55 protein-coding genes and 1 pseudogene (1 of these 56 only partly in view) are annotated in these 55,759 nt (G+C 71.1%); 26 read left to right on the top strand and 30 right to left on the bottom strand.

Annotated features, from left to right (window positions below):
• Positions 1-61: 61 nt before the first annotated feature.
• From ABT158_RS25295 to ABT158_RS25335, 9 genes are all read right to left on the bottom strand, one after another.
• A complete protein-coding gene (locus ABT158_RS25295) occupies positions 62-1,075 on the bottom strand; it encodes an LCP family protein (RefSeq protein ID WP_352357308.1) in 1,014 nt (337 codons plus the stop codon).
• Between the two features lie 2 nt (positions 1,076-1,077).
• On the bottom strand, positions 1,078-1,659 hold the full coding sequence (locus ABT158_RS25300) for an RNA polymerase sigma factor (RefSeq protein WP_352357310.1): 582 nt from the start codon (positions 1,657-1,659) through the stop codon (positions 1,078-1,080).
• Positions 1,660-1,717: 58 nt separating this feature from the next.
• Entirely contained in the window at positions 1,718-2,503 is a 786-nt protein-coding gene (locus ABT158_RS25305; protein WP_352357312.1) for an SDR family NAD(P)-dependent oxidoreductase, read from the bottom strand.
• Between the two features lie 71 nt (positions 2,504-2,574).
• Positions 2,575-3,444 (bottom strand): lysophospholipid acyltransferase family protein, encoded by an 870-nt coding sequence (locus ABT158_RS25310; RefSeq protein ID WP_352357632.1) that lies wholly within the window; start codon positions 3,442-3,444, stop codon positions 2,575-2,577.
• A gap of 26 nt (positions 3,445-3,470) precedes the next feature.
• The gene (locus ABT158_RS25315; protein ID WP_352357314.1) at positions 3,471-4,466 is read right to left on the bottom strand and encodes an NAD-dependent epimerase/dehydratase family protein; all 996 of its coding nucleotides are present in this window, start codon (positions 4,464-4,466) and stop codon (positions 3,471-3,473) included.
• Positions 4,467-4,488: 22 nt separating this feature from the next.
• Positions 4,489-4,587 (bottom strand): 30S ribosomal protein bS22, encoded by a 99-nt coding sequence (locus tag ABT158_RS25320; RefSeq protein ID WP_018654693.1) that lies wholly within the window; start codon positions 4,585-4,587, stop codon positions 4,489-4,491.
• A gap of 175 nt (positions 4,588-4,762) precedes the next feature.
• A complete protein-coding gene (locus ABT158_RS25325) occupies positions 4,763-4,966 on the bottom strand; it encodes a helix-turn-helix domain-containing protein (RefSeq protein WP_026214222.1) in 204 nt (67 codons plus the stop codon).
• A 312-nt stretch (positions 4,967-5,278) separates the two neighbouring features.
• Positions 5,279-6,061, bottom strand: coding sequence for a phosphatase (locus tag ABT158_RS25330; protein ID WP_352357317.1), 783 nt, complete (start codon positions 6,059-6,061; stop codon positions 5,279-5,281).
• Between the two features lie 53 nt (positions 6,062-6,114).
• Positions 6,115-7,278 (bottom strand): acetoin utilization protein AcuC, encoded by a 1,164-nt coding sequence (locus tag ABT158_RS25335; RefSeq protein WP_352357319.1) that lies wholly within the window; start codon positions 7,276-7,278, stop codon positions 6,115-6,117.
• A 205-nt stretch (positions 7,279-7,483) separates the two neighbouring features.
• Here ABT158_RS25335 and ABT158_RS25340 point away from each other — a divergent pair, with 205 nt between their 5' ends.
• The 4 genes from ABT158_RS25340 (at position 7,484) to ABT158_RS25355 (ending at position 10,901) form a co-directional block, all read left to right on the top strand.
• Positions 7,484-8,533: a sensor histidine kinase gene (locus tag ABT158_RS25340; protein WP_352357321.1), complete on the top strand. Its 1,050-nt coding sequence runs from the start codon at positions 7,484-7,486 to the stop codon at positions 8,531-8,533.
• Complete coding sequence (locus tag ABT158_RS25345) at positions 8,530-9,189, top strand: response regulator (protein WP_352357323.1); 660 nt, start codon at positions 8,530-8,532, stop codon at positions 9,187-9,189. The genes ABT158_RS25340 and ABT158_RS25345 overlap by 4 nt, the downstream gene beginning before the upstream one ends.
• Positions 9,190-9,270: 81 nt before the next feature.
• Positions 9,271-10,161 (top strand): ABC transporter ATP-binding protein, encoded by an 891-nt coding sequence (locus ABT158_RS25350; protein WP_352325260.1) that lies wholly within the window; start codon positions 9,271-9,273, stop codon positions 10,159-10,161.
• Entirely contained in the window at positions 10,158-10,901 is a 744-nt protein-coding gene (locus tag ABT158_RS25355) for an ABC transporter permease (protein WP_352357326.1), read from the top strand. Before ABT158_RS25350 ends, ABT158_RS25355 begins: the two co-directional genes overlap by 4 nt.
• A 34-nt stretch (positions 10,902-10,935) precedes the next feature.
• Here ABT158_RS25355 and proC read toward each other — a convergent pair whose 3' ends face one another.
• Both proC and ABT158_RS25365 read right to left on the bottom strand, forming a co-directional pair.
• The gene (gene proC / locus ABT158_RS25360) at positions 10,936-11,730 is read right to left on the bottom strand and encodes a pyrroline-5-carboxylate reductase (RefSeq protein WP_352357328.1); all 795 of its coding nucleotides are present in this window, start codon (positions 11,728-11,730) and stop codon (positions 10,936-10,938) included.
• A gap of 39 nt (positions 11,731-11,769) precedes the next feature.
• Positions 11,770-12,651: a proline dehydrogenase family protein gene (locus tag ABT158_RS25365; RefSeq protein WP_352357330.1), complete on the bottom strand. Its 882-nt coding sequence runs from the start codon at positions 12,649-12,651 to the stop codon at positions 11,770-11,772.
• An 81-nt stretch (positions 12,652-12,732) separates the two neighbouring features.
• On the opposite strand from ABT158_RS25365, the gene ABT158_RS25370 reads away from it, so the two are divergent.
• Entirely contained in the window at positions 12,733-13,176 is a 444-nt protein-coding gene (locus tag ABT158_RS25370; RefSeq protein ID WP_352357332.1) for a hypothetical protein, read from the top strand.
• Here ABT158_RS25370 and ABT158_RS25375 read toward each other — a convergent pair.
• Positions 13,173-13,643, bottom strand: coding sequence for a hypothetical protein (locus ABT158_RS25375; protein ID WP_352357334.1), 471 nt, complete (start codon positions 13,641-13,643; stop codon positions 13,173-13,175). The genes ABT158_RS25370 and ABT158_RS25375 overlap by 4 nt on opposite strands.
• 241 nt (positions 13,644-13,884) lie before the next feature.
• Here ABT158_RS25375 and dnaK point away from each other — a divergent pair, with 241 nt between their 5' ends.
• The 6 genes and pseudogenes from dnaK to ABT158_RS25405 all read left to right on the top strand — a co-directional run bounded on the left by dnaK (position 13,885) and on the right by ABT158_RS25405 (position 21,358).
• Positions 13,885-15,756 carry a molecular chaperone DnaK gene (gene dnaK, locus ABT158_RS25380; protein WP_352357336.1) on the top strand — a complete coding sequence of 624 codons (1,872 nt, stop codon included), beginning with the start codon at positions 13,885-13,887 and terminating at the stop codon, positions 15,754-15,756.
• The gene (gene grpE / locus ABT158_RS25385; protein WP_352357338.1) at positions 15,756-16,355 is read left to right on the top strand and encodes a nucleotide exchange factor GrpE; all 600 of its coding nucleotides are present in this window, start codon (positions 15,756-15,758) and stop codon (positions 16,353-16,355) included. The genes dnaK and grpE overlap by 1 nt, the downstream gene beginning before the upstream one ends.
• Before the next feature lie 21 nt (positions 16,356-16,376).
• Positions 16,377-17,558 (top strand): molecular chaperone DnaJ, encoded by a 1,182-nt coding sequence (gene dnaJ / locus ABT158_RS25390; RefSeq protein ID WP_352357340.1) that lies wholly within the window; start codon positions 16,377-16,379, stop codon positions 17,556-17,558.
• 3 nt (positions 17,559-17,561) lie between these two features.
• Positions 17,562-17,885: pseudogene (locus tag ABT158_RS25395) on the top strand (heat shock protein transcriptional repressor HspR); the annotation flags it as partial.
• 30 nt (positions 17,886-17,915) lie between these two features.
• Entirely contained in the window at positions 17,916-20,486 is a 2,571-nt protein-coding gene (gene clpB, locus ABT158_RS25400; protein WP_352357342.1) for an ATP-dependent chaperone ClpB, read from the top strand.
• A 218-nt stretch (positions 20,487-20,704) separates the two neighbouring features.
• On the top strand, positions 20,705-21,358 hold the full coding sequence (locus tag ABT158_RS25405) for a hypothetical protein (protein WP_352357344.1): 654 nt from the start codon (positions 20,705-20,707) through the stop codon (positions 21,356-21,358).
• 153 nt (positions 21,359-21,511) lie between these two features.
• Here ABT158_RS25405 and ABT158_RS25410 read toward each other — a convergent pair whose 3' ends face one another.
• On the bottom strand, positions 21,512-22,042 hold the full coding sequence (locus tag ABT158_RS25410) for a tetratricopeptide repeat protein (protein WP_352357346.1): 531 nt from the start codon (positions 22,040-22,042) through the stop codon (positions 21,512-21,514).
• A 173-nt stretch (positions 22,043-22,215) separates the two neighbouring features.
• Here ABT158_RS25410 and ABT158_RS25415 point away from each other — a divergent pair, with 173 nt between their 5' ends.
• The gene (locus ABT158_RS25415; protein WP_352357348.1) at positions 22,216-22,509 is read left to right on the top strand and encodes a hypothetical protein; all 294 of its coding nucleotides are present in this window, start codon (positions 22,216-22,218) and stop codon (positions 22,507-22,509) included.
• A gap of 191 nt (positions 22,510-22,700) precedes the next feature.
• On the opposite strand, the gene ABT158_RS25420 is transcribed toward ABT158_RS25415, so the two are convergent.
• The 4 genes from ABT158_RS25420 to ABT158_RS25435 form a co-directional block, all read right to left on the bottom strand.
• Positions 22,701-23,291 (bottom strand): TetR/AcrR family transcriptional regulator, encoded by a 591-nt coding sequence (locus ABT158_RS25420; RefSeq protein WP_502911568.1) that lies wholly within the window; start codon positions 23,289-23,291, stop codon positions 22,701-22,703.
• 396 nt (positions 23,292-23,687) lie between these two features.
• A complete protein-coding gene (locus ABT158_RS25425) occupies positions 23,688-24,626 on the bottom strand; it encodes an alpha/beta fold hydrolase (protein ID WP_352357352.1) in 939 nt (312 codons plus the stop codon).
• Positions 24,627-24,667: 41 nt separating this feature from the next.
• Positions 24,668-25,741, bottom strand: coding sequence for a CapA family protein (locus tag ABT158_RS25430; RefSeq protein ID WP_352357354.1), 1,074 nt, complete (start codon positions 25,739-25,741; stop codon positions 24,668-24,670).
• Positions 25,742-25,800: 59 nt separating this feature from the next.
• A complete protein-coding gene (locus tag ABT158_RS25435) occupies positions 25,801-26,628 on the bottom strand; it encodes a helix-turn-helix transcriptional regulator (RefSeq protein ID WP_352357356.1) in 828 nt (275 codons plus the stop codon).
• 109 nt (positions 26,629-26,737) lie between these two features.
• Between ABT158_RS25435 and ABT158_RS25440 the strand changes: the two genes are divergently transcribed.
• Both ABT158_RS25440 and ABT158_RS25445 read left to right on the top strand, forming a co-directional pair.
• The gene (locus ABT158_RS25440) at positions 26,738-28,138 is read left to right on the top strand and encodes an MFS transporter (RefSeq protein ID WP_352357358.1); all 1,401 of its coding nucleotides are present in this window, start codon (positions 26,738-26,740) and stop codon (positions 28,136-28,138) included.
• A 90-nt stretch (positions 28,139-28,228) separates the two neighbouring features.
• A complete protein-coding gene (locus tag ABT158_RS25445) occupies positions 28,229-28,954 on the top strand; it encodes a DUF6082 family protein (protein WP_352357360.1) in 726 nt (241 codons plus the stop codon).
• 33 nt (positions 28,955-28,987) lie between these two features.
• On the opposite strand, the gene ABT158_RS25450 is transcribed toward ABT158_RS25445, so the two are convergent.
• Together ABT158_RS25450 and ABT158_RS25455 are read right to left on the bottom strand one after the other, a co-directional pair.
• Complete coding sequence (locus ABT158_RS25450) at positions 28,988-29,212, bottom strand: DUF397 domain-containing protein (protein WP_352357362.1); 225 nt, start codon at positions 29,210-29,212, stop codon at positions 28,988-28,990.
• 57 nt (positions 29,213-29,269) lie between these two features.
• Positions 29,270-30,133, bottom strand: a complete 864-nt coding sequence (locus ABT158_RS25455; RefSeq protein WP_352319091.1) for a helix-turn-helix domain-containing protein — start codon at positions 30,131-30,133, stop codon at positions 29,270-29,272.
• 667 nt (positions 30,134-30,800) lie between these two features.
• Between ABT158_RS25455 and ABT158_RS25460 the strand changes: the two genes are divergently transcribed.
• The 6 genes from ABT158_RS25460 to ABT158_RS25485 all read left to right on the top strand — a co-directional run bounded on the left by ABT158_RS25460 (position 30,801) and on the right by ABT158_RS25485 (position 36,078).
• Entirely contained in the window at positions 30,801-31,016 is a 216-nt protein-coding gene (locus ABT158_RS25460; protein WP_352357364.1) for a hypothetical protein, read from the top strand.
• Between the two features lie 152 nt (positions 31,017-31,168).
• On the top strand, positions 31,169-31,318 hold the full coding sequence (locus tag ABT158_RS25465; RefSeq protein ID WP_352357366.1) for a hypothetical protein: 150 nt from the start codon (positions 31,169-31,171) through the stop codon (positions 31,316-31,318).
• Positions 31,319-31,437: 119 nt separating this feature from the next.
• Positions 31,438-33,654, top strand: a complete 2,217-nt coding sequence (locus ABT158_RS25470) for a molybdopterin-dependent oxidoreductase (RefSeq protein ID WP_352357368.1) — start codon at positions 31,438-31,440, stop codon at positions 33,652-33,654.
• A 1-nt stretch (position 33,655) separates the two neighbouring features.
• Positions 33,656-34,267: an HD domain-containing protein gene (locus ABT158_RS25475; protein WP_352319099.1), complete on the top strand. Its 612-nt coding sequence runs from the start codon at positions 33,656-33,658 to the stop codon at positions 34,265-34,267.
• Between the two features lie 120 nt (positions 34,268-34,387).
• On the top strand, positions 34,388-35,209 hold the full coding sequence (locus tag ABT158_RS25480; protein ID WP_352357371.1) for a Rieske (2Fe-2S) protein: 822 nt from the start codon (positions 34,388-34,390) through the stop codon (positions 35,207-35,209).
• Positions 35,210-35,238: 29 nt separating this feature from the next.
• Positions 35,239-36,078 (top strand): NAD(P)H-binding protein, encoded by an 840-nt coding sequence (locus tag ABT158_RS25485; protein WP_352357373.1) that lies wholly within the window; start codon positions 35,239-35,241, stop codon positions 36,076-36,078.
• On the opposite strand, the gene ABT158_RS25490 is transcribed toward ABT158_RS25485, so the two are convergent.
• The 3 genes from ABT158_RS25490 to ABT158_RS25500 all read right to left on the bottom strand — a co-directional run bounded on the left by ABT158_RS25490 (position 36,075) and on the right by ABT158_RS25500 (position 38,167).
• Positions 36,075-36,305: a DUF8836 family protein gene (locus tag ABT158_RS25490; RefSeq protein WP_352319104.1), complete on the bottom strand. Its 231-nt coding sequence runs from the start codon at positions 36,303-36,305 to the stop codon at positions 36,075-36,077. The two genes, ABT158_RS25485 and ABT158_RS25490, sit on opposite strands and share 4 nt — an antisense overlap.
• A 51-nt stretch (positions 36,306-36,356) precedes the next feature.
• On the bottom strand, positions 36,357-37,283 hold the full coding sequence (locus ABT158_RS25495; protein WP_352357375.1) for an SPFH domain-containing protein: 927 nt from the start codon (positions 37,281-37,283) through the stop codon (positions 36,357-36,359).
• Positions 37,284-37,378: 95 nt separating this feature from the next.
• Positions 37,379-38,167 carry an ABC transporter ATP-binding protein gene (locus ABT158_RS25500; RefSeq protein ID WP_352319106.1) on the bottom strand — a complete coding sequence of 263 codons (789 nt, stop codon included), beginning with the start codon at positions 38,165-38,167 and terminating at the stop codon, positions 37,379-37,381.
• Positions 38,168-38,256: 89 nt separating this feature from the next.
• Here ABT158_RS25500 and ABT158_RS25505 point away from each other — a divergent pair, with 89 nt between their 5' ends.
• Positions 38,257-38,973: an Rv1486c family protein gene (locus ABT158_RS25505; RefSeq protein ID WP_352357378.1), complete on the top strand. Its 717-nt coding sequence runs from the start codon at positions 38,257-38,259 to the stop codon at positions 38,971-38,973.
• Between the two features lie 5 nt (positions 38,974-38,978).
• Here ABT158_RS25505 and ABT158_RS25510 read toward each other — a convergent pair whose 3' ends face one another.
• Positions 38,979-41,576, bottom strand: a complete 2,598-nt coding sequence (locus ABT158_RS25510) for a serine/threonine-protein kinase (protein ID WP_352357380.1) — start codon at positions 41,574-41,576, stop codon at positions 38,979-38,981.
• Between the two features lie 169 nt (positions 41,577-41,745).
• Between ABT158_RS25510 and ABT158_RS25515 the strand changes: the two genes are divergently transcribed.
• The gene (locus ABT158_RS25515; RefSeq protein WP_352357382.1) at positions 41,746-42,414 is read left to right on the top strand and encodes a hypothetical protein; all 669 of its coding nucleotides are present in this window, start codon (positions 41,746-41,748) and stop codon (positions 42,412-42,414) included.
• A gap of 8 nt (positions 42,415-42,422) precedes the next feature.
• On the opposite strand, the gene ABT158_RS25520 is transcribed toward ABT158_RS25515, so the two are convergent.
• On the bottom strand, positions 42,423-43,046 hold the full coding sequence (locus tag ABT158_RS25520) for a response regulator (RefSeq protein ID WP_352357384.1): 624 nt from the start codon (positions 43,044-43,046) through the stop codon (positions 42,423-42,425).
• Positions 43,043-44,161, bottom strand: a complete 1,119-nt coding sequence (locus ABT158_RS25525) for a GAF domain-containing sensor histidine kinase (RefSeq protein ID WP_352357386.1) — start codon at positions 44,159-44,161, stop codon at positions 43,043-43,045. Before ABT158_RS25525 ends, ABT158_RS25520 begins: the two co-directional genes overlap by 4 nt.
• A gap of 112 nt (positions 44,162-44,273) precedes the next feature.
• Here ABT158_RS25525 and ABT158_RS25530 point away from each other — a divergent pair, with 112 nt between their 5' ends.
• The 4 genes from ABT158_RS25530 to serB all read left to right on the top strand — a co-directional run bounded on the left by ABT158_RS25530 (position 44,274) and on the right by serB (position 47,906).
• Positions 44,274-44,930, top strand: a complete 657-nt coding sequence (locus ABT158_RS25530; RefSeq protein ID WP_352357388.1) for an SDR family NAD(P)-dependent oxidoreductase — start codon at positions 44,274-44,276, stop codon at positions 44,928-44,930.
• Complete coding sequence (locus tag ABT158_RS25535; RefSeq protein ID WP_352357390.1) at positions 44,927-45,937, top strand: S-adenosylmethionine:tRNA ribosyltransferase-isomerase; 1,011 nt, start codon at positions 44,927-44,929, stop codon at positions 45,935-45,937. The genes ABT158_RS25530 and ABT158_RS25535 overlap by 4 nt, the downstream gene beginning before the upstream one ends.
• 96 nt (positions 45,938-46,033) lie before the next feature.
• The gene (locus ABT158_RS25540) at positions 46,034-46,609 is read left to right on the top strand and encodes a hypothetical protein (protein WP_352357392.1); all 576 of its coding nucleotides are present in this window, start codon (positions 46,034-46,036) and stop codon (positions 46,607-46,609) included.
• Between the two features lie 79 nt (positions 46,610-46,688).
• On the top strand, positions 46,689-47,906 hold the full coding sequence (gene serB, locus ABT158_RS25545; RefSeq protein WP_352357394.1) for a phosphoserine phosphatase SerB: 1,218 nt from the start codon (positions 46,689-46,691) through the stop codon (positions 47,904-47,906).
• Here serB and ABT158_RS25550 read toward each other — a convergent pair.
• From ABT158_RS25550 to ABT158_RS25570, 5 genes are all read right to left on the bottom strand, one after another.
• Positions 47,896-49,965, bottom strand: a complete 2,070-nt coding sequence (locus tag ABT158_RS25550) for an FUSC family protein (protein WP_352357396.1) — start codon at positions 49,963-49,965, stop codon at positions 47,896-47,898. The two genes, serB and ABT158_RS25550, sit on opposite strands and share 11 nt — an antisense overlap.
• Before the next feature lie 15 nt (positions 49,966-49,980).
• Entirely contained in the window at positions 49,981-50,448 is a 468-nt protein-coding gene (locus tag ABT158_RS25555) for a SixA phosphatase family protein (protein WP_352357398.1), read from the bottom strand.
• A 343-nt stretch (positions 50,449-50,791) separates the two neighbouring features.
• Positions 50,792-53,104 carry a sodium-translocating pyrophosphatase gene (locus tag ABT158_RS25560; RefSeq protein WP_352357400.1) on the bottom strand — a complete coding sequence of 771 codons (2,313 nt, stop codon included), beginning with the start codon at positions 53,102-53,104 and terminating at the stop codon, positions 50,792-50,794.
• A gap of 2,005 nt (positions 53,105-55,109) precedes the next feature.
• Positions 55,110-55,535, bottom strand: coding sequence for an ATP-binding protein (locus ABT158_RS25565; RefSeq protein ID WP_352357402.1), 426 nt, complete (start codon positions 55,533-55,535; stop codon positions 55,110-55,112).
• Between the two features lies 1 nt (position 55,536).
• Positions 55,537-55,759, bottom strand: the 3' portion of a protein-coding gene (locus ABT158_RS25570) for an STAS domain-containing protein (protein ID WP_043629845.1). 128 nt of this gene lie beyond the right edge of the window; 223 of the gene's 351 nt are visible here — the last part of the coding sequence; its start codon lies off the right edge, out of view — the gene reads right to left on this strand; it ends in the stop codon at positions 55,537-55,539.

Genomic DNA, 55,759 nt, shown 5'->3' on the forward strand with positions numbered 1-55,759 from the left:
GCCGGCGCGGCCCGGCGGGACGGCTCCTTGACGTCCACGGCCGGGCGCGCGCCGGCGCCGGTCATCGCAGGCGTTCGAACAGCTTCTGGGCGTCCGGCTGCCGCCACTCGATCCGGTTGGGGTCGTCCTGGGCCGGTTTCCAGGGCACGGTGACGAACGTCACCTGCGTCGCGGACGTGGCCCTGGCCAGCTCGACCATGGCCTCCAGGCTCAGGTCCGTCTTGACCGACTTGCGCACCTCGCCGACGAAGTCGCGCAGCCGGGCCGGGTCGGCGACCGTGCTCCTCGCCTTCTTCAGCATGGCCAGCAGCAGGATCTGCTGCCGCTTGATCCGCTGGACGTCCGAGCCGTCGCCGTAGCGGCGCAGGCGGGCGTAGCCGAGGGCGCTCTCGCCGTTGAGCATGACCTTGCCCGCGGGCAGTTTCAGCTTCGACGCCTTGTCGTCCACGGGCGACCTGAGCGTGATCTGCACGCCGCCGAGCGCGTCCACCATGCCCTTGAAGCCGGCGAAGTCGACCTCGACCGTGTGGTCGATGCGGACGTCGGTCAGCTTCTCCAGCGTCTTGACCAGACAGCCCGCTCCCCCGCTGTTGTACGCCGAGTTGATCATGTCCTTCCGCGCCGGGTCGGACCCGCACGACGGGATCTGCACGATCGAGTCGCGCGGCACGCTGACCCCGACGGCCTGGCCGCGGTCGGCGGGCACGTGCACGAGCAGGATGGTGTCGGAGCGCCTGCCGCCCTTGTCGGGGGTCCTGGCCATGGCGGGGCCGTAGTCGGCGTTGCCCGGCCCGCCGCGCGTGTCGGAGCCGATCACCAGGATGTTGCGGGCGCCGGTGATGTCGACCGGCCGCACGCCCGTCGACGGAGCGGCCACGATGTTGCTGTTGACCAGCATGGTCGGCACCGCGACGGCCGCGGCCGTGCCCACGGCGACCAGGCCGGCCGTCCAGTAGGCGTTCCATCTGCGGCGTGGGCGCTCCCGCAGCAGGCGGTCGCGCTGGCGGGCGAGCGTCGGGGGCGGCTCGTGCTCCAGTTCCCCGCCGAGGTCGCGGAGCATCCGCAGGTCGTCCATGGTCACTCCTCCGCCAGCATGGGGTTGGTGTCGCCGAGCGCGGCCCGCACCTTCCGCCTGCCCCTGTTGAGGCGGGAGCGCACGGTTCCGATCGGGATGCCGAGGGCTTGGGCGACCTCTTCGTAGGTGAGGTCGCCCCAGGCGATCAGCAGCAGGACGTCCCGGTCCTTGGCGGGCAGCGCGGCCAGCGCGCCCGCCAGGCGGGGACGGGCGGCCTGCGCCGTGACCCCCGCGGCGACGCGGTCGGCGGGCGACTCCACGTCCTGGTCGAGGGGGGACCGCAGGAACGCCCGGTACCGCGCCGCCTCCTTGCGGTGGTGGCGGGAGATGAGCTTGGTGAGGATGCCGAAGAGCCACGGCCTGGCGTCGGGGCAGGACAGGTCGTAGCTCTTGCGGCGGGAGAACGCGACGAGGAACGTCTCGCCGACGAGATCCTCGGCGGGCTCAGGGCCGAGGCGTTTGGAGACGTACCGGTAGAGCATGGCGGAGTAGCGGTCGAACAGCTCGGCGAACGCCTCCGGCTCGGTCAGGGAGGCGCTCACGAGCTCCGAGTCCGCCCCCCTGGTGGCGGGTTGCGTGATCATCTCCGCCCTTCTGTGGAGAATCGGTCACGGATGTCTTGCCACAACCCGCCAAAAGGGTTCAGATCTCCTTCAGGAACCCGCCGTCCACGGCGATGTCGGCGCCGGTCGTGCTGCCCGAGCGCGGCGAGACCAGCAGGGCGACCATGTCGGCGATCTCCTGCGGGCTCACCAGGCGTCCGGTGGCCAGCTTCATCATGCCGGGGGCGACCTGGGTGATGACGTCCTCCTTCGAGGCCCCGGCCATCCCGGCGATGACGTCGGCGGCGCCGCCGTCCTTGGTCCACCAGTCGGTCAGCACCGGGCCGGGCGAGATCGTGTTCACCCGGACGCCCTGCGGGCCGTACTCCTCCGAGACGGCCTTGCTCACGTGGTTCACGGCGGCCTTGGCCGCACCGTAGTCCACGTTCATGGCCCCGGGCTGGCGGGCCGAGCCGGAGGAGATGTTCACGATCGAGCCGCCGCCGCGCTCCACCATGAGGGGCACGGCCGCGCGGATCATGCGTACGGCCGCGAACAGGTTGAACTCGAACATGGCCTGCCAGTCGTCGTCGCCCGGCGCCATGAACCCGATCCGGGGCAGCGTCACGCCGGGGGGCGGCCCGCCGGCGTTGTTGACCAGGATGTCCACCCCGCCGAACTCCTCGACGGCTCGGGCGATCACCCGGGCGGGCGCCTGCGGGTCCATCAGGTCCACCGCGACGTGCGTCACCTTGGCGTCGGGCGCGGTCCGCGAGGCCGCCACGACGTGCACGCCCTCCTCCGCCAGGGTGCGCGCGACGGCCAGGCCGATGCCCTTGGACGCGCCGGTGACGACGGCCACACGGCCGGAAAGCTGGAGATCCATCGAAGAGGTTCCTCTCGGGTGTCAGTGACTACACCCGCAGAACACCGGCCGGCCGCGACCGGTTGCACCCTTCACAGGAACGGCGGGAAGGCCGGCCCTCTGCGCAGCCGCAACTCGTTGAGCATCTGCTGGATGACCTCGCGCACGTGGTCGGTCAGGTTGAACACCAGCATCGGGTCGTCGGCCGCGGCGGGCTCGTACTCGTCGGTGCGGATCGGCTCGCCGAACTCGATCATCCACTTGGACGGCAGCGGCACCAGCCCGAGCGGCCCGAGCAGCGGGAAGAACGGCGTGATCGGCAGGTAGGGGACGCCGAGGATGCGGGCCAGGAACTTCAGGTCGCCGATCTTCGGATAGATCTCCTCGGCCCCCACGATGGCCGTGGGCACGATCGGCACGCCCGCGCGGATCGCCGAGGCCACGAACCCGCCCCGGCCGAACCGCTGCAGCTTGTAGCGCTCGGAGAACGGCTTGCCGACGCCCTTGAAGCCCTCGGGGAACACGCCGACCAGCTCGCCCTTGCGCAGCAGCCGGTCGGCGTCCTCGGGGCAGGCCAGCGTGTGGCCGGTCTTGCGGGACAGGTGACCGAGCAGCGGGAGCTGGTAGACCAGGTCGGCCCCGAGCAGGCGGACGGCGCGGCCCGCCTCGTCGTGCAGGGCGACCTGCATCATGAGCGCGTCGATCGGCAGCGTGCCGGAGTGGTTGGCCACCACCAGCGCGCCGCCCTCGGCGGGCACGTTCTTCAGCTCGGCCGTCTCGACCCTGAACCAGCGGTGATAGAGCGGCCTGATCAGCTCAAGCAGCACCTTGTCGGTCAGCTCGGGGTCGTAGCCGAACTCGTCGACCTCGTACTCGCCGGTGATGCGCCGGCGGACGAAGGCCAGCAGCCGGGCCAGCGGGTCGGGCTCCTCGTAGGACGGCGCGGCGCTGATCGGGATCACCCGGCCTTCCTCCTCGTGCGGCACGCTCACGGACGTACACCTCCGAACGGGTGCATACCCCGCGAACGCACGAAGTCGTCGAAGGCCGCCGCGGTGGTGTACTTGGGCCGCCAGCCCAGCTCGGCCTCCAGCCTGGCGGTGTCGACCGCCCGGCCGTAGCTCATCAGCCGCAGCTGCTCGGGCGAGTACTCGACGAGGCCGAGCCTGCGCACGGTGTTGCCGAGCGTGCGGAAGACGGGCGCGAGCAGCGGCAGCGACGCCCGCCCGGCCCGGCGCGCGCACTGCGACAGCAGCAACACGCCTGCCCCGGCCACGTTGAACGTGCCGGGGTGGTCTTCGTTCGCCATCCTGCGCAGCACCTCGACCGCGTCGTCCTCGTGGACGAACTGCAACCGCGGGTCGAAGCCGAACACCGTCGGCAGGACGGGCTGGGTGAAGTAACGCGTGAGCGGCGAGTCGACGCCCGGACCCATGAAGTTGGCGAAGCGCAGCAGCGACACCGTCACGTCGGGGCGGCGGCGCGCGAAACCGCGCACGTAGCCCTCGACCTCCGCCGCGTCCTTGGCGTAGCCGTGGACCGGGCCGACGTGCGGCTCCAGATCCTCGGTGAACACCGCGGGATCGCGCGAGGACGAGCCGTAGACGGCGGTGGTGGAGCGCACCACCACGCGCCGCACGGTCGACGACCGCTGGCAGGCACCGAGCAGTTGCATGGTGCCGATGACGTTGTGCTCCTTCATGGCAGCCCTGCCGTCGCCCTTGGACGGGGCGCTGACCAGGCTCATGTGCACAACGGTGTCGATGTCCGCGGCCGCGATCACCTCGGCGATGTCGGGGCTGCGCAGATCGACCCGGACGAACTCCGTCCGGCCCAGAGTGATGCCGCCGTCCCGCGTCAGCGAGGGGGGCGGCACGGTTTCCACTCCGATGACGCGGCTGATCTCCGGGTCAGCCGCGAGGACGCTCGCCACCCGGGCGCCTATGTGGCGCGAGACCCCGGTGACAAGCACGGTGTGGGTCATCAGCGCCTCGCAGCTGCGTCGGTTACTTCTTGTTACGCCGCTGGATGCGCGTCTTCTTGAGCAGCTTGCGGTGCTTCTTCTTGGCCATCCGCTTGCGGCGCTTCTTGATCACAGAGCCCACGGGACCCCCAGGTACTGATAGCAAGTCTGAATCGATGTGCGAGCGCACACCGGGTGACAGACTACCGGCGATCGGGGGTGGATCGCCCCTTGGGGGGTGAAAGCCCGGCCTCGTGGTGCGCAGGCCGGGCTTCTCCCGCGACCGAATTCACGGCGCGTTCGGGCGCGCCGCTACTTCAACCTGCCTCGATGTAGGCCTCCCGCAGATAGTCGTGGACCGCCTGCTCGGGCACTCGGAACGACCGGCCAACTCGGATGGCCGGCAGCTCCCCTGAGTGGACGAGCCGGTACACCGTCATCTTGGACACCCTCATGACCGTCGCGACTTCAGCCACGGTCAGGAACTTCACCTCGCTGAGAGGTCTTTCGCCTGCACCCATCGGACGCCTCTTCCGCACGTGTTTCCGGGTTATCCCCACTGGTGCCATTGCTCACGCACGTGTACTGCCGTCAGCGTAAGTCGGGACTCCGGGTGCGCAAACCCCCTATTTTCTCAGTCCGCGGAGCCACCTGTCAGCGGGACCAGTAAAGTCGCTGGTTAGCAGCCAGGCCGAGCACCTCGCCTGGACCTTGGAACTGTCCAAGTTGCCACACATAAGAGTCGCCCAAGCCCCATCAAAAGTTGGCAAAGGGACAGCGAGCCTCTTGGAATGCAGGCGCGAAAAGACGGTATGGGGAGGGCCGTTTTCGACTCAAAGGGCTCGTGAGACCAGAGTGACCAATCGCTCGGTCAGCGGAGCGTAATAGCGGGGTAGCACATTGTCGTCGAGTGGCACGACCACGTCGATCTTTCCCTCGGCCTCGCCGAGGAACAGGCCGGGGTCGTTGCTGTCGGCGAAGGCCACCGTCGGCACGCCCGCCTCGCCCGCCGCCCCCGCCCAGCCGTGGTCGGCGATCACCAGGTCGGGCAGCCCGCCTTCGAGCTCGTCCAGCATGTGCCGCATCGGGGCCGAGTCGTGGGTGTGCACGAAGCCGCCGCGGTCGTCGAGCATGGCGACGTCCTGGAGGTAGCGGATGCGGCGCGGACGGCCGAAGCCGGAGCCGGCGTACGTCCAGCCCTCGGCCGGGGTGAGCAGCGTCGCGCCGCGCTCGACGGCGAACCTGGCCAGCGGCAGGTGGACGGCGAGCAGCCCGGTCGGGTGGCCGGTGGCGAACAGCACCCGCGGGGCCGGCCGCGACAACACCGACGCGATGCGCGCCGCCATGGCGTCGATCGCGTCGATCGTCAGGTCGGGGTCGATGGTGTCCTGGCCCCGGCGGTGGCCGGGATCGGCGACCACGCCGGCCGACTTGGCCATCAGGTCGAGGACGTCCCGGAAGGTCCACGGCTGCTCGAACGTCAGGCCGAGCATGTAGTACGGGTCGCGGTTGGCCAGCGAGCTGTAGTGGTCGAGGTTGTTCTCGCGCGACGTCGCGACGTCACCGGCGATGTGGCTGTGGATCAGGTGTCGGCGGAGTTCGTCGCGGCTCAGCACAGGTCTTCCTCATCAGGGGCATCGAGGACGTCGGAGCGTCGTCGGGGCGGTCGTCAGGGCATCGGGTCGAGGCCGTGCAGAGGGAACACCGCCTGCCGGGTCGCCATGACCGCACGGTCGATGGGGTCCGCTGGGTCATAACCGCCGGAGATGTCGCGAAATTCCGGGGTACGTCCGTCGGTCATGGTCAGCGGGGGCGCCTCGCCGGTGCGCTCCCTGACGTACTGGCGCCAGGCGTCGGGGGTGGGCGTGGCCGGATCGACGGGATGGCCGGCGGCCTCGGCGATGAGGTGCGTCCAGATGCGCGGCACGACCTGGACGAGCTCGTAACCGCCGCCGCCCACCGCGATCCACCGGCCGCCCGCCGTCTCGTGCGCCAGGTCGTGCAGGGCCGCGTAGGCGGCGCGCTGGCCGTCGATGCTGAGCATGAGGTTGGCGAGGGGGTCGAGGGCGTGGCTGTCGCAGCCGTGCTGGGTGACCAGGATCTCCGGGCCGAACTCGCGCAGCAGCGGCGGCACGACCGCGTGGAAGGCGCGCAGCCAGCCGGAGTCGCCGCAGCCGGCCGGGAGCGCCACGTTGACGGCCGTGCCCTCCGCGCCGGTCTCGTGCGGGAAGCCGGTGCCCGGGAACAGCGTGCGCGGGCTCTCGTGCAGGCTGATCGTCAGCACCCGGGGGTCGTCGTAGAAGACGGCCTGCACGCCGTCGCCGTGGTGCACGTCGACGTCGACGTAGGCCACCCGCGTGGCCCCCTGCTCCAGCAGCCAGGCGATGGCCAGGGCCGGGTCGTTGTAGACGCAGAAGCCGCTGGCCGCGGCCGGCATCGCGTGGTGGAGCCCGCCCGCGACGTTGACCGCGTGCTCGGCCGCGCCCTCCCAGACCGCGCGCGCCGCCGCCAGGGACGCCCCCGCGATCAGCGCGGACGCCTCGTGCACGCCCTTGAAGGCCGGATTGTCGGTGGTGCCGAGCCCCGCCCGCAGGTCGGGCGCGCCGGCCACGGAGACGCCCTTGACCGCCTCGATGTAGCCGCGGTCGTGCACCATGGCCAGCTCGTCGTCGCCGGCGGGCGCGCAGCCGGCCATCTCGACCTTGTCGAGGACGCCGAGCGCGCGGGCGAGCGCGATCGTCAGCTCGACCCTGATGGGCGCCAGCGGGTGGCTCGGGCCGAAGTTGTAGGAGGTGAGAGCGTCGTCCCAGATGACTCGTGCCGTTCGGCTCATGCCCCGCCCTCCGCGCGTCCCTCACCTTGCGCCGACGTTACCGCAGCGCCCTGTTCCGGTTGTAGCCCGGGTGATCGTCGGGGACGGCCTCGGTCGCATCAGAAAATTCGTGACTTAGTGTTTTATGGTGCGCTGGGCGCGGCCTTTCCGCAGAATCTTCCATTTCTTCCGACGTCCCCGGGTTTTCGACACCACGATCGTGGTCGTGCTCGCCCTGTTCGCGGGCCTCGGGGTGATCGTGTCGTCCGTCCAGACGGGGGCCGACGGGGCGCTGGGGTCGGCGCACTTCCTGCTGACCAGCGTGCTGCTGCTGGTCCGCCGGAGCAGGCCGGTGCTGGTGGCCGGGGCCGTGACGGCGTTCGACGTGGCCGGCATCGCGGCCGGACTCGTGACGTCGGCCACCATCCCGGAGGGCATCGCCTTCTACAGCCTGGTTCGTCACTCCTCCGGCCGTCCGTCGCTGGTCATGACGGTCGTGGGGATCGTCACCTACGGCACGGTGATGGAGATCAAGGGGCCGGGCCTCGGGCAGTTCCTGGCCGGTGCCTTCGTCGTCGCGATCCCGGCCGGCATCGGCGCGCTGGTCAAGGCCAGGGCCGAGCTGAACGAGCGCGGCAGGCTGGAGGCCGCCGACGCCGCCGTGCAGGCCGAGCGGCGGCGCATCGCGAGGGAGCTGCACGACGTCGTCGCGCACCACATCACGGTGATCAACGCCCTGGTCGGCGGCGCGCGGGCCACGCTCGCGCCCGAGCAGGAGGTCACCCGCGAGGCGCTGGAGAGCGCCCAGCGGACCGCCCGCCAGGCGATGTCGGAGATGCGCCGGCTGCTGCACGTGCTGCGAGCCGACGGCAACGACGGCCCGGACGCCGCGACCGGCGTGGGGGCCGACCGGCTGCCCGCGCTCATCGGCGAAGCCAGGAGCGCCGGGCTGCCCGCCAGCCTGACCGTCACGGGCGAGCCGGTGACGCTGCCCTCGGCCGTGGACCACGCCGTCTACCGGATCGTGCAGGAGGCGCTGACCAACACCCGCAAGCATGCCGCCGGTGCCAGGGCCAGCGTGCGCCTGGCCTACGGGACCGAGGCGGTGGAGGTCGAGGTGCTCGACGACGGCGTGCCGCAGCAGGGCGGCGCGCCGGGGTTCGGGCTGGGCGGCATGGCCGAGCGGGTCGCGTTGTGCGGCGGCCGGCTTTCGACCGGCCCGCGTCCCGGGGGAGGATTCCGGGTGCACGCCCGCATCCCCTTGGAGGCAACATGATCACGGTGCTGCTGGTCGACGACCACGAGCTGGTCCGCAAGGGGTTCCGGCTGATGCTCGACGCGCAGCCCGACCTGTCCGTGGTGGGCGAGGCCGGCGACGGCGAGCGGGCCGTCGAGCTGAGCCGGCGGCTGCGTCCCGACGTGGTGCTGATGGACCTGCACATGCCAGGGCTCGACGGCGTGCGGGCGACCGAGCTGATCACCTCGGAACTGCCGGACGTGCGGGTGCTCGCGCTGAGCACGTTCGACCTGGACGAGAACGTGGTCGCGGCGCTGCGGGCGGGCGCCGACGGCTTCCTGCCCAAGGACGTCTCCCCTGAGGAGCTGATCGAGGGCGTGCGCGTGGTGCACCGCGGCGAGTCGGCGGTCGCGCCGCGGCTGCTGACCCGGCTGATCGGCACGTTCGTCCGGGCGTCGAGGCCGCCGGCCGCGCCCGCGCCGCCCCTGCTGGACGCGCTGACCGAGCGCGAGCGGGAGATCCTCGTGCTGATCGCCAGAGGCCGGTCGAACAGCGAGATCGCCGGGCAGCTGGCCGTCTCCCCCTCGACCGTCAAGAACCACGTGACCAGCCTGTTCGCCAAGATCGGGGTCAGGGACCGGGCGCAGGCCGTGATCGTCGCGTACGAGGCGGCGCTGATCAAACCTGGAGACTAGGACCAGGCTCCCAGGCCGCGCCCGGCAAGAACGTCCTCATGGCCGAAGAGAACGCAGGCCCCGGGCGGCACGCTTGGTGGCATGACGGCGATTCGCGCAACCAACCTGAGCAAACGCTACGGCGCCACCCATGCCGTCGCGGACCTGTCGTTCGACGTCGAGCCCGGCCAGGTGACCGGGTTCCTCGGGCCCAACGGCGCCGGCAAGTCCACGACCATGCGGATGATCCTCGGCCTCGACCGGCCGTCGAGCGGGTCCGTGCTGGTGGACGGGCGGCCGTACCAGGAGCACCGGCACCCGCTGCGCAAGGTGGGCGCGCTGCTGGACGCCAAGGCCGTGCACGGCGGCCGCAGCGCCCGCAACCACCTGCTGGCCATCGCCCAGAGCAACGGCATCCCGGCGGGCCGGGTGAACGAGGTGCTGGAGGCCGTCGGCCTGCGCGAGGTGGCGCGGCGACGGATCGGCGGCTTCTCGCTCGGCATGTCGCAGCGCCTCGGCATCGCGGCCGCGCTGCTCGGCGACCCCGAGATCCTGCTCTTCGACGAGCCGGTCAACGGGCTCGACCCCGAGGGCATCCTGTGGATCCGCACGTTCATGCGCAAGCTGGCCGCCGAAGGGCGGACGGTGTTCGTCTCCAGCCACCTCATGAGCGAGATGGCCCAGACGGCCGACCACCTGATCGTGATCGGGCGGGGCCGGCTGATCGCCGACACGAGCGTGCAGGAGTTCATCGGGCGCAGCTCGCAGGGCTACGTACGGGTGCGCTCGCCGCGCCTGGCCGAGGTCGCCGACCTGGTCAAGGTGGGCGACCTGTACCCCGACCACCTGCGCGTCACCGCGATGAGCACGCTGGAGATCGGCACCCTGACCGCTCGGGCCGGGATCCCCCTGGAGGAGCTGACGTTCGTGCAGCCCTCGCTCGAAGCGGCGTACATGGAGCTCACCAAGGACAGTGTGGAGTACTCGTCATGACCGACATCCTGAGGTCCGAATGGACCAAGATCCGTTCGGTGCGTTCGACGGTGTGGACGCTCGCCGTCACCGCCGTGCTCCTGATCGGCCTGGGCGGGCTGCTGTCGGTCGCGTCCAAGGCGACGGCCGACGGGCAGCCCATCACCGGTGACCAGGCCGTCATGACGAGCCTGACCGGCATCATGTTCGCCGCGCTGTCCATGGCCACGCTGGGCGTCCTGGTGATCTCCAGCGAGTACCGGACCGGCGGCATCCGCACGTCGCTGCTGGCCGTGCCGCGGCGGCTGCAGCTGCTCACCGGCAAGATCGTGGTGTTCACCGCGACGGCGCTGGTCGTCTCCACGGTCGCGGCGGCCGCCGCGGTGGCCGTCGGCGTGGCGATCCTCCGGCCGGGCTCGGTCGACCTGGGCTCCGCGGCGCAGTCGGTGTTCGGGGCCGGGCTCTACCTCACCGCCTGCGGCCTGTTCGGGCTGGGGCTCGGCACGCTGATCCGGCACACGCCGGGCGCGATCGTCTCGGCCATCGCGCTGATGATGGTGCTGCCGCAGCTCACCAACGCGCTGCCCGGCGAGTGGGGCAAGGCCGTCGCCGACCACTTCACCACCAACGCCGGTATGGAGATCGTGCTGGACCAGCCCGGGAACCCGCTGGGGCCGTGGAGCGGGCTCGGCGTCTACGCGCTGTGGGTCGCCGTCGCGGTGGTGGCGGGGGCCGTGCTCCTGCAGCGGCGGGACGCCTGAGCCGCACCCGGCGGCCGGGCTCCCCCGCCGCCGGTCAGCCCGAGGCGAGCTGGCGCCCCCGGTCGCGGGCGGCCTCGATGGCGGCCAGGAAGGCGGCGCGCACGCTGTGGCGCTCCAGCTCGGCGATGGCCGCGATGGTGGTGCCGCCCGGCGAGGTGACGGCCTCCCGCAGGATCACCGGGTGCTCCCCGGAGTCGCGCAGCATCACGGCCGCGCCGACGATCGACTGGGTGACCATGTCGAGCGCGGCGGCCCGCGGCATGCCGAGCAGGATGCCCGCGTCGACCATGGCCTCGACCAGGTAGAAGAAGTAGGCGGGGCCGCTGCCGGACAGCGCGGTCGCGGCGTCCTGCTGGGACTCGGGGATGCGCAGCACCTTGCCGACCGGCTTGAGCAGGCCCTCGGTGAGCTTGAGGTGCTCCTCGCCGGCGTGCGCGCCCGCCGAGATCACGCTCATCGCCTCGTCGAACTTGATCGGCGTGTTGGACATGACCCGGACCACCGGCACCTCGACGCCGAGCCGCTGCTCGACGAACGCGGTGGTGATGCCGGCCGCCGCCGTGATGACCAGGCGGTCGGCCGGGACGTAGGGGGCGATCTCCGCCAGCAGGGTCGCCATGTCCTGGGGCTTGACGGCCAGGATCAGGGTGTCGGCCGACTTGGCCGCCTCGGCGTTGTCGACCGTGCGCACGCCGTACGTCTCGCGCAGCGCCTGCGCCCGCTCCGGACGGCGGCTGGTCGCCATGATGTCGCCCGGCTTGAACCCGGCGCGCAGCAGCCCGGACAGCAGGGCCTCGCCCATCTTGCCGGTGCCCAGAATCGCGATCATCTCGACCTCTCGAAGGGGAACGGACGCCGGCCCAGCCTACTAGCCCCGCGACAGCAGCGATCTGAGGAAGAACGCCAGGTTGCGGGGGCGTTCGGCCAGGCGGCGCATGAGGTAGGCGTACCAGTCGGCGCCGTACGGGACGTACACCCGCACCTGGCCGCCGAGCCCGGCCAGACGGCGCTGCTCGCCGGGGCGCACGCCGTACAACATCTGGTACTCGAAGCCGTTGACGTCGCGGCCGTCGAGCACGGCCAGGGTGGAGGCGATCTGGATCATCCTGGGGTCGTGCGTGGCGATCATGGGGTAGCCGGTGCCCGCCATGAGGATCTTGAGGCAGCGGACGAACGAGCGGTCGACGTCGGCCGGCCTGCTGTAGGCGCCGGGGGCGGTGTAGGCGCCCTTGCAGAGCCGTACACGGGCGCCGGCCAGCTTCTCGCAGCGTTCGAGCGCGTCGGGCAGGTACGCCTGGACCACGATCCCGACGTCGGGGTGCTCCTTGCGCAGGGTGGCGTGCACGAAGTGCAGGCCGCCGATCGTGTCGTGCTCCTCGGCGTCGAGCGTGACCGTGATGCCGCGGGCGGCCGCCGCCTCGCAGATGGTGGCCGCGTTGTCGAGCGCGACCTGCTCCGACAGCCGCAGCCCGAGCGCGGTCAGCTTGACCGAGGCGTCGCCGCCCGGCGGCAGCCGGTCGAGCAGCGCCAGGTACTCGCGCACGGCCGCCTCGGCCTGTCTCCTGTCGGTCACCTCTTCGCCCAGGTGGTCGACCGTCACGAGCAGGCCCTCGTGGGCCAGCTCGCGGATGACCTCGCCGACGTCGTCGGCGACGTATCGCTTGACCACGTCCCTGGTCAGCGGCGATGTGGTGATGACGCGTTCGGCGCGTTCGCTCTTGGAGACGGCGAGCATTGCCTGACGGAGCACGTGACCCACACTAACCGCCCACTTCCCGGGTATATCGCTGAACCGCGGACCTGCCCTTTTCGTCTTAGGGATATGCGCACAATGACGACAGCGACTCTTCTCGCCGGTTCTCTGGTGCTCGCGACGGGTTGTGCCACATCGCCGCCGGCCGCCCGTCCGCTGCCGCAGACGCCCGCCGAGCACGTCGTGACACCGGTCACCACCGCCCCCAGCAAGGCCCCCGAGCCGGTCAAGCCCACCGGCGACGCCATCAACGTGCACAAGGTCCGCTGGACCAAGGCCACGGCCGTCGCACGCGGCAAGCAGGTCAGGCTCACCTGGTGGTCGGGTGTGGAGCCGTGCACCGTGCTGGACAAGGTCACGGTCAAGGAGACCGCCAAGAAGGTCACCATCACCCTGTACGAGGGCACGTCCCCGAAGGCCGAGAACGTCTCCTGCATCATGCTGGCCGTGGAGAAGACCACGACCGTCAAGCTCAAGCACGCCCTCGGCAAGCGCAAGCTCGTGGACGGCGCGAAGCCCTAGCGGCCGAGGCGCCGGCAGCCCTCGGGAACGGCCGGACGCGCGTCGCTCCAGCCGTTCCCCGGCAGGTACGTCACGGCGACCGGCACGTCCCACAAGGCCCTGGCCTTGTGGGCGGACGTGGCCAGCGGCTCGCTGGTGCCCTGGTCGAGGACCAGCACGTCGGACGCCAGGTCCGCGAAGAAGCGCCACGACTCCGGCTGGGTGCGCACCTCCAGCCCCGGCCTGCCTTCCGGGTCGCGGACGACGCCGCGCACGTCGGTGGTGGGCAGGGCCGCGAGGAGCCGGAGCACGGTGGCCCGCTGGCCGGGCCGCAGCGGCAGGGTCAGCAGCTGGCCGAGGCCGTACGGCAGGAACTGCTCGAACGACCGCTCGGAGCCCAGCTCGCGGTTGCGGGCGTGCAGCGCGCGCAGCTTCTCCTCCCCGGCGGGCAGGGCCGCGACGTCCTCCAGCGTCACCGTGGCGTCCATGAGGGCCTTGGATCTCGGCGAAGTGCAGGTCGAACAGGTCCGCCCCGCGGTCCGGTGGAACCACCAAGCGCCCGCCCCCGTTACGCGTGTTGTGGAGAATCACGGTGGTTGTTGCCCGATTGCCGGGAATGCTGTCACGCTCAGCGGGGTTGAGTCGGGTAGGCTCAAGTCGTTTGACAAAGACGACACGAATCCGTAGCTTGAGTCCAACCGACTCAACTTTGACTACAAGGACGTACTCATGGCACGTGCGGTAGGTATCGACCTTGGGACGACCAACTCCGTCGTCTCGATCCTCGAGGGCGGTGAGCCCACCGTCATCGCCAACGCGCAGGGCTCGCGGACCACGCCGTCCGTGGTCGCCTTCGCGAAGAACGGCGAGGTCCTGGTGGGCGAGGTCGCCAAGCGGCAGGCCGTCACCAACGTTGACCGGACGATCCGCTCGGTCAAGCGCGAGATGGGCACCAACTGGTCCCAGGAGATCGACGGCAAGAAGTTCTCCCCCCAGCAGATCAGCGCCTTCGTGCTGCAGAAGCTGAAGCAGGACGCCGAGGCGTACCTGGGCGAGAAGATCACCGACGCGGTGGTCACCGTCCCGGCCTACTTCAACGACGCCCAGCGCCAGGCCACCAAGGAGGCCGGCACGGTCGCGGGCCTCAACGTCCTGCGCATCATCAACGAGCCGACCGCCGCGGCCCTCGCCTACGGGCTCGACAAGGAGCAGGACCAGACGATCCTGGTCTTCGACCTCGGCGGCGGCACCTTCGACGTCTCGCTGCTCGACGTCGGCCAGGAGGACGGCCACGGCTTCGTCGAGGTCAAGGCCACCTCCGGCGACAACCACCTCGGTGGCGACGACTGGGACCAGCGCGTCGTCGACGAGCTGGTCAAGCGCTTCCAGAACGCCCACGGCGTCGACCTCGCCAAGGACAAGATGGCCCTCCAGCGCCTGCGTGAGGCCGCGGAGAAGGCCAAGATCGAGCTGTCCAGCCAGGCCGAGACCAACATCAACCTGCCCTACATCACCGCCTCCTCCGAGGGCCCGCTGCACCTCGACGAGAAGCTGACCAGGGCCGAGTTCCAGCGCCTGACGGCCGACCTGCTCGAGCGCACCAAGGGCCCGTTCCACCAGGTCATCAAGGACGCCGGCATCAAGGTCTCCGACATCGCGCACGTGGTGCTCGTCGGCGGCTCGACCCGCATGCCCGCCGTCACCGAGCTCGTCCGCGAGCTGACCGGCGGCAAGGAGCCCAACAAGGGCGTCAACCCCGACGAGGTCGTCGCCATCGGCGCCGCTCTCCAGGCCGGCGTGCTCAAGGGTGAGGTCAAGGACGTCCTCCTGCTCGACGTGACCCCGCTGTCGCTGGGCATCGAGACCAAGGGCGGCATCTTCACCAAGATCATCGAGCGCAACACGACGATCCCGACCAAGCGCTCGGAGGTCTTCACCACGGCCGAGGACAACCAGCCGTCGGTGCAGATCCAGGTCTACCAGGGCGAGCGCGAGATCGCCTCGTACAACAAGAAGCTGGCCACCTTCGAGCTGACCGGCATCGCCCCGGCGCCGCGCGGCATCCCGCAGATCGAGGTCACCTTCGACATCGACGCCAACGGCATCGTCAACGTCTCCGCCAAGGACCTGGGCACGGGCAAGGAGCAGACGATGACCATCACCGGCGGCTCCGCGCTGCCGAAGGACGACATCGAGCGCATGATGCGCGAGGCCGAGTCGTACGCCGAGGAGGACAAGAAGCGCCGCGAGGAGGCCGAGGTCCGCAACAACGCGGACGGTCTGGCCTACCAGACGGAGAAGTTCCTCCGCGAGAACGACGACAAGGTCCCCGGCGACATCAAGACCGAGGTCAACGACGCCCTGGCGGAGCTGAAGAAGGCTCTTGAGGGCACCGACACCGACGTCATCCGCACCTCCGCGGAGAAGCTCGCCACGGTCAGCCAGAAGATGGGCTCGGCCATCTACGCCGCCGGCCAGGGCCAGCAGGCCGGCCCCGAGGGCGCTCCGCAGGACGCCACCGCCGGTCAGGGCGCCAAGGCCGACGACGACGTGGTCGAGGCCGAGATCGTCGACGAAGACCAGCCGAAGAAGGACCAGTGATGCCGGCGCGCGACAACGGGCACGAGGAGCCGGTGATCCGCGACAAGCGCAAGATCGACCCGGAGACGGGCGAGGTTCGGGAGACCTCGGGCGAGCAGCCCGAGGCGCCCGCCGAGCAGGCGCCGGCGGCGGCCCACGACGGTGAGCTGGCGGCCCAGCTCGCCGAGCGGACCGCCGACCTCCAGCGCCTCCAGGCGGAGTACACGAACTACCGCAGAAGGGTCGAGCGCGACAGGGTCGCGGTCCGCGAGCAGGCCGTCGCCGGCGCGCTGACCGAGCTCCTCCCTGTGCTCGACGACATCGGACGGGCCCGTGACCACGGCGAGCTGACCGGTGGCTTCGCGAAGGTGGCGGAGTCGCTGGAGTCGGTGCTCACCAAGCTGGGCCTCAGCGCCTACGGCCAGAAGGGCGACCCGTTCGACCCGACGGTCCACGAGGCGCTGATGCACAGCTACTCGCCCGACGTGACCGAGCCCACCGCGATCGAGGTGCTCCAGCCCGGTTACCGGATGGGCGAGCGGGTGCTGCGCCCGGCGCGGGTGGCGGTGGCCGAGCCCGAGGACGCTCCTGCGGCGTCCAATGACGACGAAGCAAACTGACAAAAGGACGAAGGGCCGTAGATGAGCACCAAGGACTACCTGGAAAAGGACTACTACGCCGTCCTTGGTGTGCCCAAGACCGCCACCGCCGATGAGATCAAGAAGGCGTACCGGAAGCTGGCCAGGCAGTACCACCCGGACACCAACCAGGGCGACGCCGCCAAGGAGACCAAGTTCAAGGAGGTCTCGGAGGCGTACGACATCCTGTCCGACGGCAAGCGCCGCAAGGAGTACGACGAGGCGCGCACGCTGTTCGGGTCCGGGGTGGGCGGACAGCGCCCCGGCGGTGGCGGTTTCCCGTTCGACTTCGGCGACCTGTTCGGCGGCACCGCCGGCCAGCAGGGCGGGGGCGCCGGTGAGCGGCTCGGCGACCTGTTCGGCGGGCTGTTCAACCGCGGTGGGGCGGGGGGCTCCACCCGCACGACGAGCGCCACCAGACCGCGCCGCGGCCAGGACGTCGAGTCCGAGGTCACGCTCGCGTTCACCGAGGCCGTCGAGGGCACCACGGTCTCGCTCAGGCTGACCAGCTCGGCCGCCTGCACCGCGTGCAGCGGCACCGGCGCCAAGGCGGGCACGACCCCCCGGGTCTGCCCCACCTGCGAGGGCACCGGCGCGGCCAGCCGCAACCTGGGCAACTTCGCCTTCTCCGAGCCCTGCCGCGACTGCAAGGGCCGCGGGCTGCTCGTGGACGACCCCTGCCCCGTGTGCGAGGGCAACGGCCGGGCCAAGAGCACCCGCACGATCCAGGCCAGGATCCCCGCCGGCGTGGCCGACGGGCAGCGGGTCAAGCTCAAGGGCAAGGGCGCGCCGGGCGAGAACGGCGGCCCCGCCGGCGACCTCTACATCCTGACGCACGTCAAGCCGCACCCCGTGTTCGGCCGGACGGGCGACAACCTGACGATCACGGTTCCCGTGACGTTCTCGGAGGCCGCGCTGGGCGCCGAGATCAAGGTGCCGATCCTCAAGGGCATGCCGGTGACCCTGCGCGTCCCGGCGGGCACGCCCAACGGCCGCACGTTCCGCGTGCGGGGCAGGGGCGTCACCCGCAAGGACGGCACCAAGGGTGACCTGCTCGCCAGCGTCGAGGTGCTCGTGCCGAAGACGCTCGACGACAAGTCGCGCGAGCTCCTCACCGAGTTCAACACCGCGACCGCGGGCGACGACCCGCGCGCCGATCTCATTCAGCGAGCCAGAAGCGAGTAGCCGATGGACGCCAACTATTTCGACCTGTCCGACGACACGCCTGTTTATGTGATCTCGGTGGCCGCGCAGCTCTCCGGGCTCCATCCGCAGACGCTGCGCCAGTACGACCGGCTCGGCCTGGTCAGCCCGGGCCGCACCGCCGGGCGCGGCCGCCTCTACTCCACAAGAGACATCATCCAGCTCCGCGAGGTCCAGCGGCTCTCCCAGGAGGAGGGCATCAACCTCGCGGGCATCAAGCGGATCCTCGAACTCGAGAACGAAGCTCTGCGGCTGCGTGAGGAGGTTCACCGCCTGCGCGCCGAGATGCGGATGGTCCGGGCGCTGATCCGCTACGAGCTGCCACCGGGGGCCTAGGTTATGGACTACAAGCTCACCCAGAAGAGCCAGGAAGCTCTCTCGGGTGCCATGCGGCGCGCCGCCGCCGAGGGCAACCCGGAGATCTCTCCGGCCCATCTGCTCTCCACGCTGCTCTCCCAGACGGGCGGCACGGCCGTGCCGCTGCTCGAAGCGGTCGGCGCCGACTGGCGCACGCTGCGGGCGCGCGTCGAGGAGCAGCTCGCGGCGCTGCCGAAGGCTCAGGGCGCGACAGTGGGTGCGCCGTCGAGCTCGCGGCAGCTGCTCACCGTCATGAACACCGCCGCCCAGCACGCCAACCGCCTCGAAGACCTCTATGTCTCGACCGAGCACCTGCTCGTCGGCCTGGCGGCCGACGGCGGCCCGATGGCCGAGCTGCTCAAGTCGCAGGGCGCGACCCCGCAGGCGCTGCTCGACGCCTTCGAGAAGGTACGCGGCCACGCCCGCGTCACCAGCGAGACGCCCGAGGACACCTACCAGGCGCTGGAGAAGTACGGCGTCGACCTGACCGAGCGGGCCCGCGGCGGCGGCCTCGACCCGGTGATCGGCCGCGACTCGGAGATCCGCCGCGTGGTCCAGGTGCTCAGCCGCCGCACCAAGAACAACCCGGTGCTGATCGGCGAGCCCGGCGTCGGCAAGACCGCCGTCGTCGAGGGCCTGGCCCAGCGCATCGTGGCCGGCGACGTGCCCGAGTCGCTGCGCAACAAGCGACTGATCTCGCTCGACCTGGGCGCGATGGTGGCCGGCGCGAAGTACCGCGGCGAGTTCGAGGAGCGTCTCAAGGCCGTCCTCTCCGAGATCAAGGAGAGCAACGGGCAGATCGTGACGTTCATCGACGAGCTGCACACCGTCGTCGGCGCGGGGGCCGCCGAGGGCGCCATGGACGCCGGCAACATGCTCAAGCCCATGCTGGCCCGCGGCGAGCTGCGCATGATCGGCGCGACCACGCTCGACGAATACCGCGAGCGCATCGAGAAGGACCCCGCGCTGGAGCGCCGCTTCCAGCAGGTCTACGTGGGCGAACCCACGGTCGAGGACACGATCGCGATCCTGCGCGGGCTCAAGGGCCGCTACGAGGCCCACCACCAGGTGCAGATCGCCGACGGCGCGCTGGTCGCCGCCGCCGCCCTGTCCGACCGCTACATCACCAACCGCTTCCTCCCCGACAAGGCCATCGACCTGGTCGACGAGGCCGCCTCGCGGCTGCGCATGGAGATCGACTCCCGTCCGGTGGAGATCGACCAGCTCCAGCGGAGCGTCGACCGCATGAAGATGGAGGAGTTGGCCCTGACGAAGGAGACCGACGAGGCGTCGGTCCAGCGGCTCGACCGCCTGCGCCAGGAGCTGGCCGACCGCCAGGAGGAGCTCAACGCCCTCGTCGGCCGCTGGGAGCACGAGAAGGCCGGGCTCAACAAGGTCGGCGAGCTGAAGAAGCAGCTCGACGAGGCCAGGGGCGCGGCCGAGCGGGCCCAGCGCGACGGCGACTTCGAGGCCGCCTCCCGGCTCATGTACGCCGAGGTGCCCCGCCTGGAGCAGGCCCTCCAGGCCGCCTCCGACGCCGCGCCGCCGGACAACGCCATGGTCAAGGAGGAGGTCGGCGCCGACGACATCGCCGAGGTCATCTCCTCCTGGACGGGCATCCCCGCCGGCCGCCTGCTGGAGGCCGAGACGGCCAAACTGCTGCGCATGGAGGAGGAGCTGGGCCGGCGGCTCATCGGCCAGCAGCAGGCCGTACAGGCCGTCTCCGACGCCGTGCGGCGCAGCCGGGCCGGCATCGCCGACCCCGACCGTCCCACGGGCTCGTTCCTGTTCCTCGGGCCCACCGGTGTGGGCAAGACCGAGCTGGCCAAGGCGCTGGCGGAGTTCCTGTTCGACGACGAGCGGGCGATGACCCGCATCGACATGAGCGAATACTCCGAGAAGCACAGCGTGGCCAGGCTCGTCGGCGCGCCTCCCGGCTACGTCGGCTACGAGGAGGGCGGCCAGCTCACCGAGGCCGTCCGGCGGCGGCCGTACACGGTGGTGCTGCTGGACGAGGTGGAGAAGGCCCACCCGGAGGTGTTCGACATCCTCCTCCAGGTGCTCGACGACGGACGGCTGACCGACGGCCAGGGCCGTACGGTCGACTTCCGCAACACGATCCTGATCCTGACCTCCAACATCGGCTCGCAGTTCCTGGTCGATCCGAAGCTGGAGAACGACGCCAAGCGCGAGGCCGTCATGGGGGCGGTGCGCGGCTCGTTCAAGCCGGAGTTCCTCAACCGGCTCGACGACGTCATCCTCTTCGACGCGCTCGGCTCCGAGGAGCTGGCCCAGATCGTCGACCTCCAGGTCGACCGCCTGGCCCAGCGGCTGGCCGACCGCCGCCTGACGCTGGAGGTCAGCCCGGCCGCCCGCGAATGGCTCTCGCTGACCGGCTACGACCCCCTGTACGGCGCCCGCCCGCTGCGCCGCCTGGTCCAGTCGGCCATCGGCGACAAGCTGGCCAAGGCCGTGCTGTCCGGCGAGATCGCCGACGGCGACAAGGTCAGGGTGGAGCTCGGCGACGACGAGCTGCTCATCCAGCGCGGCTGAGGCGGTGCCGTCGAGCCCGGAGATCCCCGCGGATCTCCGGGCTCCGGCATGTCATGCCAGGGTCATGTCCCGTCGCCGCGGGGTAAGGTTCCCGCCACCCTTCGGACAAGCCGCACGCGACCGGCCGGGCACGTGGCTAGCTTCGGCGTTCGTCAGATCACCGATTCCGATCAGAGGGACGTGCGGTGTCATCTCGTAAGATCCGAAGCATCCTCACGGTGGCCGTTCTGACCGTGGGCGTCACCTGGCCGGTCGCCGGTCCTTCGGTGGCCGACACCTGCCGGCCGCCTTCCGAGGCGGTCGCCTCGTACTGCGACGGCCACGCCAAGCTCCAGCTCAACGAGGGCAGGACGAACGGCCATCGGGTCGTCACCGAGGAGGTCGGCAAGCTGGCCATGGCCGCCGGTGACATGGCCAGGCGGCTCGGCCTGACGGGTCTGGCCGCCGCCAGGTCCGCCATGGGCCCGCTGGCCGACCTCGGCGGCGTCGGGGCGACGTGGGGCATGCCCTCGCTGAACAGCGCCTCGCCCGCGCTGTTCCCCGCGTCCGCCGGCAACAGCGGGATGCGTGATCTGGCCACGACGCTGCAGGTGCCCGCGCTGCCCGCCCTCCCCGCGCTGCCGCAGACGCCCGTCGCGGCCCGGGTGCCGGCCGAGATGACGCTCGGCGAGAAGCCGACCGCCCCCGCCTCGGCCCGCGCCGCGAAGTCGCCGGACCGGGCGCGGCAGCCGGTGCGGGAGGTCGGCGGCGATCTGATCTCGAACCTGCTGCCCAGGGCCGTGGAGAGCATCGAGGGCGCGTCGACGCTGCCCGGCGGCTACCCCGCGATCGACGGCTTCAGCCGTCTGCTGCCCGCTCTCGACCTGCACTGAGCCAATGTGTCCGGGCGCGGGTCGTGCCTGCCGCGCCCGGCTTCCCCAACCGGAGGGGCCGTGGCCGCGCACTGTCGCGGCCCCTCCGGCCCGGCTTCGCGGGCACGCGACAAGCCGGGCCCCGCGCGGGGGCCCGCCGGCCGGCCCCCGCGACTAGGAGACGAGCTCGTCGAGCTCGTCCTCCGGAAGGCCGAGGTCGACCCTGATCCGGTATCGCGTCCGCAGCAGCGCCACCTGCTCGGGGTCGCCCTCCTCGCAGCCCAGCACGGCCTGGGTGGCCCATTCGAGGCCGCCCCGCAGATCGCCGTAGGCGACCAGGGTCTCCGCGATGGTGTGGGCGGTCGCCGTGGAGACGTCGCCCTCCGCGCGGATGGTCTCGATGAGCTCCCGGGCCTCGTCGGGCCGTTCGAGCTCGAAGAGGGTGTCGGCGATGCCCGCGCGCGGGTCGAAGCCCGCGTCGCCGCCGTCCTCCACGGCGCGCTGGAAACACTCCATCGCGCGTGCGGGCTGGCCCGCCGCTCGCCACTCCTCGGCGGCGAGGACGAGGATGGACGCCCTGGAGACGTCGCCGGACGAATAACCGAGCGCGACGTCGTAAAGCCGACTGGCCAAGGAACTGTGGTCGTCGGCCAGCAGGGCCTGCTCCAGCAGACGATCAAGGTGCTCTCGGGTCACATGCGCCACACCCGCGAGACTACCGAGCCGCCAGGCGGTTTGCCCGGTCAATGCGCATCGCCGGTCACAGGCAAATTCGGCAACGTCTCGTCCAAGGCTGGTCACGCTGCGCGTGTATGTGCAGGTCAGTGGGCATATACGGCATGCTTTGCGGTACGCGGGCGGAGGGGGCTGTAATGGGCATGTCCAGGCAGATGACCTTCACGCTGGCTTGCGCCGTCGTCCTCTCGGCTCTCGGGCCCGGCGTGGCCGGGTATCTGTCGGCCCGGCTGGAGGCGATCCGGACGGCCGAACGCAACCTGCACGCGTTGCAGGCCAGGCTCGACGTCCGGCAGGCCCGGGACGTCCGGCCGGTGTCGTTCCCCCTGCCCTGCCTGCGTACGCCGGTGACGCCGCGCATCCAGCAGGTGCCCGAGGCCCGGCAGCGGGCCGCGCCCGGCGGCCGGCGGCCGGTCATCGCCGGCACGGCCCGGTGATCCGGCCGGCGACCACGGACCGCACGGCCCGGGCGAGCCCGAGCGCGACGCGGACCGGCCCACGCCTGTGGCGGGGGTCGAAGGGGGGCACTGCGCTTGAAGGCGGACGGCGGGAGATCGTACATCTTCACCTCAGGAAGACCCGTGACGGACAGTGACGATCGCTCGTCGCTGTCATGCCCGGATCCCGGTCAGCGTCCCACCTCGCCCTCGGTCAGCACGTGCGGCGACCACGACTTGAGCTGACGCGACAGGAACCCTCGCATCAGGTGCTTGGCGGCGTCGATGATGTCGGGCGCGCCGGCGGGGTCGCGCCGGAAGGCCAGCTTGAGCACCGCGTCGCCGGCCTCGACCGCGACCAGCACGGCCAGGTCGAGCGGCTCGCTGTCGGCCAGCCCGAACTCCTTGAGCAGCAGGCCGCGCAGCCTGCCCGCGATGACCGTGTTGTTCTCGGAGTCGGAGTCGAGCAGGTTGAGGTCGACGACGTCGCCGAAGTGCAGGCTCCGGAAGCCGGGGACCGTGCGGTGCATGTCGACGTACTCGTCGATGATCGCGTCGACGGCCTCCCACCAGCCGCGGTACTCCTCCTCCATGAACCGCAGCCCCACCCGCGCCACGAACTGCTCGACGTTGCGCCGGGTGAGCTCCTGGGTGATGGCTCGCTTGTCGGGGAAGAACTGGTAGACCGAACCGATCGCGACGCCTGCCCGCTCGGCTATGCGGGTGGTGGACAGGGCCTCGTAGCCGGTCTCGTCGAGGAGTTCGGCGCAGGCGTCGAGCATGCGCTCGACGCGCCGGGCGCTGCGGCGTTGGGCCGGCTGCCGCCGGAGAGCTTCGGGGTGGACGCAGTCATCATCCATTTGCGGCGAAGACACGGATTCATCTTCTCTCGTCTGCACGATCGTTACCTACTCATTTGCGGGATTTCTCGGATGACTGCCTGCCGCGTCGCCCGCGGCGAAATCCACGGGCCGGCATAACCGAATTTCCGTACTGGTCGGCGCACCGGATCCGGCCCTGCCCGCGGCCCGCGGCCCAGCGCGGACGGCCGGGGATGCGGCCCTGGATGACACCCCACCGATGATATGTTCGACAAAATGTTCCCGCCGGCGACCGTCATATTGTTCAGCACAATGCCCGGCACACTATATTGCGAGACGATATTTCGCGAATAATTCTCAATTTGCGCGATATCCGCGAAGCCGGGCCGGGCCGGAGGCGTCGTCCTCGCGCGGCGGCGCCCGTCGTGCCCCCTTCTCCGCTGAGCCGCCCTCCACGTGCGTGACGAACCCGGCGATCAGCCCGGCGACCGCCGCGGGGTGGCTGCGCTGCATCCAGTGGCCGGCCTCGATCGTGCGGCGCCACGGCCGGTCGGCCCACCGGGCGGTCGCCGCCAGCAGCGCCGGGGTGACGAACGGGTCCCTGCGGGCCTCGACGAGCTGCACCGGCACCCGCACGACCTCGGGCCCGGCGTCCCGCCGCGCGCCGAACATGTTGCGCCGGTAGAGCTCCAGCCCGTTGCGCGCGTCCCTGGCCAGGGTGTGCGCCGGATGCCCCGGCCGCGGCCCGACGCCGTCGGTGCGCCGCAGCGTGCGGGCCAGGACGCGCGGCACGACCGTGCGCCAGGCCAGCTCGGGCAGCACCGGCAGCTGGAACGCGCCGATGTACCAGGAACGGGCGAGCTGCCCGAGCACGTCGCGCCGCCCGCCGTGCCGCATGAAGTGGGACACCTGCCGCAGCCCCGGCCCGCCGAGGCTGGTGAAGGAGGCCAGGCGGTCGCGCAGGCCGGGCGTGACGGCGGCCTCCCAGCCCTGCAGCGAGCCCCAGTCGTGGCCGACGAGGTGGACGCGCGGTTTTCCGACGGCCCCGATCACGGCGGCCAGGTCGGCCATCAGGTGGTCGAAGGCGTAGTGCCGGCGGTCGCGCGGCGCGGTGGAGGCGCCGGCGCCGCGCACGTCGTACCTGACCAGGTGGAAGCGGTCGCGCAGGAGGGCGGCGACCTCGTCCCAGACGCGGTGGGTGTCCGGGTAGCCGTGCAGCAGCAGGATCGTGGGCGCCGCGGGGGCGCCCTCCTCGAAGACCGCCAGCCGCACCCCGCCGGACTCGACCTGCCGCATGGCGACCTCCTATTGGACGAACTGTCCAGAGGATAGATCGATCATGGCCGCGCGGCCAGCCCCGAGCACGCGCGCAGCGCCTTCCAGTCGCTGACGGCCTGGGTCCTGGCCGGGCCCGTCATGGGGATCGGGATGCCGCCCTGGATCGTGGCCGGGGTCCACTGGTCCTTGAGCACCTTGCGGCCGTTGATCGTCAGCGTCAGCACGCCCGTCCTGCCCGTGGTGCCCGGGGTGGAGTTGTAGAAGACGAAGTTGCCCATGCCGTAGCTGACGTAGGCGTTGTCCAGGTATCCGGCGCCGAGCAGGATGTGCGCGTGCCCGCCGACCACGACGTCGGCGCCCGCCGCAACCAGTTTGGGGGCGAGCGAGCGCTGGGCCTCGTTGGGGCACTTCTGCATCTCGGTGCCCCAGTGCAGGTGCACGATGACGGTGTCGGAGGTCTTGCGCGCCTGCCGTACGGCCTTCAGCAGGCTCGCCTCGTCCTTGGCCGAGGCCAGTCCGCCTTTGTCGGCCGTGGCCGTCCACGACTGGATGAACTCGGCGTCGAGCACCTGCGTGGCGCCGATGATCGCCACCCGGTTGCCGTTCACCGTCTTGCGGAAGGGTCTGTAGGCCTGTGCGGCGTTCGCCCCGATGCCCACGATCGGGAACTTGCTGCGCTTGATGGCCGCCAGCGAGTCGGCCAGGCCGCTCTCCATGTAGTCCATGCCGTGGTTGTTGGCCATGGAGGCGACGTCCACCCCGGCCGCCTTGAGCGCGTTGAACGCGGTCGCCGGCGCGCGGAAGGTGAACTGCTTGCCGGGCGCGGGCGTCCCGGCCGTGGTGATGGCGGTCTCCAGGTTGACCATCGTCAGGTCGGCCTTGCGCAGCACGTTCGCGATGGGCCCGAGTGCGGTGCCCGGGTTGGCGAGCCGGCCGCGCAGCATGCCCTCGAAGTGCACGTCGCCGCCGAAGGAGATGGTGAACGGCCGGCGCGCGGGCTTCGGCTTCGAGCTCGGCGACTCGGCCGCCTGCTGCTCGACCTTCTTGCTCTGCGGCTCTTTGTCAGGTGCCGACGAGCATGCCGCGAGGGAGGCGGCGACGACCAGCACCGGTAGGACACGGGGGAGTCTCATCTACCGCCATTTCCGCTCGATCCAGACTTTTACGGATCGAGCATTCTATGGGCGGCAGATTAGGACTTGGTACCCATCAACCAGGTCAAAGCGGACCTGGTGGCGTCGTCCTTGGGGCTGTAGACGATCAGCCGCGTCTCGGGGGTGGCGGAGACGTTCAGGCTGGTCGTGCTGAAGCGGAGGTCACCGGCGAGCTCGTGCTTGAAGACCTTCACGCGGGGGCCCGGCTCGGCCACGTCCTGCCTGGCCCACATGCGGGCGAACTCGGCGCTCTCCGCGCTCAGCCGCCGCACGAAGTCCTGCCAGCAGGGGTCGTCGGCGTGCCGGCTGTAGGCGCCTCTGAAGACCGCGACCGCGCGCGGCAGCTCCGACTCGCGGTTGACGAGGGTGGTCGCGGCCCGCGTGTTGACGAACGTCTGCCACAACGAGTTCCGCTCGCCGTCCGGGGCCCCGACGACGTGCGGGAACAAGGTGGCGTAGGCCGCGTTCCAGGCCAGCAGGTCCGAACGGCTGTTGGTGACGGACGCGGGCATGTCGCCGAGCTGGTCGAGGATGCCCTGCATCTCGGGCGGCATGCGGCTGGCGTCGGCGACGGCGGGGGCCTCGGCCTGGCCGGTGAGCCGGTAGAGGTGCTGGCGCTCGGCGTTGTCCAGCATGAGCGTACGGGCGACGGCGTCGATCACCTGGCCGCTGACGTTGATCGGCCGGCCCTGCTCCAGCCACGTGTACCAGGTGACGCCCACCCCGGCGAGCTGGGCGACCTCCTCGCGGCGCAGCCCCGGCGTACGCCTGCGGGGGCCCGGCGCGAGGTTCACCATCTCGGGAGTGATGCGCGCCCGGCGGGTCCGGAGGAACGCCGCCAGATCCGTACGTCTTGCCTCGGTCACGGTCACACCTCCACTATGGGGGCATCCGCGCACACTTATCCAGGTGCCGCCAATACCAGTATAAAGGGACTCTCGTTACTGGTATCGGATTCGCAGAATAATGAAACACATGACCGAATCCGCCACTGTCACCACTCCTGTCCAGGTCACCCCACCGGACAGGGCCAAGGCCAGCGGTCTGCTCCTCGCAGTGATCCTCGTCGGGCAGTTCCTGGCCATCCTCAACGTCAACATCGTCAACGTGGCCACCCCGACCATCGAGGCGGACCTGCACTCCTCCGGCGCGGGGCTGCAGATGATCGTCGCCGGTTACACCATTGTCTATGCCGTCCTCTTGATCACCGGCGCCCGGATCGGCGACCTCTTCGGTTATCGCAACGCCTTCCTCGGCGGTCTGGCCGTGTTCACCGTCACCACGCTCGGCGCCGGACTCGCGCCCTCGACGGGCTGGCTGATCGGCTTCCGCCTCGCCCAGGGCGCCGGCGCGGCCATGATGATGCCGCAGGTGCTGACCCTGATCCAGCGCAACTACCAGGGCGCCGCCCGCGGACGGGCGATCGGGCTCTGGTCACTGGTGATCAGCGGCGGCATCGTCGTGGGCCAGGCGCTCGGCGGCATCCTGCTCGGCTTCGGCGCCGGCTGGCGGGTGGTGTTCCTGGTGCTCGTGCCGGTCGGGGCGGTGCTGCTCGGCATCGGGTTCCGCGCCCTGCCCGCCGACGAGGGCGGCGGCAGGACCGGGCTCGACCCGTGGGGCCTGGTGACCCTGTCGGCGGCCGTGCTGCTGTTCGTGGTGCCGCTGGTGCTCGGACGTGACCTGGGCTGGCCCGTCTGGGGCTGGGTGTCGATGGGGCTCAGTGTCGTGATGTTCGTGGCGTTCGTCCGGGTCGAGCGCTGGGTGACCGGCCGGGGCGGGCGTCCGCTGGTGGACGCCAAGGTGCTGGCCTCGCCGGGCATGCGTCCCGGCCTGGCGATCCTGCTGTTCGGCCCGGCGACGTGGGGCGCGTTCCTGTTCACCTCGGCCCTGCACCTCCAGGGCGACCTGCACCTCTCCCCGCTCGGCTCGGGCATGATGCTGGTGCCGTGCGCGCTCGCCTTCGGCGTCGTCGGCCTGCTGTGGCCGCGGCTGCCCGCGGGGCTGCAGCGCCCGCTCGTCCCGGTCGGCTACGTGGTGGCCGCGCCCGCCTACCTCGGCCTCGGCCTCGCCGCCGACGGCGGCGTCCTGTACGCCGTCATGAGCGCCCTCATCGGCGCCGGGCTCGGCGTGCAGGTGGCGGTGACCAACATGGCGACCGAGCAGGTGGACGGCGCGTACGCGGCGGACGCGAGCGGCGCGCTGCTCACCGTGATGCAGCTCGGCCAGGTCATCGGCGTCTCGACCGTGGGCACCCTGTTCATCTCGCTGAGCCAGGGCCACGGCACCGTCTCGGCCTCCCTCATGGCCGCCGTCGCGATGGCCGGCCTGGCCGTATTGGCGGGCCTGAGCAGCCTCTTCCTGATCCGCCGCCGCTGACGTGCCGGCCGGCGACGATCGCTCCCACCCGGTCGCCGACATCGCCGGCCTTGCCTTCACTGGGCGCGGGCCCTTCGTCACCATGGAGGCATGGCATCCCGATCTCCGCGGCGGTCGCCCCTGCTGACCCTCCTCCTGGCAGCAGTCGCCTGCCTCATCGCGATGACGATGGGCTCGCCGCTCCTCCTCAAGCTGCTGGTGCCGGAAGATGCGCGGTGGCAGCAGCTCAGCGCGGTCGGCGAGACCTATGGAGCCGCGTCGGCGATCCTGTCCGCCTTCGCGCTCGTCGCCATCGGCTTCTCGCTGTTCCTGCAGGCCAAGGAGATGCGGCTGTCACGCTCGGCCGCCAACCGCGCCCACCACCTCCAGCTCATGCAGCTCCAGATGACCCATCCGGTGTTGCGGCGCGGGTTGGGGCTGCCGGACAACGGCCTCGACCCGCGTCTGCACATTTACCTCAACCTCGTCATGTCGCATTGGGAGGCGGCTTTTGTGCTCGGCGAGATGTCCGAGCGCGTGCTCATCGCGCATGCCCGCAACGAGTTCTTCTCCACCTCGGCAGGCGGGCGCTTCTGGGAGAGCACACGTGACTACCGACGCGCGACCGCGGACGACAAAGCCGCCCTGCGATTCGTCGACGCGATCGACGACGCCTGGCGGCAGAGCAGGACATCAGGGCCGGATCACTTGCTCGTCGGCCCCGCTCGTCCTGCCGCGCTGAACGCTGCGGCGGCGGCTGGGGGCCGGATCTGGGACAACTTACGAGGCGGGACGAGCCGGCGCACTCGGACCGGTCCTCGTCATGGGCGGCCCTGAAGGTTGTGTCGCCAACTCGTCAGGGCCGCTTGCTCACCCGGCGGCGGAGGCCAGGGTCTGCAGGTCGAACTCGCCGTCACGCACCCCTGCGGTGAAGGCGGCCCATTCGGACGGCGTGAAGACGAGCACGGGGCCGTCCTCAACCTTGCTGTCCCGCAGGGCGACGTTACCGTCTGCCAGAGGGGCGACCTCGACACAAGCGGTCGCTCCATTGCAGAAGGTGCTCTTCCGCCAGTTCGGGATCGTAGTGGTGTGCATTTTCTCCCCAAAAGGTATAGGCAGGGCCCCATTGCCCGCCTACTGGGACCGCGCGTTCTAGCGCCGCCACAACATGGCTTTGCGTTGGATGAGTACGCGGGATTCGTCCTCGTCGAGTGCCTCTGCCCACATGTGGTCAAAAGCGTTCTCATAGCCGGCGACTCGTTCGAGGTCCTCTACGAAGTGAGCAGTGTACAAGTGCTCCAAATAGACGACATCGTCGAAACCGGTGAACTTCAGGTGAATGAACGCCCCGGTATTGACCGGATGGAGCGAGTCCAGCGGCAACACCCGGACGTTGACGTGCGGCAACAGGGAGACCTCGATGAGGTGTTCCATCTGCTCCCGCATGACCGAGGGCTCCCCGAAGCGCCGCATCAGCACCGCTTCGTCGAGCACCACGTTGAGGCGGCAGGGATCGGGCCGGTGCAGAACCCGTTGCTGACGGTCGAGGCGGGCCTCGACGCGACTGCGCACGCCGCTGTGCGTGATCCGGACGATTCCGCGCGCGGAGAGGATGACCTCTCGCGCGTAGTCCTCGGTCTGGAGGAGACCGGACACCAACTGGGGTTCCCAGTTGCGCTGAACCGTCGCCTCCGCCTCCAGCCCGAGAAGCCTGATGTACTCCTCGGGAAGGGAGTCTTCATAATCTTCCCACCACCCACGCTGCTCCGCATCTCGCAGGAGGCCGAAGAGTTCGTCAAGTCTGTCGCCGTCGAGGCTGTAGAGCTCGCCCAACGCCTTGATGTCGGCGGCGCTGGGCATGGTCTTCGCGGCTTCGATGCGGCTGACCTTGCTGGCCGACCAGCCGAGCTCGCGCGCCGCCCGGGCCCCGGTGAACTTCCGTCGTTCGCGAAGGAGGCGCAACTCCTGGCCTAGGCGGAGCCTGCGCACTGTCGGACTGCCCTGCTGCGATGGCACCGTCCACTCTCCTTGTCGGGAATGAAGGTGTGGCGGGAACGGATCGTTTGGCAACCCGGTTTGTGGGCCGTTCACTCAATCTTACACTGCAACTTGCACGAACTCTGCCGCATGGGGTTGCCCGAAGGCTTTCACGGAGAGAGCGTGGGAGCAAGACAAGGCTTCACGTAGGTATAGAGGTCAGGGTGAGGATTTACGGCCGTCCTGGACGTCTCATGTGCGCATGACAGAATGCGTGCAAGTTGCACGGCAACTAGAACGGCAATCTGCGAAGAAACTTAATTCTTCCCTTGCTCGATGTATTGCAGCATCATCCAACGCGGAGGACGATCGAGCCAGGAGGGTTCTCGTCCGACGAGGGGAGGCCGGGATGCCGAAACGGCCCCGCCCGTCGGGCTCTCCGCTCACGATCGGGCGCCCGCGCGAGGGCCGCCTCACCGGCAACGGAGCCGTCCCGGATACGAATGTCCAGCCAAGGGAGGCCGCTTGCCGGAAGGACCGTCCCATCGCCTGAAAAGCGTGTCGCTCATCGGAGCACGAAGAAAGTGCCGGGCCGAGACCGGATCCGCGTTCGCCGCATATGGGCTGCCACCCTGCGGCGGGACGGGACCCGATCTGCGACCCGGCGAAGAAGCCACCTCTGGAAATGCCGCGAAAGGGGTCTTCTATGTACTCACAAGGTACCAAGGGGCTCGGCCGAATCAAGTCCCGGATCCGGGATCTGGTCGCATGGACGGACCGCGAGATCTGCATGGAGCCGGACGAGTTCGCCATCTACCGGGGCTGGACGGTCACCAGGACGGGCTTCGGCGCCCGCGCCTACCGCGACCCGCGCTTCGACCAGCTCACGGTGGCGTCACGGGTGCCCGAGGAGGTGTCCTGACGTGTCGAGGAACCCGCGCAACCAGACCTACCCGGCCGTCGAGGACCTCCCGGGCGCGGGCGGCGGGGGCCCGCTGACGCGGATCTGGCGCGTCCGCAGCGAGCTCATGGTGCTCGGGGCGCTGGGGCTGCTGGTCCTGGCCGGAGACGACCATGCACACCCGGTCGGGACGGATCCCGCTGGTGCTCTGGATCACCCCGTCGGAACGCCTGTACGGCCGCTCCTGGACGCCGCTGCGGTCCGACTTTGAGGAGCCGCACGATCCGCGCACGCCGCTGGCGTTGCCGCAGGTCGTCCGATGACCTAGGGAAAGCGGGACATCTCCCTAGGAACGGCCCCGGGGACCGCGGGGGCTCCCGGGGCTTCCCCATGCGGACGGGACGGGCCAAGATGAGTTCACCTGGCGAACTCAGGAGTCGCGATGACCTCGACCGTCCACCGCACCTGTCCCCTCTGCGAGGCCGTCTGCGGCCTGACGATCACCCTCGACGACGGCGGCCACGTCACCGGCGTCCGCGGCGACCGGGACGACCCGTTCAGCAAGGGGTTCATCTGCCCCAAGGGCGCGAGCCTGGGCCGCCTCGACGAGGACCCCGACCGCCTGCGCAAGCCGCTGATCCGCGAGGGCGACCAGTGGCGCGAGGCGAGCTGGGAGGAGGCGTTCGAGGCCGTCCGGCGGGGCCTGGCCCGCGTCACCGAGCGGTACGGACGCCGGTCGGTGGCGGTCTACCTGGGCAACCCGAACGCCCACACGATGGCCGGCGGCCTCTACGCCGGGCCGCTGGTCAAGGCGCTCGGCACCCGGAACGTCTTCACCGCCGCCACCGCCGACCAGATGCCCAAGCACGTCGCCAGCGGCCTGATGTTCGGCCACCCGCTGGCCGTCCCGGTCCCCGACCTGGACCGGACCGACTTCCTGCTGATGCTGGGCGCCAACCCGCTGGAGTCGAACGGCTCGCTGTGCACCGCCCCCGACTTCTCCGGCCGGCTCAAGGCCCTGCGCCGGCGCGGCGGCAGGCTCGTCGTGGTGGACCCGCGCCGGACCAGGACGGCGGCGCTGGCCGACGAGCACGTCTTCGTCCGGCCGGGCTCGGACGCGTACCTGCTGTTCGGGATCGTGCACACGCTGTTCGCCGAGGACCTGGCCAGGCCGTGGCACGAGGTCAACGGGCTGGCCGAGGTGCGCGAGGCGGCCAAGCACTTCCCGCCGGAGGCGGTCTCCCGGCGTACCGGCGTGCCGGCCGCGACGATCGTCCGGCTGGCCAGGGAGCTGGCCGGCGCGCGGACGGCGGCCGTGTACGCCCGGATGGGCACCTGCACGGCCGAGTTCGGCACCCTGGCCCAGTGGCTCGTGGACGTGCTCAACGTGCTCACCGGCAACCTCGACCGGCCCGGCGGGGCCATGTTCCCCAAGCCTGCCACCGAGTTCGGGGCGCGGCGGCGGCCGTACGCGGTGGGCCGGTGGCGCAGCCGGGTGCGGGGGCTGCCCGAGTCCAACGGCGAGCTGCCGGTGGCCACGCTGGCCGACGAGATCGAGACGCCGGGCGAGGGCCAGGTCAGGATGCTGGTCACGGTCGCGGGCAACCCGGTGTTGTCCGCGCCGCACGGCGACCGGCTGGAGGCGGCCTTCGCCGGGCTCGACTTCATGGTGAGCGTCGACCCGTACCTGAACGAGACCACCCGGCACGCGCACGTGATCCTGCCGCCGCCGCGCGTGCTGCAGTCCGGCCACTACGACTTCGCGCTGCTCGGGTTCGCCGTACGCAACTACGCCCGGTACTCGCGGCCCGCGCTGCCGCTGGACGGACGTCCCAGCGAGGCCCGGATCCTGGCCAGGCTGGCCGTGATCGCGTCCGGCCTGGAAGGGACGGGAGGTCCGGACGGGCCGGAAGCCGACCTGGACGAGTTCCTGATCGGCGAGATGCTGCGCAAGGCCGTGCAGACGCCCGGCTCCGGCGTCGAGGGACACGACGTGGCCGCGCTGCGGGCCGCGCTGGAGGGCGAGACGGGCGCCGAGCGCAGGCTGGACCTCATGCTCAGGCTCGGCCCGTACGGCGAGTGGGCCGGCAAGGGCGACCTGTCGCTGCGCAAGCTGCTCGACCACCCGCACGGCCTGGACCTCGGCCCGCTGGAGCCCCGGCTGCCCGAGGTGCTGAAGACCGCCTCCGGCGTGATCGAGCTGGCCCCGCCGCAGCTCGTCGAGGACGTCGAGCGCCTGCTCGACGGGCTGGGGGCGGAGCCGCCGGACATCGTGCTGATCGGGCGGCGGCACCTGCGCTCCAACAACAGCTGGCTGCACAACGTGGGCCCGCTGGTCGGCGGCACCAACACCTGCACGCTGCAGATCAACCCCGCCGACGTGGCCAGGCTGGGCCTGGCCGGCCAGGCCGTGGTCACCTCGGCCACCGGAAGTCTCACGGTGACGCTGGAGCCCACCGAGACGATCATGCCGGGCGTGGTGAGCCTGCCGCACGGCTGGGGGCACGCGGGCAGCACGCAGCAGGTGGCGGCCCAACACGCCGGTGTCAACACGAACGTGCTGACGGACGAATCCGCCCTGGATATCCCAAGTGGTAACGCAGTGTTCAACGGAGTTCCGGTCACGATTTCACCAACCGGGGTGATCACCGCACATTAGGGTGTCGCGCGTGACTATCGCGCCAGAAGAGGACCGCCTGTACGCCCAGATCGCGTTCGCCGTCGAGATCGACAAGTTGAAGCGGATCATCCGCCGCAACCATCTGATCGACGGGTCGCGGCGGGAGAACTCCGCCGAGCACTCCTGGTACGTGGGCACGCTGGCGATGGTCCTCGGCGAGCACGCCCCGCCCGGAACGGACCTGCAGCGGGTGGTGGCGATGTTACTCGTGCACGACCTGGTCGAGATCGACGCCGGCGACACCTTCGTCTACGACCACGTGGCGGTCGCCGCCCAGGCCGCCGCCGAGACCGCCGCGGCCGACCGCATCTTCGGCCTGCTCCCCGCGGAGCAGGGCGCCCGCCTGCGGGAGCTCTGGGACGAGTTCGAGGCCAGGCAGACGCCGGAGGCCAGGTTCGCCAAGGCGCTCGACCGGTTCGCGCCGATCCTGGCCAACCACCACACCGAGGGCGGCACGTGGCCGCTGTTCAAGGTGACGGCCGGCGAGGTCAGGGAGAAGGTGCGGATCATCCAGGAAGGGTCGGCCTCCCTCGGCGCGTACGCGCTGGAGCTGGTAGAACTCTCCGTGGCCAGGGGACACCTCTCCGAGTGATCCCGTCAAGGCCGGGGTAGGGGACTTGTCGTGAAAGAGACAGTGCGAGCGAGACGTCGGCAATTGCGGGGTTTCGTCGGTCCGGTTGACCTCGCCGATCGACTTGAGAAGTCGAAGGCGATGGACAAACCGATCCGGGGGCTGGCCAAGGTCGTCCGCGAGCGCCTGCGTCAGGGCACTCTGCGCGACCTGCTGCACGGCGTGCCCACGGGGAAACCGCTGCACCCGCCGCTGGCCACGGTCACGCTCGGCTGCTGGCTGTCGGCCGCCGTGCTCGACCTGGCCCACGCCGACCCCAGGGCGAGCAGGCTGCTCCTGGCCACGGGCATCGCCAACGCGCTGCCCACGGCCGCGGCCGGGCTGACCGACTGGTCCTCGCTCCACCGCGAGCAGCAGCGCGTGGGCTTCGTGCACATGGCCGCCAACATGACCGCCCTGGGCCTGATGTCGGCCTCGCTGGTGGCCCGGCTGCGCGGCGCCGAGCGGGCCGGGCGCGTGTTGTCCTACGTCGGGCTCGGCCTGGGCGGTCTGGGCGGCTACCTCGGCGGCCACATGGCCTACCGCCAGGCCGCGGGGGCCAACCACGCGCCGCAGGTCGCCCATCTCGTACCGCTGGGCTGGCACGACCTGTGCCCGCTCAAGGACCTGCCCGACGGCAGGCCGGTCGCGCGCCGGCTCGGCTACATCCAGCTCTTCGTGCTGCGCCAGGGCGACGGGGTGACCGTGCTGGCCGACCGCTGCCCGCACCTGGCCGGCCCGCTGCACCAGGGCCGGCTGGTCATGGAGGACGGCGAGGCGTGCGTGGTCTGCCCGTGGCACAGCAGCACGTTCCGGCTGGCCGACGGCTCGGTGAAGCACGGTCCCGCGACCGCGCCCGCGCCCATGTTCGAGACCCGCGTCCGCCGCGACGGCACGATCCAGGTACGGCCGGGATTGACCTGAACTTAACTTGAGGTCCTACCGTCGGGGCCATGAGCAAAATCCTGGTGACCGGCGCGACCGGCAACGTGGGCAAACATGTGGTCTCCCAGCTCGCGGAGGCGGGCCTGGACGTGCGGGCGCTGGTCAGGAACCCCGACAAGGCCCGGCTCCCCGAGGGCGTGGAGGCCGTCCGCGGCGACCTGACCGTGCCCGAGACCCTTGAACCGGCGCTGCGGGACGTCGAGAGCGTCTTCCTGCTGTGGCCCGGCTACTCCGAGGCGGCGACCGCGGGCGCGGTGACGGCCCTCGCCAGGCACGCCCGCCGCGTGGTCTACCTGTCCGCCGACGTCGAGGACCTGGCCGACGGCGAGGAGCCGACGCTGTTCCACCAGAGCGTCGAGCGGCTGATCCGGCATTCCGGCCTGGCCTGGACGTTCCTGCGGCCCGGCGGCTTCGCCGCCAACACGCTGGGCTGGGCCGCCCAGATCCGGCAGGGCGTCGTGCGCTGGCCGTTCGGGCAGGCGGTCAGAGCGCTGATCCACGAGAAGGACATCGCCGCGGTGGCCGCGCACGTGCTCACCTCGGCCGGGCACACGGGCGGCAAGTACGTGCTCTCCGGCCCCGAGCAGCTCACCCAGGCCGAACAGGTGCGGATCATCGGCGAGGTGGCCGGGCACGAAGTGCGCTGGGAGGAGCAGCCGCTGGACGAGGCCCGCGAGCACCTGACGGCCGCCTGGGGCGATCCCGGGTTCGTGGAGGCCGCGCTGAAGGGCTGGGGGGCGGCGGTGGACCACCCCGAGCGGGTGACCGACACGGTGGAGCGGCTGCTCGGCCGGCCCGCGCTGACCTTCCGCCAGTGGGCCGAGGACCACGTGGCGGACTTCCGCTAGTCGTCCCCGGCGGCTTCGTCGGCCGGATGCTCCACGAGGGCGAGGATCCGGCTGGACATGAAACGGGCCGTGCGTACCGGCGTGCCGCTCCGGGTGACCTCGCTCACCTCCACCAGCCCGCGCCGGTTGGCCACCTCGACGCGCCGGCCCGCGCGGGTGGCCGTGACCTCGTAGGTTCGCGGGGAGCCGCCCGCGTCGATGACGATCTCCACCCGATCACCCTTCATGTACTGATTTATACCCACTTAGGCCGGTATTTATCCGCACATGTGTTTGAGTTATCCTTCGGGGTTCTTCGGCGCGGGCGGGGCGAACAGCCCGCCCAGCCCTTCCAGCACCTTGCCCAGCTCCGAGGGCACGATCCAGACCTTGTTGGCGTCGCCCTTGGCGATCTCGGGCAGGGTCTGGAGGTACTGGTAGGCCAGCAGCCGCTGGTCGGGCTTCCCGTCGTGGATGGCCTTGAAGACCATGCCGATCGCGTCCGCCTGGCCCTTGGCGCGCATGGCCTGGGCCTCGGCGTCCGCCTGCGCCCGCAGCACGGCCGCCTCCGCCTCGCCCCTGGCGCGCAGCACGGCGGCCTGCTTGTCGCCCTCGGCGGCCAGGATCGCCGCCTGGCGCTGGCCCTCGGCGGCCAGCACGGCGGCGCGCTTGTCCCGGTCGGCGCGCATCTGCTTCTCCATCGAGTCCTGGATGGAGACGGGCGGGTCGATGGCCTTCAGCTCGACCCGGTTGACCCGGATGCCCCACTTGCCGGTGGCCTCGTCGAGGCTGCCGCGCAGCTCGGTGTTGATCTCCTCGCGCGAGGTCAGCGTGCGTTCCAGGTCCATGCCGCCGACCACGTTGCGCAGCGTGGTGACGGTGAGCTGCTCGACGCCGATCAGGAAGTTCGCGATCTCGTACGTGGCCGCCTTGGGGTTGGTGACCTGGAAGTAGATCACCGTGTCGATCGACACCACCAGGTTGTCGGACGTGATCACCGGCTGCGGCGGGAACGAGACCACCTGTTCCCGCAGGTCGATCAGGTCTTTGATGCGGTCGACGAACGGAACCACCATGTTGAGGCCGGGCGTCAGCGTGCGGTGGTAGCGCCCCAGCCGTTCGATGACGGCGGCCGTGGCCTGCGGGATGATGCGGATGCTGCGGGCCACCACGAAGCCCATCGCCGCGACCACGACGAGGGCGACGACGAGCTGCTCGGTCGACATGGCGAAGCTCCGGAGTCGAGGGGACCGACTCGGTGCATGATATTTCGTTTCACCTTTAGGCGACCGATATCCGCATAAATGGTGATCCAGTGAGGTCAGTGTGCCCTGGCGTACCAGCGGCCCTCGGCGCTCCGGTCCAGCGTCAGCGGCACCCCGAACGTACGGGAGAGGTTGTCGGCCGTCATCACGTGGTCGAGCGGCCCCTGCGCCACCACGGACCCGTGCCGCAGCAGCAGGCCGTGCGTGAACCCGCTCGGCACCTCCTCGACGTGATGCGTCACCAGCACCAGCGTCGGCGAGCGGTAGTCGCCGGCCAGCGCCGACAGCCGGCGCACCAGGTCTTCCCTGCCGCCCAGGTCGAGGCCGGCGGCCGGCTCGTCGAGCAGGAGCATCTCGGGGTCGGGCATGAGCGCGCGGGCGATCTGCACCCGCTTGCGCTCGCCCTCCGACAGGGTGCCGAACCGCCGCCTGATCAGGTGGGCCGCGCCCATCATGTCGATCAGCTCGACGGCCCTGGTCACGTCGTTGGAGTCGTACTCCTCCGTCCAGCGGCCCATGATGGCGTACGAGGCGGTCAGGACGAGGTCGATGACCTTCTCCTCCGGCGGGATGCGCTCGGCCAGCGCGGCGCTCGCCAGCCCGATGCGCGGCCGCAGGTCGAACACGTCGGTCTGCCCCAGCCGCTCCCCCAGCACCTCGACCACGCCCTCGGTCGGATAGAGCAACGTCGCGGCGACCTGCAACAACGTGGTCTTGCCCGCGCCGTTGGGACCGATGACGACCCAGCGCTCGTCCTCGTTGACCGTCCAGTCGATGCCGCGCAGCAGGGCCGCTCCGTCGCGCCTGACGGCGACGTCCTGGAGCCGCAGCACCTGACCACCCATCCCCGTTCCCTCCTTTGGAGACACCCTGGGGACCTTTGGAGTCACCCTGGGGACAAACCTATTGCAGGGCGAGCGCTTATCGTGGATCGGTGCACCCTGAATCACCTGTCTGTCCCTCGCTCGTCGCCTGGGGCAACGCGTGGCTCTCCGGTCACGTCGGCCTCGACGAGGCGGCTGACCACGTGGAAGCCGTCGCGGGGCCCGTCGTCGCCGGTGACGTGCCGCTGCGTAAATACCTCGCAAACCTGCGGTCCGACGGCCTGCACGAGTTCCGGCTCGCCCTTCCCGCGCCCGGCGACCCGCTGGGGCTGTCCGGGCCGGCGACGTTCAACTCCTCCGCCGTCGACGCCGGGCAGGCCGCGGTCGCCGTGCTGCGCGACCGGCGGCTCGGCCTGGTGCCCGTCCCCGACCGGCGCGGCTCCTCCTACGTGGGGACCCGTCTGGAGGTGCACGACGCCGGGCCCGTACGCCAGGACCTGCCCTCGCTGGCCGAGGCCGAGCACGAGCTGTCGTCGGCCATGCGCGCCGCCACCGAGGCGCTGACCGGCGTCGAAGGCCCGGCCCAGGCCCGGCCCGACCGGTCCCAGGGCGGCGGCGAGCTGGCCCCCGGCTACCCGGCCCGCGCCCACCGCGTCTCCACGCTGGCCACCCGGCTGGCCGCCGTCCTCGTCCTGGCCGACGACCGCGGGCTCACCTCGACCCAGGTCGCGGCCAGGGCCACGGCCCTGCGCGAGCTCGACCGGGCCGTCCGCCGCGCCCTGGTGGCCGCCCATCACGCCATCTTCGAGCCGGTACGCCACTCGTAGGCGGCTCAGGACCCGGCCTCCTCCTTCGGCTTCCAGACGCGGATGACCTTGTCCTTGCCGGCCGACACGACGACCGGGCCGCCGTCCGAGGGGACGATCCCGACCGCGTACACGCCGCGTTTGTGGGCCTTGACCGGTTTGCCCAGAGGCTTGTGGGTGTCGGGGTCCCAGAGGCGGATGGTCCCGTCGGTCGAGCCGGACAGCAGGACCGTGCGGCCGCCCAGCGTGCCGAAGGACAAGGAGTAGATGATCTTCTTGTGGCCGGACAGGGGCGAGCCGATCGTCTTGCCGGTCTTCGGGTCCCAGATCCGGATCTTCCGGTCCTTGCCGCCGGACGCGACCACCGTCCGGTCTCCGAGCCTGCCGGTGGTCACCGCGTACACGCCCTTCGCGTGCCCCTTGTACGCCTTTCCGTACCGCTTGTGGCGGGCCACGTCCCACAGGCGCAGGGTCGCGTCCTCGCCAGCCGAGACGACGATCGCGCGGTCGCCGAGGTGGGTGGCGTTGAGCCAGTTCACGGAGGTGCGGTGGGCCTTGACGGCCCTGCCGGTGGCCTTGCGCCTCTTCAGGTCCCAGAAGCGCAGCCAGCCGTCGGCGTCCCCGGTCACGGCGATCCACTTGCCGCCCGCCTTGGTCAGCGCGACCGAGTAGACGGCGTCACCGTGCCAGCCGAGGACCTTGCCCTTGCGCGTCTTGAGGTTCCACAGGCGGACGCTGCCGTCGTACCCCCCGGACACCGCCATGGGGGTCTTGCCCATCATGACGGCGGCCACGGCGTACACCTCCTCGCTGTGGCCCCTCATGGCGGCCAGCGGCTTGTGCCTGCCCAGGTCCCACAGGCGGACGCGGCCGTCCTGGCCGCCGGAGACCAGCCAGGTCCTGCCGTCGCCCAGGGACAGGGCGGAGATCGTCTGGACGCCCTTGGTGTGGCCCTTGAGCGACTTGCCGTCCTGCTTGCCGAGGGCGGCGACGAACTGCGGCGGCGCGACCGTCTGTGTGGGCGTGGGGGTGACGGTGGGGCTCGGGGCCGGCGTGGACGGCGGGGTGGCGGTGGCGGGCAGCGTCGCCGTGGGCTGGACGGTGGGCTGGACGGTGGGCAGACCGGGGCTCGGGGCCAGCGACGTGGTGGCCTCGGCCGCCGCGCCCGAACTCGGCCGGGTTTCCGCGCCGAACATCCTCGGCCCCAGGAACAGCACGCCGCCGGCCAGCGCGAGCGCCACGGCGAGCGCACTGGACACCATGATCGCGCGCCTGCGCCTGGCCTTGACCTCACCGGGCGGCTCGACGGCGGGGGCGTGCCTGAAGAACGCGTCGTTGCCGCTCCCGGCCGGCGCCTGCCGCGGCCCCATGGGGTACGGCGGCGGAAGCCGCGGCGGCTGCCCGTAGGGTCCGGCAGGCGCCTGCCGGACGTTTCGCGTGACCCCCTCCTGCCCCCCGCCCGTCCCCGGCCCTCCGGACGCCCCGGACGGATTGGCCCACCCGGTCGGCGCGGGCGCCCCCTGCGGCCTCGGAACCCCGAACGGTCCCGGCGCCCCAACCGGTCCCGGAGCCTTCACGCCCCCGGCGGGCGCGGGACCGGCCGGCCCGGCGCCCGAGGGCCGGGAACCCGAAGGGAACGGGCCCGAAGGGATCGGGCCCGATGGCGGCGGACCCAAAGGCGGCGGGACCGAAGGCGGTGGGCCCGAAGGCGGCGGACTCGAAGGGGCGGGGCCGTCGGCGGCGGGGTGGGGGTGGTCGGCGGCGAGCTGGGAGCCGGTGTTGAGGGCGACCTCGGCGTCCCGCTCGGCCGCCGCCCCCTGGTTCTCCAGCAGGGCGAACAGCGCGTCCGCCGCCGTGGGCCGGTCCTCGGCGCGCTTGCTCAGGCACGCCTGCACCAACGGCCGCAGCTCGCCGGGCAGCGCCGACAGGTCCGGCTCCTCGTTCATCACCCGGTAGATGACCGCGGGCAGGCTGTCCTGGCCGAACGCGGGCCGCCCGGTGGCGGCGTACAGCATGGTGAGCGCCCAGCTGAACATGTCGCCGGCGGGCCCCACCCGCTCGCCCGAGATCTGCTCGGGCGACATGTACGCCGGCGTCCCGACCACGCCGCTGCTGATCGTCATCGCCGAGTCCAGCGCCCTGGCGATGCCGAAGTCGATCACGCGCGGCCCGTCGGGCCCCAGCAGCACGTTGCTCGGCTTGAAGTCCCTGTGGACGATCCCGGCCCGGTGGATGGCGGCCAGCGCGGTGACGGTGCCGACGGCCAGCCGGTACAGCGCCCCGCCCTGGCGCGGCCCCTCCCGCCGCACCACGACCTGGAGCGACACCCCCTCGACCAACTCGCTCACGATGTACGGCTGCTCGCCGTCCAGGTTGGCCCCCAGCACCTGCGCGGTGCAGAACTGGGCGACCCGGCGCGCGGCGGCGACCTCGCGCAGGAACCGTTCACCGTCGAGTCCGGGCCGGTCGAGCAGCGTGTTCAGCAGCTTGATCGCGACGAGCCGCCCGTCGGGCCCCGCCGCCTTGAAGACGACCCCCTGGGCCCCCTTGCCGAGGCGCTCCAGCAGCCGGTAGGCGCCCAGAGATCGCGGATCGCCGGGCTGTAATGGGTGCGTCTCCGGCACCTGGTCCTCCCCTTGCGCTGAGACCCCCGATCGAAGCGTGATGAACCATGCGAAAAGCCCGCAAGTCATCCCAAGTCACGAAAGATCATCGCTCTTTGCGAAAAATTTGCCCTACGCAATAATCACGGAGAAGATCGGGGATTTCCAGCACCGTACGGGGAGCCGTCACATGCGCAAGAGCTTCAGCCTGTTCTTAGTCAGCGGCCTGGCCGCCGTGCCGTTGGTGGCCCCGGCCCAGGCAGAGGCCATCACCACCACGACGACCGCCACGACTGTGACGACGACGCGGGCCGTCGCCGCCAGGGCCAAGCCGTTCTCGAACTTCAAGATCTCCGTGAAGTACAACAACCGCACCAGAAGCGGCGGAAAGATTACTTACTACCTCAAAGCGAAGAATCTGGGGCCGTACTACGCCGACTATTACTGGATCGGCGGACAGGTGCCCAAGGGCGTGGTGCCCACGCTGCGCTGGGGGGCGTCGAAGGGCACGAAGTGCACCTGGGAGGGCCGCTGGTTCTGGTGCTGGGGCAAATTCGTCCTGCCGAAGGGCAAGACGGACTGGCTGAACTTCCAGGTCACCCTGAAGAAGGGCACCAGGGGCGTGGCCGTCGCCAAGCTCGGCGTCATCGCGTACGACGTCGACCAGGGCATGGAGAACATCGACAAGGAAGAGCTCAAGCGCCTCGGCATCAAGGGCTACTCCTGGCTCAGGACGGCCAAGACCAAGATCGTGGTCCCGCCGCGCAAGCCCACCAAGCACTGGACGCCGCCGCCGCCCGTCAAGGAGTACAACCCGCCGGCCAGCCACGAGGAGTCCAACAAGAAGAAGGACACCTGACCGGCTGATCAGGCCAGGCCGTGCCGCACGGCGTACAGCGCGGCCTGGGTCCGGTCCTGGACGCCCAGCTTCATCAGCACGTTCGACACGTGGGTCTTGACCGTCTTCTCCGCGACGGCGAGGCTGCGCGCGATCTCCCTGTTGGACCGCCCGGCCGCGATCAGCGCGAGCACCTCCCGCTCGCGCTCGGTCAGCGGCGCCGGCCCCGGCACGGCGGCCACGGGCGCCGGGGCGGACAACATCGCCTCGGCCGCCTCCGGCGCGAGCAGCACCTGACCGTTGTGCACCGCCCGCACGGCCTGGACCAGCGCGGACGGATCGACGTCCTTGTAGAGGAAGCCCGCGGCGCCCGCCCGCATCGCCGGGCCCACGTCGGACCGGTCGCTCACGGACGTCAGCACCACCACCCGCGTGGCCGAGCCGGCCAGCCGCTCCAGCGCGCCGAGCCCGTCGAGCACCGGCATCTTCAGGTCGAGCAGCAGCACGTCGGGCGTCAGCTCGCCGACCAGCTCGACGGCCTGCGCGCCGTCGGCCGCCTCGCCGACGACGGTGATGTCGTCCTGGAGGTCGAGGAAGGTCCGCAGCCCCTGCCGGACCACCGGATGATCGTCGGCGATCAGCACCCGGATCACACGCCCACCTCCACGCGTACGGTGGTCCCCTGGCCGGGGGCCGAGGAGACCGTCATCGCCCCGCCGACCGACTCCGCCCGGTCGCGCATCGACACCAGGCCGAGGCCGTGCGACTCGCCCTGCTCGAAGCCGTCGCCGTCGTCGTGGACGGTCAGCGCCAGCGTCCCCCCGTCGAGGACCAGGCGCACGGACACCCGCGAGGCCCCGGAATGCCTGAGCGCGTTGTGCAGCGCCTCCTGGGCCACCCGCAGCACCGCCACCTCCACCGCCGAGTCGAGCGGCGGCAGCTCGTCGCACTCGAAGGTGACCAGCGAGGGGTGGAGCCGGTCGAGCATGCGCACGTGCTTGCGCAACGTCTCGGCGAGCCCGTGGCGGTCGAGCTCGGCCGGACGCAGCTCGACGATCACCGCGCGCAGCTCCGACAGCGCCTCCCCGGCCAGCCGCTGGACGCGTTCGAGCTCGGCGTGCGCCTTCTCGGGGGCCTTGTCCAGCATGGTGGCGGCGGCCTGGGCGGTCAGCCGGAGCGAGAACAGCTTCTGGGTGACCGCGTCGTGCAGCTCGCGGGCCACCCGGTTGCGCTCCTCCAGCATGGCCAGCTCGCGCCCGCGCTCGTAGAGCCTGGCGTTGGTGAGCGCGATGGCGGCGTGCGCGGCGAACAGCGTCAGCAGCTCCTGGTCCTCCTGCGTGAACCCGCCGGGGGTGCGCTTGTTGGCCAGGAAGATGATGCCGATCACCTGGTCGGCGTCGCGGATCGGCACGCCGAGGAAGTCCTTCATCACCGGGTGCGCCTTCGGCCACCACTCGAACCGCGGGTCCTCCCGCAGGTCGGGCAGCCGGGCCGGGGTGCCTTCGCGGAGCATCGCGCCGAGCATGCCGTGCTGCCTGGGCAGCGGGCCGATGGCATCCCACTGCTTGTCGGTGAGGCCCTCGGCGACGAACTCGGCGAACGAGCCGTCGTCGTCGGGCACGCCGAGCGCGGCGTAGCGGGCGTCGAGGAGACGCTGCGCCGACCGTACGATGACCTGGAGCACCTCGCGGACCGACAGATGGCGGGTGACCGCGAGCACGGCGGAACTCACCGCCTGCAGGATCTCGTCCCGGTCCGATGAGCTCACGGACCCACTCTAGGGTGCCGCTCCAGGGGCGGAGTCCTAGGACGATGTGCCCAGGCGGGAGCGGGCCCTGCGCCCGATGCCGGCGCGGCGCGCCGATCCTAGCGTCGATGTCATGACGAACACCGCTCTCATCACCGGCGCCTCCCGCGGCCTCGGCCTCGCCCTGGCGAGGTCCCTGTCGGAGGCGGGCTGGAACCTCGTGCTCACCGCCCGCGGCGCGGACGAGCTGCGCCGGATCGCCGACGAGCTGGGCGCCACCGCGATCCCCGGCGACGTGACCGACCCCGAGCACATCGCACGGCTGGGACGGGCCGTGCCCGAGCTGGACCTCCTGGTCAACAACGCCAGCGACCTCGGGGTGACCCCGCTGCCGCCGCTGGCGGGCTACCCGCTGGAGGCGTTCCGGGTCCTGCTGGAGACGAACGTGACCGCGCCGCTCGCGCTCATCCAGGCCACGCTGCCCGCCCTGCGCGCGGCCGGCGGGGCCGTGGTCAACATCACCTCCGACGCCGCCACCGGCGCCTACGCGGGCTGGGGCGGCTACGGCGCGACCAAGGCCGCCCTGGAGCAGCTGTCGAACGTGCTGGCCGCCGAGGAGCCCGCCCTGCGGGTCTGGTGGGCCGATCCCGGCGAGATGAACACCCGCATGCTCGCCGACGCCGTCGGGGTGGAGGAGGCGTCGGCGGCCACCGACCCCGCCAAGGTGGCCGCGGCGCTGCGCGACCTGGTCACGTCCCGGCCGGCCGGCGGGAAGGTGAGCCTGCAATGACGGCGCTGCTGGACTTCGCGCTGCCCGACGACCTGTCGGCCCACGAGCCGCCCGAGGCGCGCGGGCTGGCCAGGGACGCGGTGCGCCTGATGGTCTCGCGCGGCGAGGCCGAGCCCGCCCACCACCGGTTCGGCGACCTGCCCGGACTGCTCGATCCCGGCGACCTGATCGTGGTCAACAACTCGGCGACGCTGCCCGCGGCGGTCCGCCTCGACCGGCTCGCGGTGCACTTCTCCACCGCCCGCGAGGACGGCACCTGGCTGGTCGAACTGCGCCGCAGGACGGCCAAGGCGTCCGAGCCGTACGGGGGCGGCGAGCCGGGCGAGTGGCTGCCGCTGCCCGGCCGGGCCACGCTGCGGCTGATCGAACGGGAGACGCCGCGGCTGTGGCGGGCGCGGCTGGACCAGGACGTGCTGCCGTACCTGCGCGAGCACGGCCGTCCGATCCGCTACTCGTACGTGCCGGCCGACTGGCCCATCGACGCCTACCAGACGGTGTTCGCCACCGTGCCGGGCAGCGCCGAGATGCCGAGCGCGGCCCGGCCGTTCACCTCCGAGCTGGTCACCGCGCTGGTCTCGCGGGGCGTGACGATCGCGCCCGTCACGCTGCACACCGGCGTGGCCTCGCCGGAGAAGGACGAGCGGCCCTACTCCGAGCGGTACGAGGTGCCCGCCGCCACCGCCCGGCTGGTCAACCTGACCCGGCGGAACGGCGGCCGGGTGATCGCCGCGGGGACGACCGTCGTGCGCGCCCTGGAGACCGCCGTGGGCCCGGACGGCCTGGTCGGCGCCGCCTCCGGCTGGACCGGCCACGTGGTCACCCCGGCCGTCGGCGTACGGGCGGTCACCGGGCTCATCACCGGCCTGCACGAACCTCGCTCCAGCCACCTGCTCATGCTGACGGCGATCGCCGGCGAGAAGTCGCTGGCCCGCGCGTACGAAGAGGCGCTGCGGAAGGGATATCTGTGGCACGAGTTCGGCGACACGCACTTGATTCTGGATAAATAAGCTTTACACGGATTTTGCCCTCGTGATAGGAACAGCCGACATTTACGGGGGCTTGTTCATGCGCGTCCCCGTGCCACTTCCTCTCCGGAGACGTTAATGCGCAACTCCCTCACTAAGGTCGCCTCGCTGGCTTTGCTGGCCGGTGCGCTGATTGTCCCGGCGGTTCCCGCATCCGCCACGACGACCACCGCCGCCCACACCGCCAAGGCCGCCGACGCCCCCTTCGCGGTCTTCGACATCAAGTTGAAGGCGTCCAAGACCGCCAAGGCCGGCGGCCAGATCAAGTACAGCCTCCAGGCGACCAACACCGGCCCGTACTCGGCCGACGCCTGGTTCGTCGGCGGCCAGTTCCCGAAGGGCGTGGACCTCCGGAAGATCCGCTACCGCGCCCCCAAGGGCACCGTCTGCGCCCTCGACGGCCGCGCCCTGTACTGCAGCGTCCCCTACGTCCTGGAGAAGGACGACTGGGTCCGCCTCGAGTTCTACGCCAAGCTGAAGAAGAGCGCCGCGGGCACGCAGAAGGCGACCCTCGGCGTGGTCACGTACGACGTCCAGCAGGGCATGTGGGACCAGGAGAAGGGCACGTGGTCCCTGGCCCAGGAGGAGCTCGAGCGCCTCGGCATCCCTGAGCACGGCTACGCCAAGACCGCCAACACGAAGATCGTCCGCTAGTCCCGCGGCCGCTGCGCCCGTGTCCGAATGGCGAGCCTGCTGCGCGGGCACCGGACCGGGCGCAGTACCGTGGCTGGATGTGGACCAGCGCACCCTCCTGATCACCCTGACCGGCCCCGACCGGCCCGGTGTCACCTCCAGGCTCTTCTCCGTGCTGTCCGGGTTCCCGGTGACGGTCGCGGACATCGAACAGGTCGTCATCCGCGGCAGGCTCACGCTCGGCGTGCTCGTCGCGTACGCCGGCGGCCCGTCCACCGGCACGGGCACCACCCTCGGCGCGATGTGGACCGCCGTCGAACGGGTGGCCGAAGACCTCGGGATGGAGGTCGAGCTATCCACCGGCTCCCAGGCCAAGGAACAGCGCCGCCGCGGCCGCCTGTCGGTCAGCGTGCTGGGCGCCACCCTCCAGCCCGCCGCCATCGCGGGCATCGCCGGCCGCATCGCCGCCGCCGGCGCCAACATCGACCGCATCGAACGCCTCGCCCAGTGGCCCGTCACCTGCATCGAGCTGTCGGTCTCCGGCGCCAACCCGACCGCCCTGCGCGTCGAGCTGGCCGCCGAGGCCGCCGCCCAGGAGGTCGACGTCGCCGTCCAGCGCACCGGCCTGTCCCGCCGGGCCAAGCGGCTCATCGTCATGGACGTCGACTCCACCCTCATCCAGGGCGAGGTCATCGAGCTGCTGGCCGCGCACGCCGGCTGCCTCGACGAGGTCGCCCGGGTCACCGAGCAGGCCATGCGCGGCGAGCTCGACTTCGCCGAGTCGCTGCGCCGCCGGGTCGCGCTGCTCGAAGGGCTGCCGGCCGAGGTGTTCGAGCAGGTGCGCCAGGAGGTCGTGCTCACCCCGGGCGCCCGCACCCTCGTCCGTACGCTCAAGCGCCTCGACTACCGCTTCGCCATCGTCAGCGGCGGCTTCACCCAGATCACCGACGCCCTGGTCGAGGAGCTGGGCATCGACTACTCGGCGGCGAACGTCCTGGAGGTCATCGACGGGAAGCTCACCGGGCGGGTCGTCGGCGAGATCGTCGACCGGCCGGGCAAGGCCCGCGCGCTGGAGCGGTTCGCCAGGGAGGCCAGGCTGCCCATCTCCCAGACGGTGGCCATCGGCGACGGCGCCAACGACCTCGACATGATCGCCGCGGCCGGGCTGGGCATCGCCTTCAACGCCAAGCCCGTCGTCCGGCAGGCGGCCGACACCGCGGTCAACACGCCCTACCTCGACTCGATCCTCTACCTCCTGGGCATCTCCAGGGACGAGGTCGAGGCCGCCGACGCCGAGGACGGCGTGCTCACGTCCTGAACCGGGCGGTGACCTCGGCGGCCAGGTCGAGCGCGTCCTTGCAGAGCGACCTGAGCGCCGGGTGGGCGGTCACCGCGTGCCGCAGCCGCCTGCGCACGGCCGTGCCCTCCCCCGCCGCCGCCTCCTCCATCAGCGAGCTGACCTCCCGCGCCACCTCGTCGAGCTGCGACTCGAACGCGTCGGCGGCGGGCGGCGGCTCACCCTCCCGCACGGCCTGCCCCACGGCGTCCAGGCGGTCGGCCACCGCGTCCAGCACGCCGGCGGTGGCGTCCGAGCCGGGCTCGGCCCCGCGCAGCACGGCGCCGAGCAGGATCGCGTCGTCCCTGAGCTTCCTGGCCAGCGTCAGCGCGGTCCGCAGCTCGGCCGGCGCCCTGCCGCCCGGCTCTTTGTCCAGCTTGTCCAGCGACTCGCGCAGCCGGTCGGCCGCCGTCCCGGCGGACTCCGTACGGTCGGGCAGCCGGTCCAGGTCGCCTTCGGCCAGCGCGCGGACGAGGCAGGCGTGCTCGCGCAGCAGCTCGGCGGCCAGGCCGCGGAGCCGTCCCGCCTGGCCGCGCGGCCACAGCAGCCGGGCCGCCGCCAGCGCCAGCACGCCGCCGCCCGCGGTGAGCGCCACCCTGATCCCCGCCGCCTTCCAGTCGAGCCGGGTCGAGAAGTCGGTGAGCATCATGGCCAGCGGCGTCGCGAAGATCGACCAGTAGCCGAAGCTCACCTCGCGCAGGGTGAACCCGAGCGTGCCGAACACCAGCACCGTCCCCACGATCGTGTACGGCCCCGGCACCGCCGCCAGGATCAGCGCCGCCCCCGCGGCCCCCGCCACGGTCCCGGCCACCCGCAGCACCACCCGCTCGACGGTGTCCCCGTAGGTGGGCCGCACCGCCAGCAGCACGGTGAACACGAACCATTTGCCGTACTGCTCGTGCACGCCCAGCATCAGCGCCATCGCCACGGCGGCGGTGAGCCCCAGCCGCCCGGCGTGCTCGGTCCCCGAACCGCCCGGCGGCGGCTTCCACGGCACCCGCGCGAACAGCCCGCGCCCCGCCGCAGACTTCCCGGGCAGCAGCCCGCGGCCGGCCGGTGGCACGTGCCGGGCGGCCAGGAGGCCGACTGTGCGCACCCCCACCGCGATCCGGTCCAGGCAGCGCCGGGCCTGCCCGAGCACCGCGGCGCTGCGCAGCGCCGCCGGGTCGGCGCCCGGCTCGCGCGCGCCCAGGCGCTCGGCGTAGTCGGCGGTGACGGCCAGCGCCTCCACCACCCCGGCCCGCCGCCCGTCGGCGGCCTCCCGCAGGTCCGCGGCCAGCGTCGTGGCCACGTCGTCGATCCCGTCCTGCTCGTCCGGGGCCGCCGCGCGCAGGGCGCGCAGCGCCACCGTCTCGTGGAAGATCCGGACCAGCGCCTCGACGTACGCGTCGGCGGACCGGCCGGCCGCGTCCATGCTCTCGAACGACGCCGACGCCGTGGCCGCCGTATCCAGGGCCTTGGACGCGCGTTCCCTGCGGTCGTCCCAGTCGTCGCCGGCGAGCCCGTCGAGCAGCCCGGCCACGGCGCGGACGGCCTCGCCCAGCGCCGTCGCCAGCGGGTCGAACCGGCGCAACGGCCACAGGGCCAGGGCGAGCACGGCGTACAGCAGGCCGCCGAGCACCATCAGCTCGGGCGGGCCGAATCCCGCGGGCACCGCCAGGTAGAACCCGGTGACCAGGGCGAACGCGGGCGGCGTCCCGACCGTACGCCACCGGCCGCCCGCCGCGGCGACCGCTCCGAGCGCCAGCACCGCCCACCAGGGCCGGTCCGCCAGGTACAGGCCCAGCCAGCAGCCGCCGGCGATCAGCACGATCTTGATCGCCATGGACCGCGCCCGTGCCGCGTACGGCTGCCCGTACATGTCACCGAAGGCCGTCAGGTAGGCCCCGAGGGCCAGGAACGCCCCCGACTGCGGCCGGCCCGCCAGCACCCCGGCCAGCAGCGGCCCGGCCACCGCGAGCCCGCACAGCAGCCCGTACCCCCAGGGCGGGCGCGCGGGCAGCGAGAAGCCGTCACGCAGCGCTCTGGCGGCCCCCCGCATAGGCGTCGTCCCCGGTCAGTGCTCCTTGGGATCCCAGTGCGTGACCAGGCATCCCTCCCCCGGCCACAGGTCTACCCACGCCGCCTCCACCTGGATCACCGCGAACGCCCCCGGACGGAAGCCGTAGTCGCCGCCGCCCAGTTGCAGGGCCAGCTCGTGCACCGCGGGATTGTGCCCGCACAACACGACCGTGCCCAGCTCCGGGTCGGTCCTGCGGAGCAGTTCGAGCAGTTCTTCGGGATATGCCTGGTAGATGTCGCGTTCGTAGCTGATCTCCATGCCCGGGAAGGCCAGCTCGGCGGTGCGCCTGGTCCGCAGCGCCGGTGAGCAGAGCACCGCGTCGGGGGTCAGCCCGGCCGCCCTGATCTCGTCGCCGGCCCGACCGGCGTCCCGCTCGCCGCGCTCGGTCAGCGGACGTTCGCGGTCGGCCAGACCGGGCACCTGCGCGGCCTTGGCATGGCGGAGCAGTATCAGGGTCCGCATCACGTCATCACCTCGGCACGTCATCCCCTCGACACGTCATCACGCGACACGTCCCCACCCGGCACGTCATCACGCGGCACGTCATCACGCGGCACGTCATCACGCGACACATCATCACCCGGCACGTCATCCCTTCGACGCCCAGATCCCGAGCCCGATGATCACGCCCAGGATGACCAGCATCGCCAGCAGGATCAGGCCCAGCGTCTTCCCGCCCGAGGGCCGGTTGTCCTCTTCCACCCGCCCAGTTTCCCACCGCACCCCCGCCGTGCCCGCGTCAGCCACCCACCCGCATGCGAAGACGCCCGCCCCTGGCCGGGACGGGCGTCTCGTCGATCGGTCGTTACGAGGCCACGGGCTCGTGCTCGCGGTCGTTGTTGGCCGGCTCGCTCGTCACCGACCTGCGCTTGGAGACGACGATGGCCGCCACGACCACCGCCACCGCCACCACCGTGATGCCGACCCGCAGCGCGGCGTTGCCCGCGTACAGGACGACGGCCGGCGCGACCAGCAGCGCCACCAGGTTCATCACCTTGATCAGCGGGTTGATGGCCGGGCCCGCGGTGTCCTTGAACGGGTCGCCGACCGTGTCGCCGATGACCGTGGCGGCGTGGGCCTCGGAGCCCTTGCCGCCGTGGTGCCCGTCCTCGACCAGCTTCTTGGCGTTGTCCCAGGCGCCACCGGAGTTGGCCAGGAAGACGGCCATCAGGGTGCCGCAGGCGATCGCGCCGGCCAGGAACGCGCCGAGCGGCGCGTAGCCGAGCGCGAACCCGACCGCGATCGGGGTCATCACCGCCAGCAGGCCGGGCGTGGCCAGCTCGCGGAGCGAGTCGCGGGTGCAGATGTCCACGACGCGGCCGTACTCGGGCTTCTCGGTGCCGTCCATGATGCCCGGCTTGTTGCGGAACTGGTCGCGTACCTCGAAGACCACCCGCATGGCCGCGCGGCCGACCGCCGAGATCGCCAGGCCGGAGAACAGGAACACCACCGCGGCGCCGACGATCAGCCCCACCAGCACGTTGGGCTGGTCGATGCTGAGGCTGAAGGTGGAGAAGGCGCCCAGCGCCGCCTTGATGTCCTGGCCGGCCTTGGAGAGCTGGTCCTCCACCGCCGTGCGGAACGCGCCGAACAGCGCCGTCGCCGCCAGCACGGCCGTGGCGATGGCGATGCCCTTGGTGATGGCCTTGGTGGTGTTGCCGACGGCGTCGAGGCTGGTGAGCACCCGCGCGCCCTCGCCCTCGACGTCGCCGGACATCTCGGCGATGCCCTGCGCGTTGTCGGAGACCGGGCCGAAGGTGTCCATGGAGACGATGACGCCGACCGTGGTCAGCAGGCCGGTGCCGGCCAGGGCCACCGCGAACAGCGCGATCGTGACGTTCCCGAACCCGAGCAGGAACGCCCCGTAGACCGCGCCGCCGATGATCAGCGCCGAGTAGACGGCCGACTCCAGGCCGACGCTGATGCCGGCGAGGATGACGGTGGCCGGCCCGGTGGCCGAGCTCTCGCCGATCTCGCGCACCGGACGGCGGTTGGTCTCGGTGAAGTAGCCGGTCAGCAGCTGGATGGCGCTGGCCAGGACCAGGCCGATCAGCACCGCGCCCACCGCGATCAGGCGCGGGTCGGCGTCGGAGGTGACGGTCGAGCCCGACAGGGCGCCGAAGCTGCTGGGCAGATACCAGAAGGCCGCGGCGGCGACCAGTACCGCCGAGATCCCGGCCGAGATGAAGAAGCTGCGGTTGATCGCCGCCATGCCGCTGCGGTCGCGGTCGCGCAGCCCGGTGACGAAGATGCCGATGATCGCCGTCAGCACGCCGATCATGGGCACGATCAGCGGGAAGATCAGGCCCTGCTCGCCGAAGGCCACCTTGCCCAGGATGAGGCTGGCGACCAGCATGACCGCGTACGACTCGAACAGGTCGGCCGCCATGCCCGCGCAGTCGCCGACGTTGTCACCGACGTTGTCGGCGATCGTCGCGGCGTTGCGCGGGTCGTCCTCGGGGATGCCCTGCTCGACCTTGCCCACCAGGTCGGCGCCGACGTCGGCGGCCTTGGTGAAGATGCCGCCGCCGACTCGCATGAACATCGCCAGCAGCGCCGCCCCGAACCCGAAGCCTTCGAGAACGTGGGGCGCCTCGCCCTGGTAGATGAAGACGACCACGGCCGCACCGAGCAGCCCGAGGCCGACGGTGAACATGCCGGCGACGCCGCCGGTGCGGAAGGCGACGCGCATGGCGCGCTTCTCGCCCGACTCGTTGGCCGCGGCGGCGACGCGCACGTTTCCGCGCACCGCCAACCACATGCCCATGAATCCGGTCAATGCGGAGAACACCGCACCGACCACGAAGAAGATCGAGCGACCGACGCGTACGTCCATTTCGCCCGGCAGCAAGAGCAACAGGAAGGGAATGACGATCACGAAGATCGCCAGTGTGCGGAATTGGCGCGCGAGATAGGCGGCCGCGCCTTCCTGCACGGCTCGCGCGATGTTCTGCATGCGTTCGGTGCCCTGGCCGGCGGACAGCACCTCGCGTACGAGGCCGCCGGCGACGGCTAGCGCGATCAGCGCGACCGCGGCGACCACGATCACGATGGTGAGATTGTTACCGCTCAGGGACAGATTGCGCGCTGGCTCCAATGCCAGCATGTGCCTGCTCATCGTTCTCCTCGGCAAGACCGGTCGTCCTGCCCGAACGGTGCTGCGGATTTCTCGGCGGGCGGGTGCGGCACCATCCGGGTTGTGGGTGCCGCTTCCGGTTGAATCCGCGGTTCCGCCGGATCACCTTGGCCGGTGCCGGGAGTCTACGCAGGCACTGAACGGATATGAAGGCTCTCGGGGCGGCTATTTGCGCGGGCGTTCAGTAATCCCCTGACAGCGGGCCGGTTTGAGATCTGACAGGCGAAATTTCCTCAGGTTTACGGGCATGACAACCCCACAAATCGGACCGCCCGAAACCCAGATTTATTCCCCACGACACGCCGACCCCCGCCACCACCCACCACCACCGCCCCTCCACCGGCCAGCCGACCCCCAACACCACTCCGTCACCACCGCCTGGCAGCACCTCTCGGCGCGGCCTCCAGGCGCGACCTCGCGGCACGGCCGCCGGCCCCGACCGCCGAGGGCCACCTCCGCGCTACCTCCGCGCGCCATCCCCGCGAGATGCGGCAGGGCGCCACCACCGGCGGACGCGCCCCAGCAACACGACCCGCCGAACGCGCCTTGGCCGACGCAGCCTGATGACACGGCCCACAAGGACGCGGCCCGGCCGACGCCCCCACAACGCAACCTCGTAGGACACCCGCCCGACGCAGCCCAATGACATGGCCCGCCGGAGCTGCCCGGCCGCCGCGCCCCCGTGACACGGCCCGCCGGACGCAGCCAACCGAACGCGGGCCCGGCGACCCGGCCGCCCAGCGTCTCCTAACGCCGTGCGCCGCCTTCACCTCCCGGCCGGGCACCACTCGGGCCCTGGCGTCACCGCCCCACCCCTCCAGACCACCTCCACGACAGCCCAAAGCTCTCGCATCGGCCTCGAAGGCTCTACACCGCCTCAAATCCCCTGCAGCGGCCGAGAAGCTACGCCAGCTCAACGACCAAACCCGACGCCTCTGTTTCGGCCTGAAGCTCCCAAGCGGCCCCCGGATGTCGGCCCCGACAGCCCCATGCGCAGCCGCCATGCCTTCCTTGCAGTCGCCGCCAGCCACCTACCTCAACCCCATGCCCCCGCCTCCCCACGGCGAGGCCTTCTGACGACCCAGACGACTATCCCCCGCCCATCCACAGCCTGTGGATAACTCTCGCCGCCTTCCACAGACACCACTGCGGGGAGCAAGATCCTATGCCGCAGTCGCATCGCTCCACCAGAACACCCCAAGCAGGCCCAGGTCATACTTCGTCGCCCTGGCCTTCGGTCCCTCAGTCGTGCCCTTGGCATGCAGAGCCTCCGCAGCGTACTGAGCCGTCAATCCCAGCCCAGGCCCTCGCCGCACTGACCTTCGGCCTTCGCCGCCGTAGACCTTCGCCCTTCGACCCCAGCCACTGACCCGCGCCCCGCAGGGCCGCCTGCGCAGCCGGCCCGAAGTCCGCCCCCTGAGCAACCGTCCGATCGGAAGCTGGGCGTCTCGCCGCACGACACAGCGGTTGAATGTGCGAAGCCGGGCTCTGGCCTGCTCTGAAGCCAAAGCTCCGTAGGCGGGCGACGTAAGAGCGTCAGGCGTAGAGGCGTGCGCCCCTCACACTGCTTCGACGCCATGCCGGGCGCCGCGCCGGACCGCCCTGAGCCTTCGGCCGGTCCACGCCAAGCCACTGCGGCATTAGGCCCCCTGCACCGGACCTCGCTGAACCGCTCCAGCCGGCCCGCTGCAACAGACTTCGCTGAGCTTCGCAGCGGGCCTGGCCGAAACCTGTGACCGGGCCTCCGAACGTCCGCGCACACCCCCTGCCACTTCTCGCAGAGCGGCGGAGACCGTCCGGGCATGCCGAAAGAACGAGGCGCCCAGCGACCTCGTCAGGACACGCGGAAACGTGGTGCGACTCGACAGGGAGGAAGGCATGCCGCGACCGGACATCCCCTCATCCCCGTCTATCGCCCCTAAAACCACACCCGACCAGCTCGAACACGTCCCTAGGGAGACAAGGGACCGATCCAAGCGATGTCAGGTCAGGAACCCGCCCCGTTGGAGGCGGGCCAGCTCATCCGGATGTTCGTCCCCTTGGGGCTGGGGAAGACCTCGACGTCATCGGCCAGACCCGAGATGACGGCGATGCCGAAGCCTGACATGAACGAGTCAGAGAGCATGCCCAGATCGAGCGGCTGCTCCTGCTTGATCTCGTCACTGGGGGCCAGATCGCTGACCGTGACCTCGAAACGCCCGGAGTCGTCACGTAGCTCGATGCGGATGGGCTCGCCCGGGCAGTGAAGTCGATGCGCCTCGACCGCCCGGGAGCATGCCTCACCCACGGCGAGCCTGACTTCGTCCAGCAGCGATTCCTCCACGCCGGTACGACGGGCGATCGCCGTGGCCACCAGCCGGGCGGTCCGCACGTGCGCGGGGAGAGCGCTGAACGTCAGCTCGACGGTAGCCATGCTACTTGTCTTTGCCGTGAGCTTCCTTGGCCTCGTCGACGGAAGCGTAAATCCCGAAGACCTTGGTCAGACCGGTGATGCGGAAGATCTTGAGGATGCGCTCCTGGGTGCACACCAGCTCAAGCGAGCCGTCGTGCGCCCGGACCCTCTTGAGCCCTCCGACGAGCACTCCCAGCCCCGTGGAGTCGAGGAAGTCGACCTTCTCCATGTTCACCAGAAGGTGG

This window comes from Nonomuraea sp. NPDC001636, assembly GCF_040298265.1.
In the GTDB taxonomy this organism is placed as follows: domain Bacteria; phylum Actinomycetota; class Actinomycetes; order Streptosporangiales; family Streptosporangiaceae; genus Nonomuraea.

What these genes read in the sequence shown, in the direction of transcription:
- ABT158_RS25535 (WP_352357390.1), top strand. Translation starts at nt 44,927, where the DNA reads ATGACGGCGCTGCTGGACTTCGCGCTGCCCGACGACCTGTCGGCCCAC.
- ABT158_RS25430 (WP_352357354.1), bottom strand. Translation starts at nt 25,741, where the DNA reads ATGAGACTCCCCCGTGTCCTACCGGTGCTGGTCGTCGCCGCCTCCCTC.
- ABT158_RS25335 (WP_352357319.1), bottom strand. Translation starts at nt 7,278, where the DNA reads ATGAGCCGAACGGCACGAGTCATCTGGGACGACGCTCTCACCTCCTAC.
- ABT158_RS25325 (WP_026214222.1), bottom strand. Translation starts at nt 4,966, where the DNA reads ATGGGTGCAGGCGAAAGACCTCTCAGCGAGGTGAAGTTCCTGACCGTG.
- ABT158_RS25350 (WP_352325260.1), top strand. Translation starts at nt 9,271, where the DNA reads ATGACGGCGATTCGCGCAACCAACCTGAGCAAACGCTACGGCGCCACC.
- ABT158_RS25415 (WP_352357348.1), top strand. Translation starts at nt 22,216, where the DNA reads ATGTCCAGGCAGATGACCTTCACGCTGGCTTGCGCCGTCGTCCTCTCG.
- ABT158_RS25450 (WP_352357362.1), bottom strand. Translation starts at nt 29,212, where the DNA reads ATGCACACCACTACGATCCCGAACTGGCGGAAGAGCACCTTCTGCAAT.
- ABT158_RS25470 (WP_352357368.1), top strand. Translation starts at nt 31,438, where the DNA reads ATGACCTCGACCGTCCACCGCACCTGTCCCCTCTGCGAGGCCGTCTGC.
- ABT158_RS25420 (WP_502911568.1), bottom strand. Translation starts at nt 23,291, where the DNA reads ATGCTCGACGCCTGCGCCGAACTCCTCGACGAGACCGGCTACGAGGCC.
- ABT158_RS25495 (WP_352357375.1), bottom strand. Translation starts at nt 37,283, where the DNA reads ATGTCGACCGAGCAGCTCGTCGTCGCCCTCGTCGTGGTCGCGGCGATG.
- ABT158_RS25345 (WP_352357323.1), top strand. Translation starts at nt 8,530, where the DNA reads ATGATCACGGTGCTGCTGGTCGACGACCACGAGCTGGTCCGCAAGGGG.
- ABT158_RS25315 (WP_352357314.1), bottom strand. Translation starts at nt 4,466, where the DNA reads ATGACCCACACCGTGCTTGTCACCGGGGTCTCGCGCCACATAGGCGCC.
- proC (WP_352357328.1), bottom strand. Translation starts at nt 11,730, where the DNA reads ATGATCGCGATTCTGGGCACCGGCAAGATGGGCGAGGCCCTGCTGTCC.
- ABT158_RS25515 (WP_352357382.1), top strand. Translation starts at nt 41,746, where the DNA reads ATGCGCAAGAGCTTCAGCCTGTTCTTAGTCAGCGGCCTGGCCGCCGTG.
- ABT158_RS25370 (WP_352357332.1), top strand. Translation starts at nt 12,733, where the DNA reads ATGACGACAGCGACTCTTCTCGCCGGTTCTCTGGTGCTCGCGACGGGT.
- ABT158_RS25355 (WP_352357326.1), top strand. Translation starts at nt 10,158, where the DNA reads ATGACCGACATCCTGAGGTCCGAATGGACCAAGATCCGTTCGGTGCGT.
- ABT158_RS25500 (WP_352319106.1), bottom strand. Translation starts at nt 38,167, where the DNA reads ATGGGTGGTCAGGTGCTGCGGCTCCAGGACGTCGCCGTCAGGCGCGAC.
- ABT158_RS25295 (WP_352357308.1), bottom strand. Translation starts at nt 1,075, where the DNA reads ATGGACGACCTGCGGATGCTCCGCGACCTCGGCGGGGAACTGGAGCAC.
- ABT158_RS25425 (WP_352357352.1), bottom strand. Translation starts at nt 24,626, where the DNA reads ATGCGGCAGGTCGAGTCCGGCGGGGTGCGGCTGGCGGTCTTCGAGGAG.
- ABT158_RS25490 (WP_352319104.1), bottom strand. Translation starts at nt 36,305, where the DNA reads ATGAAGGGTGATCGGGTGGAGATCGTCATCGACGCGGGCGGCTCCCCG.
- ABT158_RS25465 (WP_352357366.1), top strand. Translation starts at nt 31,169, where the DNA reads ATGCACACCCGGTCGGGACGGATCCCGCTGGTGCTCTGGATCACCCCG.
- ABT158_RS25560 (WP_352357400.1), bottom strand. Translation starts at nt 53,104, where the DNA reads ATGAGCAGGCACATGCTGGCATTGGAGCCAGCGCGCAATCTGTCCCTG.
- ABT158_RS25460 (WP_352357364.1), top strand. Translation starts at nt 30,801, where the DNA reads ATGTACTCACAAGGTACCAAGGGGCTCGGCCGAATCAAGTCCCGGATC.
- grpE (WP_352357338.1), top strand. Translation starts at nt 15,756, where the DNA reads ATGCCGGCGCGCGACAACGGGCACGAGGAGCCGGTGATCCGCGACAAG.
- ABT158_RS25375 (WP_352357334.1), bottom strand. Translation starts at nt 13,643, where the DNA reads ATGGACGCCACGGTGACGCTGGAGGACGTCGCGGCCCTGCCCGCCGGG.
- ABT158_RS25305 (WP_352357312.1), bottom strand. Translation starts at nt 2,503, where the DNA reads ATGGATCTCCAGCTTTCCGGCCGTGTGGCCGTCGTCACCGGCGCGTCC.
- ABT158_RS25445 (WP_352357360.1), top strand. Translation starts at nt 28,229, where the DNA reads ATGGCATCCCGATCTCCGCGGCGGTCGCCCCTGCTGACCCTCCTCCTG.
- dnaK (WP_352357336.1), top strand. Translation starts at nt 13,885, where the DNA reads ATGGCACGTGCGGTAGGTATCGACCTTGGGACGACCAACTCCGTCGTC.
- clpB (WP_352357342.1), top strand. Translation starts at nt 17,916, where the DNA reads ATGGACTACAAGCTCACCCAGAAGAGCCAGGAAGCTCTCTCGGGTGCC.
- ABT158_RS25300 (WP_352357310.1), bottom strand. Translation starts at nt 1,659, where the DNA reads ATGATCACGCAACCCGCCACCAGGGGGGCGGACTCGGAGCTCGTGAGC.
- ABT158_RS25550 (WP_352357396.1), bottom strand. Translation starts at nt 49,965, where the DNA reads ATGCGGGGGGCCGCCAGAGCGCTGCGTGACGGCTTCTCGCTGCCCGCG.
- dnaJ (WP_352357340.1), top strand. Translation starts at nt 16,377, where the DNA reads ATGAGCACCAAGGACTACCTGGAAAAGGACTACTACGCCGTCCTTGGT.
- ABT158_RS25485 (WP_352357373.1), top strand. Translation starts at nt 35,239, where the DNA reads ATGAGCAAAATCCTGGTGACCGGCGCGACCGGCAACGTGGGCAAACAT.
- ABT158_RS25565 (WP_352357402.1), bottom strand. Translation starts at nt 55,535, where the DNA reads ATGGCTACCGTCGAGCTGACGTTCAGCGCTCTCCCCGCGCACGTGCGG.
- ABT158_RS25555 (WP_352357398.1), bottom strand. Translation starts at nt 50,448, where the DNA reads ATGCGGACCCTGATACTGCTCCGCCATGCCAAGGCCGCGCAGGTGCCC.
- ABT158_RS25440 (WP_352357358.1), top strand. Translation starts at nt 26,738, where the DNA reads ATGACCGAATCCGCCACTGTCACCACTCCTGTCCAGGTCACCCCACCG.
- ABT158_RS25480 (WP_352357371.1), top strand. Translation starts at nt 34,388, where the DNA reads ATGGACAAACCGATCCGGGGGCTGGCCAAGGTCGTCCGCGAGCGCCTG.
- ABT158_RS25540 (WP_352357392.1), top strand. Translation starts at nt 46,034, where the DNA reads ATGCGCAACTCCCTCACTAAGGTCGCCTCGCTGGCTTTGCTGGCCGGT.
- ABT158_RS25530 (WP_352357388.1), top strand. Translation starts at nt 44,274, where the DNA reads ATGACGAACACCGCTCTCATCACCGGCGCCTCCCGCGGCCTCGGCCTC.